General features: G+C 51.8%; 50 protein-coding genes and 1 pseudogene. 31 read left to right on the top strand and 20 right to left on the bottom strand.

Annotation, left to right across the window (positions count from 1 at the left end):
• Positions 1-269: 269 nt before the first annotated feature.
• The 4 genes from RT657_RS17380 (at position 270) to RT657_RS17395 (ending at position 3,781) form a co-directional block, all read left to right on the top strand.
• Entirely contained in the window at positions 270-1,334 is a 1,065-nt protein-coding gene (locus RT657_RS17380) for an autotransporter outer membrane beta-barrel domain-containing protein (protein WP_313655957.1), read from the top strand.
• Positions 1,335-1,923: 589 nt separating this feature from the next.
• Complete coding sequence (locus tag RT657_RS17385) at positions 1,924-2,460, top strand: tetratricopeptide repeat protein (protein WP_313655958.1); 537 nt, start codon at positions 1,924-1,926, stop codon at positions 2,458-2,460.
• Between the two features lie 86 nt (positions 2,461-2,546).
• Positions 2,547-2,996 (top strand): sigma-70 family RNA polymerase sigma factor, encoded by a 450-nt coding sequence (locus tag RT657_RS17390; protein ID WP_313655959.1) that lies wholly within the window; start codon positions 2,547-2,549, stop codon positions 2,994-2,996.
• Positions 2,993-3,781: a hypothetical protein gene (locus tag RT657_RS17395; protein ID WP_313655961.1), complete on the top strand. Its 789-nt coding sequence runs from the start codon at positions 2,993-2,995 to the stop codon at positions 3,779-3,781. Before RT657_RS17390 ends, RT657_RS17395 begins: the two co-directional genes overlap by 4 nt.
• Before the next feature lie 4 nt (positions 3,782-3,785).
• Here the strand turns inward: RT657_RS17395 and RT657_RS17400 are convergent, their stop codons facing one another.
• Positions 3,786-4,367, bottom strand: a complete 582-nt coding sequence (locus tag RT657_RS17400) for a YceI family protein (RefSeq protein WP_313656053.1) — start codon at positions 4,365-4,367, stop codon at positions 3,786-3,788.
• A gap of 683 nt (positions 4,368-5,050) precedes the next feature.
• On the opposite strand from RT657_RS17400, the gene arnB reads away from it, so the two are divergent.
• The 8 genes from arnB (at position 5,051) to RT657_RS17440 (ending at position 14,076) form a co-directional block, all read left to right on the top strand.
• Positions 5,051-6,187, top strand: a complete 1,137-nt coding sequence (gene arnB / locus RT657_RS17405; protein WP_313655962.1) for a UDP-4-amino-4-deoxy-L-arabinose aminotransferase — start codon at positions 5,051-5,053, stop codon at positions 6,185-6,187.
• 1 nt (position 6,188) lies between these two features.
• Entirely contained in the window at positions 6,189-7,172 is a 984-nt protein-coding gene (gene arnC / locus RT657_RS17410) for an undecaprenyl-phosphate 4-deoxy-4-formamido-L-arabinose transferase (protein WP_313655964.1), read from the top strand.
• Positions 7,169-9,148 (top strand): bifunctional UDP-4-amino-4-deoxy-L-arabinose formyltransferase/UDP-glucuronic acid oxidase ArnA, encoded by a 1,980-nt coding sequence (arnA, locus tag RT657_RS17415; RefSeq protein WP_313655966.1) that lies wholly within the window; start codon positions 7,169-7,171, stop codon positions 9,146-9,148. The genes arnC and arnA overlap by 4 nt, the downstream gene beginning before the upstream one ends.
• Positions 9,148-10,050, top strand: coding sequence for a 4-deoxy-4-formamido-L-arabinose-phosphoundecaprenol deformylase (gene arnD / locus RT657_RS17420; protein ID WP_313655967.1), 903 nt, complete (start codon positions 9,148-9,150; stop codon positions 10,048-10,050). Before arnA ends, arnD begins: the two co-directional genes overlap by 1 nt.
• Complete coding sequence (gene arnT / locus RT657_RS17425) at positions 10,050-11,717, top strand: lipid IV(A) 4-amino-4-deoxy-L-arabinosyltransferase (RefSeq protein ID WP_313655968.1); 1,668 nt, start codon at positions 10,050-10,052, stop codon at positions 11,715-11,717. The genes arnD and arnT overlap by 1 nt, the downstream gene beginning before the upstream one ends.
• Positions 11,717-12,037: a 4-amino-4-deoxy-L-arabinose-phosphoundecaprenol flippase subunit ArnE gene (gene arnE, locus RT657_RS17430; RefSeq protein WP_313656055.1), complete on the top strand. Its 321-nt coding sequence runs from the start codon at positions 11,717-11,719 to the stop codon at positions 12,035-12,037. The genes arnT and arnE overlap by 1 nt, the downstream gene beginning before the upstream one ends.
• Entirely contained in the window at positions 12,034-12,399 is a 366-nt protein-coding gene (gene arnF, locus RT657_RS17435) for a 4-amino-4-deoxy-L-arabinose-phosphoundecaprenol flippase subunit ArnF (protein ID WP_313655969.1), read from the top strand. Before arnE ends, arnF begins: the two co-directional genes overlap by 4 nt.
• Before the next feature lie 150 nt (positions 12,400-12,549).
• Positions 12,550-14,076, top strand: coding sequence for a Fic family protein (locus tag RT657_RS17440; RefSeq protein ID WP_313655970.1), 1,527 nt, complete (start codon positions 12,550-12,552; stop codon positions 14,074-14,076).
• 34 nt (positions 14,077-14,110) lie between these two features.
• On the opposite strand, the gene RT657_RS17445 is transcribed toward RT657_RS17440, so the two are convergent.
• The 6 genes from RT657_RS17445 to RT657_RS17470 form a co-directional block, all read right to left on the bottom strand.
• Positions 14,111-14,806 (bottom strand): haloacid dehalogenase type II, encoded by a 696-nt coding sequence (locus RT657_RS17445; protein ID WP_313655971.1) that lies wholly within the window; start codon positions 14,804-14,806, stop codon positions 14,111-14,113.
• Positions 14,807-15,018: 212 nt separating this feature from the next.
• Positions 15,019-15,312 carry a DUF1493 family protein gene (locus tag RT657_RS17450; protein ID WP_313655972.1) on the bottom strand — a complete coding sequence of 98 codons (294 nt, stop codon included), beginning with the start codon at positions 15,310-15,312 and terminating at the stop codon, positions 15,019-15,021.
• Positions 15,306-15,764, bottom strand: a complete 459-nt coding sequence (locus RT657_RS17455; protein ID WP_313656056.1) for an STM2901 family protein — start codon at positions 15,762-15,764, stop codon at positions 15,306-15,308. Before RT657_RS17455 ends, RT657_RS17450 begins: the two co-directional genes overlap by 7 nt.
• Before the next feature lie 347 nt (positions 15,765-16,111).
• Positions 16,112-16,918 (bottom strand): TIGR02391 family protein, encoded by an 807-nt coding sequence (locus tag RT657_RS17460; RefSeq protein ID WP_313655973.1) that lies wholly within the window; start codon positions 16,916-16,918, stop codon positions 16,112-16,114.
• Positions 16,919-16,955: 37 nt separating this feature from the next.
• A complete protein-coding gene (locus RT657_RS17465) occupies positions 16,956-20,258 on the bottom strand; it encodes a DEAD/DEAH box helicase (protein ID WP_313655974.1) in 3,303 nt (1,100 codons plus the stop codon).
• Complete coding sequence (locus RT657_RS17470) at positions 20,251-21,063, bottom strand: hypothetical protein (RefSeq protein ID WP_313655975.1); 813 nt, start codon at positions 21,061-21,063, stop codon at positions 20,251-20,253. The genes RT657_RS17465 and RT657_RS17470 overlap by 8 nt, the downstream gene beginning before the upstream one ends.
• A 613-nt stretch (positions 21,064-21,676) precedes the next feature.
• Between RT657_RS17470 and RT657_RS17475 the strand changes: the two genes are divergently transcribed.
• The gene (locus RT657_RS17475; protein WP_313655976.1) at positions 21,677-22,714 is read left to right on the top strand and encodes a tyrosine-type recombinase/integrase; all 1,038 of its coding nucleotides are present in this window, start codon (positions 21,677-21,679) and stop codon (positions 22,712-22,714) included.
• A gap of 556 nt (positions 22,715-23,270) precedes the next feature.
• Positions 23,271-23,492 (top strand): YgdI/YgdR family lipoprotein, encoded by a 222-nt coding sequence (locus RT657_RS17480; RefSeq protein WP_313655977.1) that lies wholly within the window; start codon positions 23,271-23,273, stop codon positions 23,490-23,492.
• 65 nt (positions 23,493-23,557) lie between these two features.
• Here RT657_RS17480 and RT657_RS17485 read toward each other — a convergent pair whose 3' ends face one another.
• The 4 genes from RT657_RS17485 to RT657_RS17500 all read right to left on the bottom strand — a co-directional run bounded on the left by RT657_RS17485 (position 23,558) and on the right by RT657_RS17500 (position 28,372).
• The gene (locus RT657_RS17485) at positions 23,558-23,863 is read right to left on the bottom strand and encodes a hypothetical protein (RefSeq protein ID WP_313655978.1); all 306 of its coding nucleotides are present in this window, start codon (positions 23,861-23,863) and stop codon (positions 23,558-23,560) included.
• Between the two features lie 890 nt (positions 23,864-24,753).
• The gene (feoB, locus tag RT657_RS17490) at positions 24,754-27,078 is read right to left on the bottom strand and encodes a Fe(2+) transporter permease subunit FeoB (protein WP_313655979.1); all 2,325 of its coding nucleotides are present in this window, start codon (positions 27,076-27,078) and stop codon (positions 24,754-24,756) included.
• Positions 27,075-27,302: a FeoA domain-containing protein gene (locus tag RT657_RS17495; protein ID WP_313655980.1), complete on the bottom strand. Its 228-nt coding sequence runs from the start codon at positions 27,300-27,302 to the stop codon at positions 27,075-27,077. The genes feoB and RT657_RS17495 overlap by 4 nt, the downstream gene beginning before the upstream one ends.
• Before the next feature lie 854 nt (positions 27,303-28,156).
• Entirely contained in the window at positions 28,157-28,372 is a 216-nt protein-coding gene (locus tag RT657_RS17500) for a DUF2256 domain-containing protein (protein WP_313656058.1), read from the bottom strand.
• 1,060 nt (positions 28,373-29,432) lie between these two features.
• Here RT657_RS17500 and RT657_RS17505 point away from each other — a divergent pair.
• Positions 29,433-29,834, top strand: a complete 402-nt coding sequence (locus RT657_RS17505) for an H-NS family nucleoid-associated regulatory protein (RefSeq protein ID WP_313655981.1) — start codon at positions 29,433-29,435, stop codon at positions 29,832-29,834.
• Positions 29,835-29,955: 121 nt separating this feature from the next.
• Here the strand turns inward: RT657_RS17505 and RT657_RS17510 are convergent, their stop codons facing one another.
• A complete protein-coding gene (locus RT657_RS17510; RefSeq protein WP_313655982.1) occupies positions 29,956-31,518 on the bottom strand; it encodes a sensor domain-containing diguanylate cyclase in 1,563 nt (520 codons plus the stop codon).
• A gap of 273 nt (positions 31,519-31,791) precedes the next feature.
• On the opposite strand from RT657_RS17510, the gene RT657_RS17515 reads away from it, so the two are divergent.
• A complete protein-coding gene (locus tag RT657_RS17515; RefSeq protein ID WP_313655983.1) occupies positions 31,792-32,202 on the top strand; it encodes an H-NS family nucleoid-associated regulatory protein in 411 nt (136 codons plus the stop codon).
• A gap of 123 nt (positions 32,203-32,325) precedes the next feature.
• Here RT657_RS17515 and RT657_RS17520 read toward each other — a convergent pair whose 3' ends face one another.
• From RT657_RS17520 to RT657_RS17530, 3 genes are all read right to left on the bottom strand, one after another.
• On the bottom strand, positions 32,326-33,342 hold the full coding sequence (locus RT657_RS17520; protein ID WP_313655984.1) for an NAD(P)-dependent alcohol dehydrogenase: 1,017 nt from the start codon (positions 33,340-33,342) through the stop codon (positions 32,326-32,328).
• Between the two features lie 105 nt (positions 33,343-33,447).
• On the bottom strand, positions 33,448-35,421 hold the full coding sequence (locus RT657_RS17525; protein ID WP_313655985.1) for a methyl-accepting chemotaxis protein: 1,974 nt from the start codon (positions 35,419-35,421) through the stop codon (positions 33,448-33,450).
• A gap of 548 nt (positions 35,422-35,969) precedes the next feature.
• On the bottom strand, positions 35,970-36,266 hold the full coding sequence (locus tag RT657_RS17530; protein ID WP_313655986.1) for a hypothetical protein: 297 nt from the start codon (positions 36,264-36,266) through the stop codon (positions 35,970-35,972).
• Between the two features lie 201 nt (positions 36,267-36,467).
• Here RT657_RS17530 and RT657_RS17535 point away from each other — a divergent pair, with 201 nt between their 5' ends.
• From RT657_RS17535 to RT657_RS17565, 7 genes are all read left to right on the top strand, one after another.
• Positions 36,468-36,644, top strand: a complete 177-nt coding sequence (locus tag RT657_RS17535; RefSeq protein ID WP_313655987.1) for a general stress protein — start codon at positions 36,468-36,470, stop codon at positions 36,642-36,644.
• 33 nt (positions 36,645-36,677) lie between these two features.
• On the top strand, positions 36,678-37,019 hold the full coding sequence (locus RT657_RS17540) for a hypothetical protein (RefSeq protein WP_313656061.1): 342 nt from the start codon (positions 36,678-36,680) through the stop codon (positions 37,017-37,019).
• A 258-nt stretch (positions 37,020-37,277) separates the two neighbouring features.
• Complete coding sequence (gene yajD, locus RT657_RS17545) at positions 37,278-37,625, top strand: HNH nuclease YajD (protein ID WP_313655988.1); 348 nt, start codon at positions 37,278-37,280, stop codon at positions 37,623-37,625.
• Positions 37,626-37,829: 204 nt separating this feature from the next.
• Positions 37,830-38,168, top strand: coding sequence for a cupin domain-containing protein (locus RT657_RS17550; protein WP_313655989.1), 339 nt, complete (start codon positions 37,830-37,832; stop codon positions 38,166-38,168).
• Between the two features lie 700 nt (positions 38,169-38,868).
• Entirely contained in the window at positions 38,869-41,196 is a 2,328-nt protein-coding gene (locus RT657_RS17555; protein WP_313655990.1) for an FdhF/YdeP family oxidoreductase, read from the top strand.
• A 238-nt stretch (positions 41,197-41,434) separates the two neighbouring features.
• Positions 41,435-42,550: a metallophosphoesterase gene (locus RT657_RS17560; protein ID WP_313655991.1), complete on the top strand. Its 1,116-nt coding sequence runs from the start codon at positions 41,435-41,437 to the stop codon at positions 42,548-42,550.
• 73 nt (positions 42,551-42,623) lie between these two features.
• A complete protein-coding gene (locus RT657_RS17565) occupies positions 42,624-43,424 on the top strand; it encodes an MBL fold metallo-hydrolase (RefSeq protein ID WP_313655992.1) in 801 nt (266 codons plus the stop codon).
• Between the two features lie 53 nt (positions 43,425-43,477).
• Here RT657_RS17565 and RT657_RS17570 read toward each other — a convergent pair whose 3' ends face one another.
• Together RT657_RS17570 and RT657_RS17575 are read right to left on the bottom strand one after the other, a co-directional pair.
• A complete protein-coding gene (locus RT657_RS17570) occupies positions 43,478-45,403 on the bottom strand; it encodes a methyl-accepting chemotaxis protein (protein WP_313655993.1) in 1,926 nt (641 codons plus the stop codon).
• 599 nt (positions 45,404-46,002) lie between these two features.
• Complete coding sequence (locus RT657_RS17575) at positions 46,003-47,661, bottom strand: methyl-accepting chemotaxis protein (RefSeq protein WP_313655994.1); 1,659 nt, start codon at positions 47,659-47,661, stop codon at positions 46,003-46,005.
• A gap of 664 nt (positions 47,662-48,325) precedes the next feature.
• Between RT657_RS17575 and RT657_RS17580 the strand changes: the two genes are divergently transcribed.
• Positions 48,326-48,610, top strand: coding sequence for a hypothetical protein (locus tag RT657_RS17580; RefSeq protein ID WP_313655996.1), 285 nt, complete (start codon positions 48,326-48,328; stop codon positions 48,608-48,610).
• 78 nt (positions 48,611-48,688) lie between these two features.
• Here RT657_RS17580 and RT657_RS17585 read toward each other — a convergent pair whose 3' ends face one another.
• Positions 48,689-48,922, bottom strand: a complete 234-nt coding sequence (locus RT657_RS17585; RefSeq protein ID WP_313655997.1) for a DNA polymerase V subunit — start codon at positions 48,920-48,922, stop codon at positions 48,689-48,691.
• Between the two features lie 911 nt (positions 48,923-49,833).
• On the opposite strand from RT657_RS17585, the gene RT657_RS17590 reads away from it, so the two are divergent.
• From RT657_RS17590 to RT657_RS17605, 4 genes and pseudogenes are all read left to right on the top strand, one after another.
• The gene (locus RT657_RS17590; RefSeq protein WP_313655998.1) at positions 49,834-51,051 is read left to right on the top strand and encodes a diguanylate phosphodiesterase; all 1,218 of its coding nucleotides are present in this window, start codon (positions 49,834-49,836) and stop codon (positions 51,049-51,051) included.
• Between the two features lie 172 nt (positions 51,052-51,223).
• On the top strand, positions 51,224-51,433 hold the full coding sequence (locus RT657_RS17595) for a CsbD family protein (protein ID WP_313655999.1): 210 nt from the start codon (positions 51,224-51,226) through the stop codon (positions 51,431-51,433).
• 197 nt (positions 51,434-51,630) lie between these two features.
• A pseudogene (locus RT657_RS17600) lies at positions 51,631-51,813 on the top strand (MerR family transcriptional regulator); the annotation flags it as partial.
• A gap of 63 nt (positions 51,814-51,876) precedes the next feature.
• Complete coding sequence (locus tag RT657_RS17605; RefSeq protein WP_313656062.1) at positions 51,877-52,395, top strand: MerR family transcriptional regulator; 519 nt, start codon at positions 51,877-51,879, stop codon at positions 52,393-52,395.
• Between the two features lie 69 nt (positions 52,396-52,464).
• Here the strand turns inward: RT657_RS17605 and RT657_RS17610 are convergent, their stop codons facing one another.
• Both RT657_RS17610 and RT657_RS17615 read right to left on the bottom strand, forming a co-directional pair.
• Complete coding sequence (locus tag RT657_RS17610) at positions 52,465-52,953, bottom strand: Hsp20 family protein (protein WP_313656000.1); 489 nt, start codon at positions 52,951-52,953, stop codon at positions 52,465-52,467.
• A gap of 173 nt (positions 52,954-53,126) precedes the next feature.
• Positions 53,127-53,366, bottom strand: coding sequence for a transcriptional regulator (locus tag RT657_RS17615; protein WP_313656001.1), 240 nt, complete (start codon positions 53,364-53,366; stop codon positions 53,127-53,129).
• Positions 53,367-53,730: 364 nt separating this feature from the next.
• Here RT657_RS17615 and RT657_RS17620 point away from each other — a divergent pair, with 364 nt between their 5' ends.
• The 3 genes from RT657_RS17620 (at position 53,731) to RT657_RS17630 (ending at position 57,644) form a co-directional block, all read left to right on the top strand.
• Positions 53,731-53,955 carry a DUF3606 domain-containing protein gene (locus tag RT657_RS17620; RefSeq protein ID WP_313656002.1) on the top strand — a complete coding sequence of 75 codons (225 nt, stop codon included), beginning with the start codon at positions 53,731-53,733 and terminating at the stop codon, positions 53,953-53,955.
• 519 nt (positions 53,956-54,474) lie between these two features.
• Positions 54,475-56,262 (top strand): EAL domain-containing protein, encoded by a 1,788-nt coding sequence (locus tag RT657_RS17625; protein WP_313656003.1) that lies wholly within the window; start codon positions 54,475-54,477, stop codon positions 56,260-56,262.
• 194 nt (positions 56,263-56,456) lie between these two features.
• A complete protein-coding gene (locus RT657_RS17630) occupies positions 56,457-57,644 on the top strand; it encodes a diguanylate phosphodiesterase (RefSeq protein ID WP_313656004.1) in 1,188 nt (395 codons plus the stop codon).
• The last annotated feature ends 27 nt before the right edge of the window (positions 57,645-57,671 follow it).

Below are 57,671 nucleotides of genomic sequence, written 5' to 3' on the forward strand. Positions count from 1 at the left end.
CTGAACCGGCCTCTGTTCCGGAGGAGACTTCAGCGTCTGAACCGGCCTCTGTTCCCGAGGAAACCTCAGTGTCTGAACCGGCCTTTGTTCCGGAGGAAACCTCAGTGTCTGAACCGGCCTCTGTTCCGGAGGAAACCTCAGTCTCTGAACCCGCGTCAGTGTCAGATGTAACCACCGCGTCTGAGCCGGCGTCTGCTTCAGAACCTGTTTCTGCGCCTGCAACAGATTCTGTATCTGCCTCATCAGATGGGCAGGCGGCAGGTAAGCAGGTGGCATCAGAAGCAACGAAAACTAAAACTGCACCAGAAGCCAAACGTCAGGACAGCGCAAAACCTGAAGAAAAACTGAAAACCGATAACAAAGCGGCAGAAGAAGCCGAAAAAGCAGAAGAAGATGCCCGGGCAGTAGCGGTATTTAATCCGGATGACTGGTTCACGGTTCATGATAACCAGCCACTCATCCAGCATACCCGCGCCCTGCTTGCTTCGCGGCAGTACATTTTCAGTGAAGCAGTCAGCCAGCTGCACAATCGCACCGAGAGTCTGCGTATGTCACCAGATCGCAGTGGATCATGGGCTACCATTGAGCAGAGGAACGGGCATTTTATGGGGCTGAATGCCCGCCAGCAGACGCTGAATGTAGGCTGGGATATGCACAGCGATACAGAGACAGCGGGTATCAGTGCGAGTTACACACAGGGAAAAGTCAAAGGCGAGGGGCAGGAGAAACACTGGCTGGCCGCGGCCGGGGCCTATTACAGCTGGCAGTCTGCATCCGGATGGTTCATTGATACTGCCAGCCGATACATGTACCTGAACCAGGCGTTATCGCTGGATCCTGGCCTGAACATTAACCGTAGTCACCAGGAGAGTCAGATGCTCGCTGGCAGTCTCCGCAACGGCTACCAGTTCAGAATGGTCAACGATACGCTGTCAATTTCACCCTACGTCGGTGTCAGCGGCGGCGTGATGTCTGGCTATTCGCTGAAAGGAGAAGATGCAGAAGTATCGTTGAGCTCATCAACGCCTTACTTTGCAACGACCGGTATTCTGGCTCAGAAACGCGGGCTGGGAAGCGCCCTGCCGGGTGTAACTCTCAGCGCGAGCCTTGAATACCAGTACTCGCCTGGTAAAAACGGCTCCACTACCTCGCTTTCAGATCGGCAGTCAACCCGTCAGTACAGTGCCTGGTCTGATAATCGATACCGCAGCAGTGTCAGTCTGCAGGGCGTTATTTCACCTGACCTGTCGCTCATTGCGAAAGTCGACACCAGTTTTGGAGGAGAGTTTAAAACGGACTACAGCGGTCAGGTTGGCTTCGCCTGGCAATTCTGACAGACAAAGCGCGATTTTAACAGAGCCACACTCTTTTCCGGGGTGAGGCTCTTTGTCTTTAATCATCTATCGTTAAATGCTGCATAAAATGACGTTGCGGGACGTTTACGACGGCCTTCCTGCGCTGCAGCTCACTCTTCTCTCTGCCTGAATGGCACTTCACTGCAGGTCTTACGTCTTTCATAGCCGGCATGGCCATTGCCTTTTACATCCTGTAGATAGAGGCGCGATCGGTGTGAAGATCCCGCGGCAATCATCAAGCGGCTGACGCAGCCTGCCTGAACAGAGTCACAACTGACGCATCGGGCGTCAGTGAACGGTATTACTGATGACGTAATTATCAGTGCGTGGTGAAAGCGGACAACCTGTCCCTGCAGCCACTCATTGCAGGCCAGTATGGACGTCGTTATGAGCGTCAGGCGACCCGTGCAAACAGTGCTTTTCTGAACAGGCAGGGCAAACGAGGAAATAATTTTATTTTTCATCGAATAGAAACCACTGCTGAGTTGTTTACTACAGAGTGCTGCACCAGCGCACTGCAGATGGCGGGCGTCAGTGCCTGCCCCAATAGCCCCGATGAGGATAAGTTATGATGACGCGCTCTGGTCTTTCTCTGTTTGCTATCCCGGTTCTGTTACTGATGCTGCATGCTCCGCTGAGCATGGCGATGGGCAATGATGACAGTGAGAAAAAAATGCCTGACTGCCCGAAAGGCCAGGTCTATGACAGTCAGAGCAAAAGCTGCGTGCCCGAAAAAACCAGCAGGCTGAGTGACGGCGATAAAACGCGCTATGCGTATCATCTGGCAAAAAAGGGCGACTATCAGGCGGCCCTGAACCTGCTGGATACGCTGAAAAACCCTGACACGCGCGAGGCCTGGAACTACCGTGGCTATGCCACCCGCAAACTGGGGCGCACGGATGAAGGAATTGGCTATTATCAGCGCGCGATTGCACTCGATCCTCATTACGCTAAAGTGCGCGAATATCTGGGTGAAGCCTGGTTGATCAAAGGCCGTCCGGATCTGGCGCGTGAACAGTTGAAAACCATCGCCGGAATCTGTGGCACAGCGTGCGAAGAGTTTCGCGATCTGCAGGCCGCCATTCAGGGCCATCCAGAGGTCTGATTCGGCAGGAGGAGCGTAAAATTACTTACAGCGACATCCGTCAGCATCTCGCAGAGCATCTGCCCCGGCTCTGGCGTTACGGCTATGTGCTGTCACACGATCGTGACCTGGCAGAAGAGCTGGTGCAGTCAACCTGTGTACGCGCGCTGGAACGCGGCGCGCAGTTCACACCCGGCACACGCCTGGATCGATGGCTCTTCTCGATCCTTCACTCCATCTGGATCAGCGATCTGCGGGCGCGAAAGGTCCGTCAGGGGCAGGGATTTGTGGACCCCGACGGACTGCTGGCCAGTGATACCCACGACTCAGGCGACAATAACCGCCAGTTCCAGCGCATCATGCAGCAGGTTAACGCCTTACCGGAGGCACAGCGTAACGCGCTGTTTCTGGTTTACGTTGAAGGACTGACCTATCAGGAAGCAGCAGAAACCCTCTCTGTCCCGATTGGCACCATCATGAGCCGTCTGGCCGCTGCCCGGGCCATACTGGGCAGGCAGCCGGCGTCCGCACCCGTACCGCTGGAGAAACAGCGATGAGCAGAGAAACGTTTACGCCGCCCTGGCGCGATGAAGCCATCGTTGCCTGGCTGGATGGTGAGATGACCCCGCAGGAAGCCGGGCAGTTTGAGCAGGCCATGGCACAGGATGCCGGACTGACCCGACGGGTTGAGCAGTTCCGGCGCAGCAGTTTTGACTTCGGGCAGGCATTTGCGCCGCTGCTGGCGCAGGCGCCACAGGCCAGAATGTCAGAGCGTCTCGCGGCGATTCCATCTTCCGGGCCTGCCAGAACGTACAGTCGCCGCGCCCTGATTGCCGCTTCAGTAAGTTTCCTGCTGGCGGGCAGCGCGATCGGGCTGCTCGCCAGACCGGAAGAAGAGAAGGAGGATGAAAACCAGACTATCCGCGATCTTGAGGCGCGTTATATGTCGCTGTACAGTGCTGAAACACTCGCCGATCTGCCAGATGATGCCGCGATCCTGCAGAAGGGACTGGACCGGGTCCGACTTGATTCAGGTCTGCAACTGCACCCGCAGCAGCTACGCCTGCCGGGAGCTGAACTGAAAATGGTCAGGATCCTGCGCTATGAACGAACATCGATAACACAGATCGCCTGGCTGCATGCAGATTATGGTCCGATGGCGCTCTGCATCTCGCCGGCCCCGCACGGCCCGGATGCCATCGCCTATGAACGGCGACACGGAATGGAGCTGGCCTGGTGGAACCGGGGTGGTTTTCAGTATGTGCTGATTGGCCGCAACCCGGGTTCCCAGCTGTCAGCCATCGCCACAACCCTGCAGACCGCCCTGAAGCAGACTGTCTGACCCTTCAGCGGAATGGGGCTTTAACCTGCGCTGCAATCGTCAGCGCAATGTTTACCCGGTCATCCACCACCCCGACCAGCCGGTCCACATGGAAAGCCGTTCGGGAGATCGCGGTCGAGGCATGCAGGGCCAGCGCGTGTGAAGCCGGTTCAATTGCCTTACCGCTGTCGAGCGCGGCAAGCATCATGACTGGCCGGCTGACATCCTTAACCGTCAGTACGCCAAAGATCCGATACTGTCCGCCATTCAGAGCCACGATGCGGCTGCTCACGAAGTGAATCTGCGGGTAGTGCTCTGCATCAAAAAACAGATCGCTTTTCAGCTGCCATGTGAGCAGGCTGTTTGATGCTATCAGCGTGCCGACCGGGATGTTTACTTCGACATGGTCATCACGATCGTCATCCGGATTCAGTATCACGTTTCCGGTGACGCCCTGCAGTCTGGCTTGCGAAAAATCGTGCCCAAAAGCACGCCACGAAAGATGAATGGTTGTTTTATCCGGGCTGATGGCATAAGTCATTGGGGCGGCATAAAGCTGTGGAGTAAACAGGGTAAGCAGAGCACTGAAACAGGCGGTACGTATCATCACTATTTTCTCTTTTCTGGCAGACCTGACGTAAACGCCTGACATCGTTATTGTATTCATTTTTTAGCACTGCTTTTACGTTTCAGGTACATTTTATTAGAAAGATAATAACCGGGTAATGCCTGACTTCACCAGAAAATAACGAGAAATCTGGGTTAAGAACAGGCGTGAACGGCAATATTAAGATTGCATTAAGATTCTTTTTTTATTTTCCAGGTGCGCACGCTGCTGCCGTCTTCGGCGGGTAATACTAATTATTTCTGATTTGAATAATAAAAAATCGCAGCCTTAACATCACGTTACTGTGCGTTCTGTTCCACGAGTGCAACATTTGTGGCGGCGATGGTCAGGTAATGCTGTCGATGTTTAAACGTATTATCAATAAAATGAAAAGAGTGGCGATAAAGCCTGATTTCTGCGATCTGAAATTGAACTTTCCCTGAAATTAATAAGTTGCCTTTTTTTTAATTTTACTGTTATTCACGTCATCCATTTAATGTTCAGTTAATGTTTGTGCAGTAGTTTGTATTAGCTGTCCGGTAACCTGAATTCCATAACGGGAAAACAGAGGGGTGATAACACTGTTGCCGGGTGTGAATAAATCGCTATTTGAATTCTTTTTCTGGCGTTGTGCCTGATTAAAACGCGCGACAGTTTACAGGTCTGATCTGCAGGAGTTTCGCATGGATTTTTTGCCTTTTTCCCGCCCTTCATTCGGTGATGAAGAGCTGGCGGCTGTTAAGGCCGTATTTGACTCGGGATGGATTACCACCGGAGCAAAATGCGCCGAACTGGAGCAGGCTTTTGTTCAGCTGACCGGCAATCAGCACGCCATTGCGGTCAGCTCTGCTACGGCGGGGATGCATGTTACGCTGATGGCCATGGGGATCGGGCCTGGCGATGAGGTGATTACACCTTCCATGACGTGGGTCTCTACCCTGAACCTGATTACGCTGCTGGGCGCGACGCCGGTCATGATTGATGTCGATCCTGACAACCTGATGGTGACACCGGAACAGATTGCACAGGCGATTACCCCCCGGACGCGCGCCATTATACCGGTGCATTACGCCGGTGCACCTGCCGATCTCGCGCCAGTTTATGCACTGGCTGAACAGCATGGCATCGCCATCATTGAGGATGCCGCTCATGCAGTGGGTACCACCTGTTATGGTCAGCCGGTGGGGCATCGCGGTACGGCGATATTCTCCTTCCATGCCATCAAAAACATCACCTGCGCAGAAGGCGGCCTGGTGGTGACGGATGACGCCGCGCTCGCCGATCGTATTCGTAGTCTGAAGTTTCATGGTCTGGCAGTAGATGCTTTTGATCGCCAGACTCAGGGGCGGCTACCGCAGGCGGAAGTGATGATGCCTGGCTTCAAATACAATCTGCCGGATATCAGCGCGGCTATCGCCCTGGTGCAGCTGCAGAAACTGCCGGGCTTTATTGCCCGCCGTCGCGCGATCGCGGAACGCTATCTGGCGGCGCTGCGCACGCTGCCGTTTACGCCGCTGTCACTGCCTGACTGGCCCCATGAGCATGCGTGGCATCTGTTTATTATCCGGGTGGATGAACAGCGCTGCGGCCTGTCACGCGATGCGCTGATGCAGGCACTAAAAGAGCGGAATATCGGCAGCGGCCTGCATTTCCGGGCAGCCCATACCCACAAATATTACCGCAACCACTATCCGGATCTGTCGCTGCCCGCCAGCGAACGTAACAGTCAGCAGATGTGTTCGATCCCGCTTTTCCCGTCGATGACGGACCAGGATGTTGAGCGCGTCATTCAGGCTTTACATGACATTGCCGGGGCCTGAGATGCGCGATATTCAACCTATAAATATGCTTTCCGTAGTGATCCCGGTTTACAACGAAGAAGAGAGCCTGCCGGCGTTGTTACAGCGTACCTGCGCCGCCTGCGGCGCTACCGGGCTGGAGTATGAAATTCTGCTGGTGGATGACGGCAGCAGTGACCATTCAGCCTTACTGATTGAGCAGGCTGCCACCGTGCCAGAGAGTCGCATAAAGGGCGTATTGCTCAACCGTAACTACGGTCAGCACTCCGCCATCATGGCCGGATTCAGCCAGGTGCGTGGCGATCTGATTATTACGCTCGATGCTGACCTGCAGAATCCGCCGGAAGAGATCCCCCGCCTGGCAGACGCCGCCCGTCAGGGGTATGACGTGGTGGGCACCGTCCGGCAGCAGCGCCAGGATACCTGGTTCCGTCGTAAGGCTTCACGCACGCTCAACCGGTTGATTCAGCGCGTGACCGGCAAAGCGATGGGTGATTACGGCTGCATGCTGCGCGCCTATCGCCGTCATATTGTCGATGCGATGCTGAACTGCCATGAGCGCAGCACTTTCATTCCGATTCTGGCTAACACCTTTGCCCGTCACACGATTGAGCTGCCGGTGCTCCATGCGGAGCGTGCCTTTGGTGATTCGAAATATAGCTTCATGCGGCTTATTAACCTGATGTACGACCTGGTGACCTGCCTGACGACGACGCCGCTGCGATTGCTCAGCGTGGTTGGCAGCCTGATTGCGATTGTCGGTTTCGCCTTCTCACTGGTGCTGATCATCCTGCGACTCTTTTTTGGTGCGGCATGGGCGGGGGATGGTGTTTTCGTCCTGTTCGCCGTGCTGTTCATGTTTATCGGCGCCCAGTTTGTGGGTATGGGACTGCTCGGGGAGTACATCGGGCGCATTTATAACGACGTCCGCGCGCGTCCGCGCTATTTCGTTCAACGCATTGTTCAGGCTCCTGAAGAGCCTTCAGTACAGGATACTCAATCATGAAGACCCTCGTTTTCGCCTATCACGACATGGGCTGTGTCGGCATTAATGCGCTGCTGAACGCAGGCTACGAGATCAGCGCCATCTTTACGCACAACGATGTGGCGACCGAAAATCCATTTTTCGGCTCGGTAGCCCGTCTGGCGGCAGAGCACGGCATTCCGGTCTATGCGCCAGACGAGGCGAATCATCCGATCTGGCTCGACCGCATCCGTACGATGGCGCCAGAGATGATTTTCTCCTTCTACTATCGCCATCTGCTGAGCGACGAGATCCTGCAATGTGCTGAAAAGGGCGCTTTTAACCTGCACGGCTCGCTGCTGCCGAAATACCGTGGTCGCGCCCCGCTCAACTGGGCGCTGGTGAACGGCGAGCGCGAAACAGGCGTGACGCTGCATCGCATGGTGAAGCGCGCTGATGCCGGGAATATTCTGGCGCAGCAGAAGGTCGCCATTGAGGCGCAGGACAACGCGCTGACGCTGCACCGTAAACTGACCCAGGCTGCGGAGCAGTTGCTTGCCGACGTGCTGCCACGCCTGCGTGAGGGCGATGTAGCGGAGTGGGCGCAGGATGAGAGCCAGGCAACCCGCGTGGGCCGGCGCACGGCCGAAGATGGCCGTATCGACTGGAATCAGCCAGCTGAAGCCATCCACAATCTGGTCAGGGCAGTCACCGATCCCTGGCCTGGCGCGTTCGCCTTCGCCGGTTCGGTTAAATTCATGGTCTGGAAGAGCCGGGTTCATCCTCAGCAGCATCAGGCGAAGCCTGGCACCGTGATCGCTAAGCAGCCGTTTCTTATCGCCTGCGGTGAGGGTGCGCTTGAAATCCTGACCGGGCAGTCTGAGCACGGCGTTTACATGAACGGCAGCCAGCTAGCGCAGAGTTTAGGCATGGTGCCGGGCGCGCTGCTCTATTCCAAACCGCAATCGGTTCTGCAGCGTCGTACCCGTGTGCTGATCCTGGGCGTGAACGGCTTTATTGGTAACCATCTTACAGAACGACTGCTGCAGGATGCGCATTTTGAGGTCTACGGGCTGGATATCAGCTCCGATGCCATCAGCCGCTTCCTCGATCATCCGCGCTTCCACTTTGTGGAAGGCGATATCGCAATCCACTCAGAATGGATTGAGTATCACATCAAAAAATGTGACGTCATTCTGCCGCTGGTTGCGATCGCCACGCCGATCGAATACACCCGCAATCCGCTGCGCGTATTTGAACTCGATTTCGAAGAGAACCTGAAAATCATCCGCGACTGTGTGAAATACCAGAAGCGTATTATTTTCCCGTCCACCTCTGAGGTGTACGGCATGTGTACGGATGACAGCTTCGATGAAGACACCTCTAACCTGGTGGTGGGGCCGATCAACAAGCAGCGCTGGATCTACTCGGTCTCCAAACAGCTGCTGGACCGCGTCATCTGGGCTTACGGCGAAAAAGAGGGGCTGCGTTTCACCCTGTTCCGTCCTTTCAACTGGATGGGGCCACGTCTGGATAACCTCAATGCGGCGCGCATTGGCAGCTCCCGCGCGATTACCCAGCTTATCCTGAACCTGGTGGAAGGCTCGCCCATCAAGCTGATTGATGGCGGCAAACAGAAGCGCTGTTTCACCGATATCCGTGATGGCGTTGAAGCACTGTTCCGCATTATTGAAAACAAACAGCAGAACTGCGACGGCCAGATTATCAACATCGGTAATCCGGACAACGAAGCCAGTATCAAAGAGCTGGCCGAGCAGCTGCTGTCGAGCTTCGAGCGTCATCCGCTGCGCAGCCAGTTTCCGCCATTTGCCGGTTTCCGTGAAGTGGAGAGCAGCAGCTACTACGGCAAAGGCTATCAGGATGTGGAGCACCGCAAACCGGCTATCCGCAATGCGCGCCGCTTACTCGGCTGGACGCCAGCGGTCACGATGGATGTCACGATCGACAATACGCTGGACTTCTTCCTGCGCACCGTTGAGCAACAGGCTGATAAGTGATGAAAAAGATTGGTCTGCGGATTGACGTAGATACCTGGCGCGGCACACAGCAGGGTGTGCCGACACTGCTGGCGCTGTTTCAGCGCCACTCGGTGCGGGCCAGTTTTTTCTTCAGCGTCGGGCCGGACAACATGGGCCGCCATCTCTGGCGGCTGATTAAACCGGCTTTCCTCATCAAGATGCTGCGCTCCCGCGCAGCATCGCTTTATGGCTGGGACATCCTGCTCGCCGGAACGGCCTGGCCAGGCAAGCAGATGGGGCGCGGCCTGCGGCATATCATTCAGGATACCGCCCGGTATCACGAAATGGGGCTGCACGCCTGGGACCATTTTGCCTGGCAGACCTGGGCGGGGGTCTGGCCGCAGGATAAGCTGGTAGAGCAGATTGCACGTGGCACCGAAACGCTGAGTGAGATCCTGGGTCATCCGGTCAGCTGCTCGGCGGTGGCCGGCTGGCGCGCCGATGGCCGGGTGCTCGCCGCCAAGGAGGATTTCTGCTTTCACTATAACAGCGACTGTCGCGGCACCGGCCCTTTCCGGCCCCTGCTGCCGGACGGGCAGGTCGGCACCGTTCAGATCCCGGTGACGCTGCCGACATGGGATGAAGTGGTTGGCCGTGAGGTCAGCGCGGAAGGCTACAACGACTACATTCTGGCGAAGATGCTGGCTTCGGATGATGGGGCGGTTTACACCATCCATGCTGAAGTCGAAGGCATCATTGGTTCCCCGGACTTTGACCGGCTGCTGACGGCGGCTGCCCGCCACGGCATTCAGTTCTGCCCGTTAAGCGAGCTGCTGCCTGACGATCTGAACACCCTGCCGCTGGGCCGGGTTGTCAGAGGAGAGCTCGCCGGCCGGGAAGGGTGGCTGGGTTGCCAGCAACTGACTGAAGAGGCGAACTAGTGCGGATACGTAACAAAACAGCGTGGCTACTTTTTTTCAGCTTTTTCATCCTTTATTACCTGATTCCGCCGATGTTCCGCGATCTCTGGCAGCCCGATGAAACCCGCTATGCGGAGATCAGCCGGGAGATGCTGGCAAGCGGAAACTGGATCACCCCTCACTTCTTCGGCCTGCGCTACTTTGAAAAACCGGTGGCCGGTTACTGGATCAACTCGCTGGGGCAATGGCTGTTTGGCCATAACAATTTCGGCGTACGGTCGGGGTCGATCGTCTCCACGACGTTCACGGCTGTACTGATCTACTGGCTCGGCAGGCGGCTGTTTGGTTCAGCGCGCACCGCCGCTGTCGGCAGTGTGATTTTCCTCAGTTCGCTGCTGGTCTATGGCGTCGGCACCTATGCGGTGCTTGACCCCATGCTGATGCTCTGGCTGGCGGCAGCGATGTGCAGCTTCTGGCTGGCGACAGAAGCCAGCGGGCGCGCCGGACGCGCGGGCGGTTATCTGCTGCTGGGGCTAACCTGCGGTATGGGCTTCATGACCAAAGGTTTTCTGGCGCTGGCGGTGCCGGTGCTGGCGATTCTGCCATGGGCGATCTGGCGGCAGCGGCTGCGGGAACTTATCTGTTACGGTCCGCTGGCGCTGCTCTCTGCGGCGGCGATTAGCGCACCCTGGGCGTTGGCGATTTATCATCAGGCGCCTGATTTCTGGCACTACTTCTTCTGGGTGGAGCATATTCAGCGCTTCGCAGAGGAGAATGCGCAGCACAAAGCGCCTTTCTGGTACTACCTGCCGATACTGCTGTCCGGCACGCTGCCGTGGCTGGCGCTGCTGCCCGGTGCATTGCTCAGCGGCTGGCGTGAACGTCGGCAGCATCCCGGCGCGCTCTATCTGCTGAGCTGGACGGTGATGCCGCTGCTGTTCTTCAGCCTGGCGAAAGGCAAGCTGCCGACCTACATACTGCCCTGTTTTGTACCGCTGTCGCTGCTGATGGCGCACTATGGCCTGAATGCGGCACAGCGGGCAGGGCGGGTATTAACCGTCAACGGCTGGATTAACGTGGTTTTCGGCAGCCTGACCGTGGCCACGGTATTACTGGTGCTGGCCCCGTGGAGTGTGACGCATCATCCGCTGTTCGCCCCGGAGGAGACGCTGAAACTGACGCTGGCGGCACTGGCGTTTCTCGTCTGGGGCGTGGCGGGCGCTTACAGTTGCCGTTCTTCCCGGCACCGCTGGCTGGTATCCGCGCTGTGTCCGCTGGGTGTGGCGCTGCTCATCGGCTCTGCGATACCGGAGAAAATCCGTGATGCTAAGCAGCCGCAGAACTTTGTCTCGGTCACGGGTGATCGGCTGGCGGCCAGCCGCTTTATCCTGGCGGATAATTCTGGCGTAGCCTCCGCCGTTGCGTGGCATCTGCACCGCAGCGACATCGATTTCTATGACGCTAAGAGCGAACTGGAATATGGGCTGAGCTACCCCGATGCGCAGTCCCGCTTCGTCTCTGCGGCGGACTTTAGCCGCTGGCTGGCGGAGCATCGTCGTCTGGGTAACGTGTCGCTGCTGCTGCTGGTTGACTCGGTTCACAGCGATATCAGTGAGGAGGTTCCGGTGCCGGATGCGGTGTATCGTCAGGGCAGGCTGGTCAGCCTCTTTTATAGCCAGATGAAATGATGGTGCTGCTGATTGTCCTGGTCAGTCTGCTCAGCTGCAGCGCGCAGCTCTGCCAGAAGCAGGCAACCCATGCGCTCTCACGTCAGGGGCGGTTAAGCTGGATCGCCCTGAGCGTACTGCTGTTAGGTTTTGCCATGCTTCTCTGGCTGCGGGTACTGCAGCAGGTGCCGGTGAGTCAGGCCTATCCGATGCTGAGCCTTAATTTCATTTTCGTCGCGCTGGCCGGACGCGTCCTCTGGCGCGAGCGGCTTACGCTGCGCCAGCTGGCGGGCACGTTGCTGGTGGTGACCGGCGTAGCACTGATGGCGAGTCAGCTATGAAAGGCTACGGATGGGTCGCCTGTAGCGTGCTGCTGGTTTCCGCCGCGCAGTTGATGATGCGCTGGGCGATGCCGCGACTGCCTGAGTTCAGCAGCCTCCTGTCGCTGCCTGCCATGGCTATTCTGCCCGTTCTGATGCTACTGGCCGGGCTGGGGGCCTATGGTGTCTCGATGCTCTGCTGGATCCGGGCGCTGCACTTTTTCCCTCTGAACCGGGTCTACCCGCTGCTGAGTCTCAGCTACGTGCTGGTGTGGCTGGTGGCAGTGAGTCTGCCGGTATTTCAGGAGGCCTTCAGCTGGCACAGTCTGATCGGTGTGGTGATGATTGTGGCCGGTCTGCTCTGCATTGTGGTCAAATCCTGACGGTGCATCGTTGTTATTATTTTCGCATCAACCGGCCATTTAATTATCATTTTCGGGCGGCTGTTAACGCTTTCCTGATGGCGTAATTAACGTTTTCGTGATAGAACTCCTTTCTGTTATCGTTTTCATTCAACAGATAAAGGATTCATCATGCTGGTCGGCTTCAGCGCGCTGCGCGAACGTTATGCCATTGAACTGGCGCAGCCGCTGCGCGTAAAGTCGGCCATCGGCACGGTACGCTCTCATCATGAGAGCCAGGGACAGGTAGAAAACCACTATCCGCCTGGCTATCAGCCGGAAGACTCCTTTGCCGGACACTTTGCCTTCGGACTGAAATATGAAGAGATCAATCTTGAGTTCTTCGCCCGGCTGTTTACGGCGGTCGGGCCTGAACCACTGGAACAGTGGTGCCGCCAGGAGCCGTTTGGCCAGTATGCGCGGCGGGCCGGATTTTTCTATGAATGGCTGACCGGCAGCCCGCTACAGGTGCCCGATGTGACTAACGGCGGTTATGTCGGGGCGATTTCATCCGATGCTTATCTCACCCGCACTACGCTGAAGCGTAACCGACGCTGGCGCATCAACGACAACCTGCCGGGATCGGTAGATTTCTGTCCGCTGGTGCGCAGAACGCCTGCCGTCGAGCAGGCGCTGGCCTTCGATCTGAATGATGCCCTCAGGGAACTGGATAACGCGTTTGGCGCAGATATCCTGATGCGCACCGCCAGCTGGCTGACGTTTAAAGAATCGCGTGCCAGTTTTTTGATTGAAAAAGAGTCTGACCAGGGCGATCGCATCCAGCGCTTTGCTCACGTTATTGCACAATATTGCGGCCAGCTTGACGATCCGCTTAGCGAAGAGAGCCTGCACATCCTGCAGCAGGGGATTCTGGGTCAGGATGCGCTGGGCCTGGGGCTGCGACGTTCGCCGGTGTTTGTCGGACAGTCGACAATGCGCGAAGATATCGTCCACTATATCGCTCCGCATTACGATGATGTCCCGCACTTTATGCAGGGTCTGAAAGCCTTTGAACAGGCGACACAGGGCGCCGCGCCGCTGGCCCGGGCGGGCGTCATCGCGTTTGGGTTCGTCTATATTCATCCGATGCGCGACGGGAATGGCCGCATCCATCGATTTCTGATCAATGACACGCTGAACCGGGATGGCGCAATACCGGATGGCGTAATCCTGCCGGTCTCGGCCACCATCACCAGCTCAATGGATTTCCGGGTCGGCTACGACCGTACGCTGGATCTCTTTTCTAAAAAACTGATGCGGCGCTATGCAGGCTGCTATCGCTTTGGCGAGCTGAAAACTTATGAAGATGGCACGCGGAGCAACTTCGTTTTCAGCGATTATGACGATGCCCGCTTTGCCTGGCGCTATCCCGATCTGACCGAGCATGTCCTCTACACGAGCAGAGTGATCGAACATACCGTGCGGACCGAAATGGCGGATGAAGCGCGGGTACTCGTCCTGTTTCAGCGTGCCCAGCAGCAACTGAAGGAGGTGGTTGAGATGCCCGATCAGGATGCCAGCCGCATCATCCGGTCGCTGAAGGAGAACGGCTGGCAGATTTCCGGCAAGCTGAAAAAAAACTTCCCGCTGTTTGAGGATGACGCCACAGCCCGGCGCATCGTCGGGGCGGTCAGATCGGCGTTTGAGACGGAACAGTGAGTGCAGTGCATCGCTGCATCCGGCCTGATGCGGTTCAGCAGAGCGGTGCGATCTCTGCGGCCAGCGCAGCGATATCATCGACAACATAATCCGGTGACGGCGCCAGCGGGTAAAGCGCCTGACCTTTACGGGCGACAAAGGCTGTTTTCATCCCTGCACGTTTAGCCCCGTCAACATCCCAGCCATGCGCCGCCACCATCATGCAGGCGGAGGCGGGCTGCCCCATCTCATTCATCGCCCACTGATAGACTCTCAGATCGGGTTTATAAACCTGAACCTGTTCCACGCTGAGAATTCGGGTGAACAATGGTGCCAGCCCGGCGGAACTCAGCTGCTTTTCCGCCAGCGCGGCTGAGGAGTTAGTGAGCGCGACCAGCGTATAGCCCTGCTGCTGCAGCGCGGTCAGCCCGTTGGCCACATCCGGATAAGCAGGCATCGCGGCGATGATTTCAGCCAGCGGTGTTGCCGCCTCAGACAGGGTGATGCCATAGCGTGCGGCCGTCATCTCCAGAATAGCTTCGGCGATATCGCCAAAACTGTGGAAGCTGCCTGTGACGGTCCCGACCAGCGAATGATGTAACACTGAAGTGAACCAGGCTTCGGCGCGTTCAGGTTTATTACCAAGCCGCTGCGCCACCGCCTGATTTAGTCCGGACGTGTCCAGCAGGGTCTGGTTAACATCGAAAAATAGCGTGCCGTTGCCAGGGAGAAGAGGGTGACTGTTTGGCATCTGAGCTCCGGTTGTGTTGATGCTTCTAAGAAGTGTAGCGTCAGTGAGAGTGATAGAAGGTAGGTTACTGTCCGGGATTTCTCAAGAGAGCGTAACTGCGGTGCTTACAGGCATAGTCAGAAGCGTTTCTTAGCCTGAAGTCTGATGTTCAAAAAGCGGAGGCAGAGGCTTTCACATCTCAAAGCGGATAATTGTCTGTGGCGACCACTGTTTCAGTCATAGCACCATCGCCTGGCACGGGCTGACTCGATCAGCATCCCAACGGTAAGAGGGATGGCTTCGTGCGGATCTTCTGGATAGTAGAGGCTGAAAGTCACCTGGTCAGAATCCATTTCAAAGGCATCAAAGACGTTCTGAAGGCATTCCGCAGCGTCTTCCGGATCAAGCTTCATGTCCAGATTTAGCGACGTTTCTGGCGTGAGTGTTCTTTTCCGGAACGTAAGAAAGGAGCGGCCGTTCCACGGCTCAATGAGTGCCATTACGCGTGTCTGGGTGGCATCTACCATAACTTATCCTTCCCTCGGGCGATGGTGTTATAGAGTCTGACTGAATTGTAATTGATATCAATAACATCTTTGGCCAGTATCACCCAGCCCACAACAGGAATGGCTCGTCCTACAAAGGTGCTGAGCTTATGTGTAAACAGAATACGCGCTGTCCGAGGCGGGTATCCCCCTACGATCGTGGGGAGCTGAATGCCGAAAGGAAATTTTGCGTCAGGGAATACTCTGCGCGCTGCCTTAGAGGCATAGGACGTTCCCTTGAGAGCATCGCGCGGTTTGGTTCGGGTAGTCAGGACATTACGTCCAGACAGGATGGCCACGATCGCTCCGAAGTCATCAATGCCAAGTTGCTTAGCGACTTCTTCACAGAAAATCATGAAATAAAGCTCACCAGCGTTGAGATTCGGTCTGCCTGCGTAGAAATAGGTATTATTAAGATCTTCAGTCGTGTCCATTGCCAGCTCCTGCAGGTTCATCTTCATCTGTCATCCTGACGATTTGTGAACAATACCTCCCTCATTCAAGCCTGACAACCTGTCAGATGCTGGATAAAAAGATAGGATGATTCAACCGCATTTTCCTACAGTTTAAAGTCATCAATGCCACTAGCCAGGAAATGCCGACATGCCTGAGGAAACACGTCTTACTTACCGTCGTTACGTAGAAGCTTGGTAATAGCCCGTTCAGTGTTGCGAATTGCAATAAGAGTCGTATAATGCTATTTATGTTAAATGACATTCGCTTATCTAGCTTTCTTTATTTTTTAATGAAAAGATTATGGGCAATATACAATTGAATATTTTTAATCATTATTTTTAACCACAAGGTCCAATTTTCGATGAATATAAGATATTAATGATAAAATATCTAAGGCATCCTGTTCAGTCATGGGCCAAGTTTTTTTTGGCGCATGGGCTAAGGGATTTCTTACTGCTCCGAAAAGACCAACCATCAAATTAGCAAGTCCTTTCTGCTCACTTTTTTCTGATTCAGTAATTAAAGGTCCTATAGCAAGCAAGGGATTTTGGCCTGCAAATGATTTGTTTACTAATTCAGCTCCATCATAATGTAGACCGGATAGTATTCTAATTCTCTCGGCTATACCTTTAGTTGCTTCAAACACAGCATGGAAATAGTTATCCTCTACGAGTTCTGCACGGCAATAATGCATGACTTCATCGTGCACAAAACGGTTTTCCAGAGCCATTTTAAGTTTTCCCGCACGAGAGCGAGCTTCATCTAATGTTGTAGCCTTATCAATGTGACCAACTTTTCCATCTTCACGTACATAAAATCCTGAGAAAGACAAAACTAAATTTAACTCATCACGACGCCACTTGAATGCATTAACTTCCCTTGCATAACTAACAGGATTCATGGCTTTATTTATGAAAATAATCGTATGGTTTCCCGCTTTGTATTTATTTTGTGAAATTGCTAAGGCATTATAAATTCGTTTCCATTTAGTAATACCAGGTCCGGAGTCCTCAATTCCTATATCACGTAACAACCCTTCAATTTGTGAGCCTGTCAATCCCATATTCGTATCAGCTAAAACCCGACAAATAGCTTCAAGATGTTCGGAATCAAAAGGGGCTATGCGTGCCATAAAATTTCCTTATCTTTAATAAAGTTAAATAAATATTTTATAAGCTACTTATTATCTTTGCAACTCTAACTCGCTCAAGAACAACTTGAAACGTATCATTTTTTTCAAATGGTGGAATGAATTCGGAGAGCTTGATAAAATCCTTATGTACTAATCTTCTGATAGTATTCTTATCATCGACAATTTCAAGGGCTAGCTTTTCCACCTGGTCATATCCTTTTTTAACGCATGAGCCTAATTTGTCAAGTGCTAGAGGTATATGAATTTCGCTAGATTTAGATAAGCATAACGCTAGGTAAACTTGGCTAGGCAATCCGTAAACATAAGCAAGTTCTGGCACAATGCGTAGAACAAATTCACGCGCCTTTTCACAAGTTTTTATTAAATGAGGTTTTGTCCCACATTTAATCTCTATTTCTTTTAATGATTCGCCACTAATCCATGCATTGAGAAGAGGAAGTAATTTTTCGGTTGCTTGGATCCACTTGTCAGAGCCATTTAGCATCTTTTTGAATGATGTTCCCATAAAGCTTTCTATGGTCTCATTTCTAATTAAAATTTGGAGGTGAGTGGGGTTATTAACTAACCATTCAGTAATCCAATTAAACCATTCTATTGTAGTGGCTTCAAACCTAATCGTACCGTTCAACATTCCAGATAATTCTGCAATTATTTTTACATCAACTCCTGTAGAAGCGGCTAATTTTCTTTGCCAATCAGTACCTTCAGATCTACTTTCAGATACCTTTTGTAGAGAATTTAGGCGATCAGATAACCATTTATGGTCGCTTCTGACTCTAGCTTGATAAGCAGCTAAAGAATTATTAATTATATTATAGGCGTCTTTATCTTTCGAATCGGATGTGTTTATATTAAAATACAATCTACCAATCAGATAAGAACTAAGTTCGTTGAGTTCTTCAGAAGTATTATGAATGCTATCAAGTATTGGTGCCATCGGATCTTCAATTATTAAACACTGGTCACTTTGAGAGAATATGCTTTGAAGCTCTGACCAATATTTGTGTATCCTACTATTTTCATTATTAAAATCAATGATTTTACTGGGTACAATTAAAACAAATCCATGTGAACGATCTCCTGCTCTTCCCGCTCGGCCGGCTGTATTAAGCAATTCATGAGCTTCCAACTGATCTAATTTCTGAGACTCCGGGTCAAACCTACTGTCACCCCCTATAATAACTATATCGCTAGGTAAGTTCATTCCTTGGGATAAAGTTGATGTTGCAACGAGTACATTAATCCCATCATTCCTAGAAAATAAGGATTCGTGTAATTTTCTCTCAATTGATAATAAATGACCGTGGTGACATGTGCTTTTGTTGTTAATAGATTTAGTGTTTGGATCGAATACCAGATAACTAGCATCCAAATCCCCAAGCTCTACTTCAAGCAAATGCTGAATTGATATCTCATGATCATTTAAGTGGATTGGTTCATCCTTAATTAAACTTGAAATATATTTGTCAGTCGAAATGCTATTAGGTATCGTTTGGACGAATAAAATTGTTTTTAGATTTTTTATGGCACTATTGGCGGCTATTTCTCCAGATACTTTCAAACTGTTTGGTGTTAGATACCATTTATAATTTTCATTTTTATCATCAACATTTTCAGGAAGGATATGCCCCGCACTTAACTTAACAGGTTCATCAAGTAATGGTATCAGAGAGTAATCGTTACGCGAAGTGGACTGCCAAGTTTGATGTAAACAAAATAGACCAAGTGGTTTTGCTTTTAATTCATTTTTTAATTTTAATGGGACGGATTTATTATTTGAAACAACTCTTTCATTATATAATATTTCTTTCAATTTATTTACTTCTTCTTCTTCATAAACAACACACCCGCGCACCTGTCTTGTTGGCTTCCAATCTAAATTCAGAGATAAGCATTGTTTATTAGTGATGTCTGCTAACCAATTAGCAATCTCATCAGTGTTTTTCATCATTGCAGATAAAAGCAAAAGTTTTATATCCTTTACTATATTTACAATATTAATTATACATAACATTGAATCTAATGCTCTACGGCTTTTTTCAGATGATCTGGGGTGCAATAAATGACATTCATCAAAAATCAATAGACCAGTATTTTCGAATAATCCTGGCCTGAAGTTTAGTAGCATTAGGCATTTTTCTGGTGTGAACACTGATATAGGAAGTAGCCTTTCTAAATCATTGGTTAAAAGTGTTTCTTCATTTGAATCTTTGAGTATTTCATAATTAGGGAATGAAATTTTCAATGACTTTGTAGTTTGATCAACCAGCGACAATGTGGGAGCTAAAAACACAATATTTTTGTTTTTTGCTAATACGGATGCTATTTTTAACTCTGAAAGAGTGGATTTTCCTGCCCCAGTGGGAAAGCTTATAGCGGCTGATACATCATTCAAAAGTCCTTCATTAATAGCATGTTGATGATTCTTCCATATATATGGTCTATTCATAGAAATGTGGCTTAATAAGCTGTTCCACTTTTTTGCTGAAATGCCATTAGGTGTGGGGATATTCAATAATGAAGAACTTATCAGGTCTGGATAAGCCATCATTAGAAGTTTAGCTAAATGATAGGGGCCGGAATAAACTGACTTCTGTTCTGCGTTTTCGCCATTTTTAATGTGTAGATTTTCAACTGATAGATCAAGAACTTGTTCTAATAAATTTCCGGCGGTTGCTTCTTCTGAGTTATCTGTAAATGATATTTTTTTTGCGATTAACTGCACGGCTTGGAAAATAATGAAGTATAACAATTTAGCGGCGCTATTCTCACTAAAGTTTAACTCACTAATTATTGATTCATCAATTCTTATCTGAATCAGTTCTTGCAATCTTCCTCTACATAGCAAAGAAATGCCTTTAATAAGAGATGACTCAATGCTTCCATCATCCATAAAAATAAAGTTTTTAGTTATTTCATTGGCATCAGTTATTGAGTTGGCAATCAAATATAATATTGCTGCTGAAATTTCAGATGATATAAAATGTTTGTTTAATACTGTTATGTCATCTTCAATCATAATCGTTTTGTTATAGAGCATACAGGCATGGTGTGCGGATGCAGCAACAAATGCAGCAGATTCTCTATGATTATTATCTTTCATTGTTGCTACTAATGCTTCATGCGTTGAAGATAATCTTCTCAGAATTTCAATGTTATCATTTACATTTTTGTCATTAATACTTCTATCTCTTAGTCTTATTCTTGCTGAAATTATTTGAGCGTAAGACTCCGTCAGTAATCTTGGTATATCACTGTTTTCCAATCCGTCTAATTTAGGCGCATCTAATAATAACTTTTTTGTCTTGGGATCAAACATTTCCTTTAGTCTCCTTTATTTTTGTTTTTACTAATTCGGCCAAGTCGTCCATCCACTCTCTCAAATTATTCACATGGAAAGTTTCGGCTTTTCTTCTTTTGAGGTCCCCATCAATTATTTTTTCATATCCTTTAAATAGATTTAATCTGCCATTCTCATCAGAGTAGGTGTCTGAAACCGTAATGCTGACTCTATATCCTCGCACTTGTTTCCATATTATTTTTTCAATTGCCTCTTCAACATCTAATGATGGGTGGTTGTTTAATAGAGTAGATATCTTATCTGTCAGTAAGGGTTGGCGGTACCCTGATTCTATTTCGATGAATTCGTCCCAAACAGAAATCCCTTTTCCTTTGGAATCTTTCTTTGTAGCTATTGTTTGTCTAGCGTTTGTTGTTGCTTTATCTTCAAAAATCACAACCGAATTTATTCTACCTGTATCAGTATCTATCTCTAACTTTAAACCGTCTAACCCCTTCGCTGTATGTTGCATATGTGGGGAATCAAAAATTCCTGTGGGGTCATCTTGTATTGCTGCAATATATGAAATTGTTTGGAACAACCATCCATCTCTGTGCCAAGGATCTGTCCCTTCCATAGTCAATAAAGATAGTGCACCTTCTACATTATTAATTGCGGAGGCCGGTATTTTGACATTAACACCTGAGAAAATTTTTTTAATATGTGAAGAATAACCCATTGCAACTCGTGAAATTTGTTCAGCAAGGACGTCTTTATTTTCGACCATCCAAGTATTTCCGAAGAATAAATTATCATGCGTAAAGGGTGTCAATAATATACTCATTGTTTTCCTCAATAATTAATGAGCAGCCTTCTTATCATTATTTTCGTTTGAAAGGTATGCTAAGAAAAGAAGAGTTTTAACGTTACATACCGCATTACTATGCTTTCAGTAGATGAAATTTTGCAAGAAATATTCTATAAAATTCACCATTCCTACTCTGCCTAAGTCTGGCTCAAGTTCAATCACAATCTGACCTTATATAATATGTATTTGTCAGCCCAGCTTTTACACACTGTGCCTTACCGCTGCTAGCGCATTGGTCAAATCATTAAGCTCACATAATCAGGAGCTTATCAGCCTAAACCCTGCCCATTTTGCCCTGCCAATACTAGTGTACTGTACATGATCCTGACTTCATATGATTAGTGTATTAGCCAAAATCCCTCGCATTAGTGCCCTGCTACTGGCAGTGCACTGTCTAAAATTATAACTTCATATAATTATACTTATACGAAGCCATGACAGCCGGGAGGCACTGCGCTATCATGGATCTCAACGAGAAGGTGCCAGAAAATGGCGACGCTACGTAAATTCTGGCCTGCTACTCCCCTGCAATTTTCTCAGAATTCACGTAGCGCGATCGCGGGCATTTTAGGCTAATAAGTGAGCAATAATGCGTAAATCAGAACCACTAATGAGCCTGGCGGTGAGCCGGCATGGTGATATCGCGGAGCGGCTCAGGCAGTTCGTTCAGGATAAAGAGGCCTTTTCACCCAATACCTGGCGACAGCTGATCAGCGTTATGCGTATCTGTCATCAGTGGTCCGAAGTTCATCAGCGCACTTTCCTGCCGATGAGCGCAGAAGATCTTCGCGACTATCTGGCCTTTCTGGCGGAGAGCGGCCGTGCTTCCTCCACTGTCACATCACATGCTGCGCTGATCTCAATGTTACACCGTAACGCAGGTCTGAATGCGCCTAATGCCTCGCCGCTGGTATTTCGTACGATGAAAAAAATAAACCGGGTAGCGGTGATGAACGGTGAACGGGCGGGTCAGGCGGTTCCGTTCAGGCTTAGCGATTTGCAGAGGCTCGATAAACAGTGGTCAGGCTCGGTAAACCCTCAGGAGCTTCGTGACCTGGCATTTTTGCATGTTGCGTATTCAACGTTACTGCGGATCAGTGAACTGGCGCGGCTACGGGTACGTGATGTGATGCGCGCTGACGATGGGCGAATCATCCTGGATGTCGCATGGACTAAAACAGTAGTACAGACAGGCGGATTAATTAAGGCACTCAGCAGTCGTTCAACCCGGCGTCTTGAAGAGTGGATTGTGGCATCCGGACTGGCGGATCATCCTGATGCTTTTCTGTTTTCTGCCGTACATCGTTCCGGGCGAGTGCAGACAGCAGAAAAACCCATGAGTACGCGCGCACTGGAGGATATTTTTAATCGCGCATGGCGCATCGCTGGAAAAACAAGTGCGATTAAAGCTAACAAGAACCGTTACACCGGATGGAGTGGCCACAGCGCCAGGGTGGGAGCCGCGCAGGATATGGCAGACAAAGGCTATCCGATCGCACGGATTATGCAGGAAGGTACCTGGAAAAAGCCAGAAACGCTGATGCGTTATATCCGGCATGTTGATGCACATAAAGGCGCTATGGTGGAATTCATGGAGCAGTCTGGCGACGACGAATTTCCTGGCTGATGCAATGAGATCGCTGTTTCAGAGCGGAGTTATCCACAGAAAAAGTGGACAGGCTGTGGGTAAGCCGGTACAGAATTGCAGGTCGCTGATTTAACAATATGACTATATGCTGTCGGGCTAAAAAGCGTCGTCAGAAGGCGCCTGACTTTGCGTGATATCTGCTTTTTCTGTGCCGGAAAGCCAGAACAGTGCCAGGCTATATTGAGGGAAAACAGTGCGTTTTATACGGCCAGCCGGTCAATTCCCCCTTTTGCTACTCTCCTTATCCTCAAGGGCGTGATTATCTGATAATTTTCAACGCTATCAGAAGCCAGCAAAGCCGTTCATTTATCACCCTTTGCACTGAGGCAGTTTTATGAATTGAGCTGAACTGTATTCCGGAATGCCGGCTATCAGGTTTTGCGCAGAAATTGAATTTCAATCAAATTTAATGAACCTTCAACAGCTAAGGCTGTTTCATCGTCCCGGGAGTGACGATACTGGATTTATAAAAAGGGTTTTAATAAAATCATCATGCAATATATTGATATATCTACTCATTAAGAAGGCAGGAACAATGGGCAAGTCTTTTTTTATGGCCGCTTGTGTTGCGGCTGCAGTCACCGCGCTTGCGGGATGTTCCAGTGACTATGTTATGCAGACCAAATCAGGTGAGATGGTTGTGACTAAAGGAAAGCCGGTAATCGATGAATCGACCGGCCTGATAAGCTATAAAGACGCAGGTGGCTACGAGCACGAAATCAATCGCGATCAGATCAGTAATATGATTGAGAAATAAAATTCAGAATACCCCACAGCGTATTAAGATGTGGGGTATTTCTGCAATGAAGATTGCGAGGCGATTTATTGCTGAACTTCTATCTGTGTCCAGCCTTTCCTGTACATACAATCTTTCACCAGAATATCCCGGTTACCTGCGTTCTCATCCGTTGATGAATAGCTGGTGTCCGTCGTTTTATGTTTTTCATCTCTGGACGTGTACTTACCCGTAACCTCATTGTCGGGCGGTAACTCCCTGAGTGCCTGTGCTTTACACTGTGTTTCTGCCATCTCTTCCTGCTGTTTGTCCATGCCAGGTTTTACCCATTGATAGTCAACACAGCCCGTCAGCGCTGTCACGATTAACGTTATAACAAGAGTCTTTTTCATCACACCCAACTAAAGTCAGATTAACATAATCTCTATGATAGAGCTTCCACAGGCGTGAAATTAACACATCTCAGGTATCAGAGTAGCGGCTGCACTCGGCAGAAAAAACATTTATTTCGGGTTATTTCAGACGGAGAGCCGGTATACGACCTGGCAATGTCAGCCGCATATTCAGTGCCATGCCGCTATAAGAGCGGCTTTTCAGCTTTGAAGACTGTGTTTATTTGCTCAGTCATGGTCACCTGTCCGACAGACCGCCTGTGTGGGTGCCTGCCTTTCCACCGGTTACGCTGAAATCTCTTTATTTGGTCAGACAAGAGACAGCACCGCAGGCTGCATAGCAGTCATCCCTGCTTCTCCAACATTTCTGGCAAACACGAACTACAACGTAAGCAAGATGCGGAACTCTTTTGTATGAATGTATGCCAATAAATTTTCAGCCAGAAGATTCTTTCTGAATACACGATGAGTGGCAGGATGATATCTGTAAGTTCACTTTAAATGAATTTCATTATCATCTCTTATTACTGCAACATGTAATTAACCTCTTTTCTGAGCAGGCATGCCGGATATTGCAGCCAACTGCAATGGCCAGTGCGTTAAGAAGTATTCTTGAGGAAGCATCAGGCTGTCCGAAGCAATCCTTTCTCCAGTAATGAATGGCCAATTATCTGCAGAGTCTCCTGGCGATATGGCGCTTACTCCTCTGCAAACCGACCTGCAGCTCCGGGACAGCAAACAGTGTAACGCTGCCAGCCCGTTGCGGATGAAGGAACGGCTGCCTCGGTTTTTCCGGACGAACACAGATTTTAGCCGGGATTGATGTCGCGCTTCTGTTTACCTGCTCTTCAACCGAGCACCATAAGTCTTTGAATGCCGTCCTGCATTCATTACTGCACCAGACTTTCCTCCCTGTCACAGCCGTTGTGGCAGCCGGAACATTTCCCTGGCTTATTTCTGTGTATGACAGGGATCGTTAACCGGCTACCTGCATGGCGCATTGCCAGCAGAATGATTGTGTTTAGTGTCAGCACGCTTAGCAGGCAGGTCATGCTATAAACGGGATGTTCCGCAAACGTCATCGTCTGATAAAAAAGCGTTGCTGTGGTGAAAGCGATATTCAGCCCCCAGAAAAAAGAGAAGATCATCCACTTTTTACCCGCTTCGCGTGCGATGGCGCCCATTACCGAGACGCAGGGTACATAGAGCAGCACGAATATCAGATAGCTGTAGGCTGCAAAACCGCCGCCAAATTTAGCCGACATCACGCTCATCGGGCCGGATGCCATCTCGCCGTCACCCTTGCTGGCATCGAGGGGGGGCGCCAGCGCGTCAATTTTTAACGCGGCCGATAATCCCATCCAGGTTTCTGTCAGCGCGTCTTTCAGTTCACCGGGTAGATCAAATGCCTGCGGATCAAACGCGCTGTTGCGCAGCGCTTCTGTGGTGTAAAGACTATTGAGCGTACCGACCACCACTTCTTTCGCCATAATGCCGCTGATGAGCCCGACGGTAGCCTGCCAGTTATCCTGAGTTACCCCAATCGGTAATAGTGCGGGAGTGATGACTTTGCTGGTCGTTGCCAGCGCCGAGTGATTAATGTCATCAACCAGACGGCCATTAATAGAAAAGCTGGTCAGCAGGCCAATCAGCATACTGACCAGGATGATGACCTGGCCGGCTCGCACCACGAACATTTTCAGTCGCTGCCATGTCTGCAACAACATGCTTTTAAGATGAGGCCGATGATAAACCGGCAATTCCATCAGAAACGGCGTGGACTCTCCACCCAGCAGGGTGTGCTTAAGTATCAGTCCGGTCACGATTGCCACTGTGATGCCCAGCAGATAGAGCGAGAAAACAATGCTGGAGCTGTAAACGTTAAAAAAGGTTGCGGCAAACACTGCAAAGATGGCCAACCGTGCGCCGCATGACATGAAAGGCGCAATCAGGATGGTGAGCAGGCGCTCGCGGGGCGTGTCCAGTGTGCGGGTTCCCATCACTGCGGGCACATTACAGCCAAAGCCAACAATTAGCGGCACAAAGGATTTACCCGGCAGCCCCAGCGACTGCATCAGACGGTCCATGACAAAGGCAGCCCGCGCCATATAGCCTGAATCTTCCAGTAGGGCAAGGAACAGGAACATCAGGCCAATCTGTGGAATGATCGGCAGCACCGTATTAATGCCAGCACCGATGCCCTGAGCCAGGAACACCGTCAGCCAGTCCGGAAAGTGGCCGACATAACCCAGCCACTGTGCGCCGTGAATGAATAATGCTACCGAGCTGTTGTCAAACAGCGGCTGGAGTGCAGCGCCAATATTTATGGAAAGCACGAACATCATATACATGACGGTCAGAAATACCGGAATGCCGAGCCAGCGGTTCAGCACGATCCTGTCTATTCGCTGGGTCAGCGTGGCGGGCAAGGCCTGATCAATGTTACTGACGGCGGCGCAGATAGCGCTGATTGTGCGGAAGCGGCAGTCGGCAATCGCTATTCCCGGATCTCCTACCGCCTGCGACATCATCTCAGGCAGATGCGGCAACAGCGCAGGACACTGTTTCTGGCTATTGATATCCCCTTCCAGCAACTGCAATGCCAGCCAGTAACCTTTCTGAGGCGCGATATCAGCAGGCATCCGCTGACGGAGCTGCATAATCGCCATTTCAATTTCTGCCGGATAGCGGATCTGTGCTGGCGGCAGATAGTCATGGGGCTCATCGATCATCGCCTTAAGCCGGGCGATACCCTCCCCTCTGGTCGAAGTCAGTGCAACGACCGGACATCCCAGCCGGGCTGATAGCGCCGTGACATCAATAGTTATGTTCTGGCTGGCGGCAATATCCTGCATATTCAGAGCGACAATACAGGGCACACCGAGCGCTAACAGTTGCAAGGTAAGAAACAGATTACTTTCCAGACTGGAGGCGTCCACAACGTTAATGACCAGGTCAGCATTATTCTGAAAGAGATACTGACAGGCGATGCTCTCATCAATTGAGCTTTCAGCAGATAACGTCGTCAGCGAACGGGTACCTGGCAAATCGATGAGCCGGACATCGGAGCAGGCGGTAAAAAATTGTCCCTCTTTGCGCTCGACCGTGACGCCAGCCCAGTTACCGACCCGCTGGCGGGAGCCGGTGAGTTGGTTGAACAGCGTGGTTTTGCCGGTGTTAGGGTTGCCAATCAGCCCGATGGTTATCTTTTTCATCGGACGATCTCCTGCAGGATGATGTCGGCCAAATCACGTCGCCGAACCGCCAGACTGACGCGACGGGTGCGGATCTGTACCGGGTCACCCAGTGGCGCCACACGAACAACCGCAATTGTGGCGCCAGGCAGGATGCCCATCGTCAGTAATTTCTGCCGCCAGGCGGAATTGACCGAAGACCGGTAGCCAAGAATCCGGTAAGTACTGCCCATGTTAACTGTCATTACATGCCCTGCCACTCTGAACGAAGAGCTCATTTTACAAATGATAAGCATTACGATTATTGATCTGGCATCAGGGCAACAGAGAAAACTTTTACCAGAATCAACGGTGATGCCTCATGTAAAAGGAAAAGCGGCCAGGGGGGAGTCAGCGCGCATTGATAAACGGATTCGCGTCTGACCAGCTTTGGATGAGTATAGGTTGCATCAGCTATTTTAGTTACATCATTCGATCACATTTTAAATACCTGACGGCCCTTCGGGCCGCGGCGGGCGGCAATTCAATAGGCACTCGGATTTTCAGATCAGCGCCATCGGGGTGTTAATCAGCCGCACAGAGTCACGAAAGGGCAGAATTCAAAATGCAATTAAAAGGGTGTTGTAACTAACAAACTGACTGGCTGAATTGCTTAAATACAGACAACCCTGGTTGATAGGATACTGCCCGGTGTAAGAGGCCTGTATTTGCCGCAGCCTGAAGTTCTGCTGTCAGGTAGCAAGCCTGATTTACACAACGAGAACGCAAGCATCATAGGCTTCGGTTAACTGTTTCCCTTTCTCCTCTTATTTCAGCAGCAGATTATGAAAACGCTCTGATCAGGCCCGAAGTGCCGGCTAACGTGCCTGTGGCAGAAACCGACAGTGAGGTACAGCGCAATAACCGGCGGACAGCCTTACAGGTGATAAATGCATCTGAGAACAGAAATAAAAAAGCACAGTCACCGGCTGCCCGACCAGTGACGTAAGTGAGAACCAGTGTAAAACTGGATGAATAATTCATGTTTACAAAAGTGTGGCAGCAGACAGAGGCCCAGCCTAATCGGTTCAGGCCTGACTCTGGCCCGGACAATTCCTTATCAGGTATCCGGCTCAGCAGAAAAATTGTTCTCTCTCTGCTGCAGATTGCGTTGCCGCCGGCAACGTTCCGAGCAGTACATCACTTCGTCCCAGCACCGTTCCCATTTCTTTCGCCATGTCATCGGCTTTTTGCACGTTTTACAGTAGCGAACCGGTAACGACTTTTTATTACCTTTAAACACGTCAGCTTCCCCTGAATAGCCCCTTAAGTGCATTTTCTGTAAGTGTAGCTTACCGCCTGTTGCGGTAAGCGAAGAGGAACATAAAACCAAGCCAGCTTCAGAAGCTTTCTAACGGCCTTTGCAGATGGCGCTTTTAACACGCCCTGCACGCTGAAATCTGAAGCATAATGGTTAATCTTCAGGCCAGAATGAATAAGCTGCGACAGCGCCCATGACGCAGACTCTTAAACATTGCCATCCTCTCTGTGCTGATTATTTTCTGGTCTTCACGGCTGAGGATTTAAACGTAGCAGGATGACACTCGTCAGCAACAGGGTGTCAGGAAGATTTGTCCTGCAACCGGCACATAATCACTGCAGCAGCCTCAGGGCCTGCGCTCCAATGTCGTGATCAGGTCTGCAGATTAACAAGTAGCCTCATTTGTACAACGATGGTTAAAAAAATTGCGCACGTAAATAATTAATCTAAGCGTGGAGAAACTGGCTACCAGAGTGACGAGAGTCTGTGCATTTATCTTTATCCTCTCAGCCTGACGGCAATTTCCCGAAGAGACAGTATAGTATCCCGGCACCGGATTTTAATAAGGATAAAAATAAAGCATTATCAGCATGTTACAAATAGCCATAATTAACGAGTGATCGATGGATCATTTTTCCTGTTTGGCCTGTTGCTTCCCTTTTCTCTATATAAACCCAGCACAGTGCTTTGCAGATCGGACACAGTGCCCAAGGCAGGCCATTTAACCTGCAGAGTAAAGCAGGCCAGGCTTAGCGAAGCGTAGACGCCAGAAAATCTTGCGTAAAGAGCGATAATCCATCACGTAACTAAATTATTCAGCCTATCAGGGCAGCTATTTTTTTGACATTTTGAGCGACGACCGTAAAAAAAGAGTAACTTTACTTTTGTTTAAGGTGCAGACGTTAATCAGAGTTTAAACTCTCAGAAAAAGAGATTAATATGTCAGCGTTGAACTCCCGGTTCTGTATTATGATTGTTCGAAGGCAAGCATTTAAAAAAGCAGGTCTGACGAAAAGCATCAGCGTGAACCCGCTCTTCTGTATTTTATTATCTGAACATGACTATGGTGACTTTGATGAGTGACACTCTCAACAGCTTGAATAATATCCGCACCCTTCGCGCCAATGCTCGCGAGCTTGACCTTGCTGCTCTGGAAGAAATGCTTGAAAAACTGTCGGTCGTCGTCAGTGAGCGTCGTGAAGAAGCACAGGCTTCCGAAGCGGCTAATCGTGAAAAAGCAGAAAAACTGGCGAAATATCGTGAGCTGCTGCTGCAGGAAGGTATCGACCCAAATGAACTGTTAAGTGGCATGCAGGCTGCACCCACAGAGAAGAAAAAACGCGCCCCTCGCCCTGCTAAATATCAGTACACTGATGAAAATGGCGAAGTTAAGCAGTGGACTGGCCAAGGCCGCACGCCTTCTGCCATTAAAGCCGCGATTGATGCCGGTAAATCGCTGGACGATTTCCTGATCTGATAAAGGCTGCCATGATGACAACCGCCTGAGCCTGCTCCGGCGGTTTTTCTTTTTATTTCCTGATGCCAGGCGTTTCTGTTTGCTTTAATTCAATGGCATTCGGTTAAAACTGCGCGAGGGCTTACTCCTTAGCGTCTTCGCTTTTAACCTGATTACGTCCTGCCCGTTTAGCCCGATATAACGCCTCGTCTGCGCGTTCTATCAGCGTTTTTTCCCCTTTTCCCGTTTCAGAGTTGAGATGTACGGCGCAGCCTGCACTCAGTGTGACATGCTTTTGTGGTAAATCTGTAGTGAAATGCGGGATTGCAAGCTGACTGACAGCGGCAATGACAGACTCTGCAAGACTCACTGCCGCAGAGAGGGGTTGTCCCGGCAGAATAATGGCGAACTCTTCACCACCATAACGGGCTGCAAGGTCTTTTTTACGCCGTACCGTATTTTTCAGTACCATGGCCACGTTTTTCAGACACTCGTCACCCGCAACATGGCCATAGGTGTCGTTATAACGTTTAAAATAATCAATATCGAACAGAATCAATGACACCAGCTGTCCACTGCGCTTCGCGTGCTCCAGACTTTCAGCCAGTTTTTCATCGAAATGACGCCGGTTGGCTACTCTCGTCAGCCCATCGTTTTGCGCCATGTTTTCCAGTGCACGATTCGCCGCGGTCAGTTCGTCGTGTAATCGGGTCAGCTCCCGCTGATAACGCAGCGTATGACGGGCCTGGCGCAGTACAAACGAGCCCAGCATGAGAATCATCACCAGCAGTGCTGTATTCAGAATCAGATCATGTACCCAGCTTTTCAGCCAGTGAGTGAAAAGCGTATGCCTGTCATAGCCTGCGGCCACTACCAGAGGATAACGCTGTGAGCGGACAAAACCGAAGATGCGTGTCTTGCCATCCAGCGCGGCGGTCCACTGGCCGCTGCCTTTATCCGAGTTCGCCAGCATTCTGAGAAACAGCGGACTGACGGAGAGATTTTTGCCGATGTAACTATCCGGCATCGGACGGGCATAAAGTACCGTGCTGTCGGCCAGCATCAGTACCAGCACATCGCCGTCGCTGAGTTCGTAATAGCTGTAAAAGCGCCGAAAATAGTCCACCCTGATAGTGGCCAGTAAAACACCCCGGAAGCTGTTAAAAGCATCGTTTACCCGAAGCGTAACCGGGATAACCAGCTCGTGAGTCGTGCGGCTGCGCAGCACAGGACCGACGTGAAGATTATCGCGCGGAGTGGCGCGATGATAATCGAAATATTCGCGGTCAGAATTATCAATGCCTGGCGGTACGCTGCGCATAGAAGTTGCGACCCAGGTTCCCTGATTATCATAGTAAAACAGACCGTGAAGCTGCGGCAGGCGGCTCTGCAACTGACGCATCGTCTGGCTGAGCGTCTCACCCTCCACATCAGTCGTGGCCATCTGCTTTTCCAGCTCGCGCTGAACTTCGCGTAACGCGATTTCAGTCTGCAGGAATGTATCGTCCGCCTGACGCGCCTGAGATAACGACAGATTAACGGCCATATCTTCAGCTTTATCCACGGTTTCATGCCAGTCTTCATGCAGCATCCATAAATTCAGGCTGATTACCGTTGCCGTGAGCAATGAGCCTGAAAGTATGATGCTTCTCAGCAAGGGTGAGAAAACAGACGGCGGACTATCATTTTTACGGCGAAACTTCATGCCGATCCTTAATAAACCCTTTGTGCGATTTAAACACAATCAGCCGGAAGCAAAAATGCTCCCGCTCAGATCGCGTGTCTGTCGCGCTGATTTTCATTCAGCCAGAATATTTCGCTCAAATGATGCTCCTGACTGGCTCATTCAGCTTCCCGCATGAAATTTTAGTAGCGAATAAAATTGTGCTGAAGCTTCAAATCCTGGGCAGGGTAATGTTACCCTTGCCGGCTGAATAATTTGCACTTCATTGATTAACTTGAGTATTTGAGGAATTTTATGAGTAAGAGCCTGAACAACCTGAACAATATCCGCACTCTTCGTGCTGAGGCGCGCAATATTGAGCTGGCTGTACTGGAAGAATTACACCAGAAACTTAAGACTGTGGTAACCGAACGCCGTGAAGAAGAAAGTGCGCGGGAAGCTGAAGCGCGTGAAAAAGCAGAAAAACTGGCGTTTTACCAGGAGCTGTTAATGGAAGAGGGAATTAACCCTGCGGAACTGGTAAATAGCCTCTCTCCTGCCGGAACCGCCAAAAAGAAACGTGCGAAACGTCCGGCAAAATATCGCTACAGTGATGAGAACGGTCAGGTGCATGAGTGGACCGGTCAGGGACGTACCCCGTCTGTGATTAAAGCCGCCATCGATAACGGCGGATCGCTGGATGATTTCCTGATTCCGGCACAATAAGTTTCTGCCGGGCCGGTAATACGCGACATCAGTGTGACGACGGACATGCATAAAGCGGATCTGCTGGCTGAAAAAGGAAAAAAAATGCCGCAGCACGCTGCGGCATTTTATGTTACAGGGTCATCAGAAATCGGCTTTCAATACCACACGGTAATTCGCTTTACCGGCCCGGACATGATCGAGCGCGTTATTGATGTCTGACATCGGGAAGAACTCAACCTGCGGCGCAATATCTGCGCGGGCAGCGAGTTTCAACAGCGACCGCAGCTGACCCGGTGAACCGGTTGATGAACCGGTCACGGCTTTATCGCCCATGATCAGCTCAAACGCACTGACTTCAATCGGCTTGAGTACTGCACCCACCGTGTGGAATTTACCGTGCGGAGCCAGCGCCGCAAAATAAGGTTTCCAGTCCAGGTTGACCGCAACGGTGCTCAGAATCAGATCAAAACGGCCCGCCTGCTGCTTCAGCGCTTCAGGATCACGGCTGTTAACCACTTCATCCGCACCCATATCCAGAATGGACTGCTTCTTCTCTGGTGTAGAGCTGAATGCCACTACTTCGGCGCCCATTGCGTGCAGAATTTTGATCGCGATATGACCCAGACCACCGATCCCAATCACGCCGACGCGGCTGGATATTGAGATGTTGCTCATCAGCAGCGGTTTGAAGACGGTGATCCCCCCGCAGAGCAGCGGACCAGCCGTTTCAGCATCCAGTTTTTCGGGCAACGGGATCACCCACTGCCAGTCTGCGCGTAACTTCTCGGCGAATCCGCCTTTGTTCATGATAGTAGGGATACTGCCCTGCTGGCAGTTAACGTGCTCACCATTAATACAGGCATCGCAGTGCTGACAACTTTTCGCCGTCCAGCCAATCCCTACACGCTGACCCACAGAGAGGCCTTTGTTTTTAGCCGCTGCGCCCAGCGCAGAAACGCGACCAATCACTTCATGTCCTGCAATCACCGGGAACTGCGAGATGCCCCACTCGTTGTCGATCATCGACAGATCCGAGTGGCAGACACCACAGTACTCGACCTGGACTTCGACTTCTTCGGCTGCCAGTTCAGCGGCATCGTATTCGTAGAGTTCAAGGGCCTGGCCAGCCTGCATGGCTGCATAACTTTTGATTTTCATTCTTACCTCTGCGTGGTTAATCACCGACAAGTGTAACAACCTGACGACCGCTTTGCCTGGCCGTTACGCTTAGACCGCATTTTTTTGTCATTTTATTCAGTTAAATCAGGCCTTAGCCTGCGCACCGGAAAGCGTTTGTAACACTTTAAGCTGTGCGACAGCTTCCTGCATCGCATCCATCCCCTGGGTCAGTTCACGCAGACTGCCAAGATGTTTCGCGATATCGGCGCGCTCATGGCGGGTCTGCTGATTCATGGCAGCCAGCGTATCGGCGGCGCTGATGCTGCGCTCTGCCATCTGTGCAGCAGTCTGAGCTGAATCGCTGGCCACCAGCCGGATACGTGAGATGGTTGAAACCGCCTCACCGATATTGCTGGCTGTGGCTTCGGCCTGTTCTTTGGAGGAGTGCGCCAGACGACGGACTTCACCGGCCACCACCGCGAATCCCCGCCCCGCTTCCCCGGCACGTGCCGCTTCAACAGCGGCGTTCAGTGCCAGAATATTTGTCTGGAAAGCAATGTTGCTGATGCCATGAGTAATCTCGTTAATGCCGTGAGAGATTTTTTCCAGATCGTCCAGTCCGTCATCCAGTCGCCCCTGCGCCTGCTGACTTTCAGTGGCAATGTGGCTGATGTTACGGATGCTGCTTTCGGCCAGGCTCAGCGTTTCACCCTGGCTCTGGGTTGCCGTTTCCAGCACCGGCAGTGCCTCCATCAGCGGCGTCAGTGCCTGCTGATAGTTAATCACCCGGTCCAGCACGCGTGTCTGAATACTGTTCAGGGCTTCCCAGCGACGTAGCGCGCGCTGCGCATAGTGTGCGGCATAGCCGGCATACTCAACCGGGAACTGACGCATCGCTTTAACATCATGATTGAAGAACACCAGCGCAGAGAGCGTCTGGTTAATAGGCACACCCAGAATTTCGCCAAAACTGGAAAAACCGGCGGCCACGATCCCTTTAAAAAAATGGGCGTTGTGCAGTTGTGTGGCATTTCCGACGCGACGCAGGATACAGTCGTTCATCAGGATGGCCGCCGGTTTGCCATGCTGAGCAGTAAAAGCCTGCCACTCCTGCTGCGTTGTCTGACGGAAATCCTTCTCCTGCATCAGGTAGAGTCGATCGCCAAACTCCAGATCGCAGAAGAAGGTTACGCCGCCCGGCTCAATTTTGGCGATAGAGCGAATAAAGAACTCGCCGCCGACTTTCACACCAAAGGTTAATCCCTTCAGCCGGTCAGTCAGTTGCGCTTCGGTACAGCTGAGATAGTCACATAACGTTGCAACAAAGGGTTGCTGCTGCCCCTGGCTATTAAATACGGAGGTGACGCTGCGCGCAACAGGATCGGCCTCGGCTATCAGCCAGCTCTGATCCCGTGGCGTAAAGTTCTGGCTCTTGAAGGGTGCAAATGATTTTCCGGCGGCCATCTGGCAGAAGATAATCACAGCCTTACCCTGCAACACCCGGCCACCGGTACCAATCCAGGTCCCATCAAACGTCACTTTTCCGCCCGCTGAGCCCCCAATCGCCAGGCAGGGAAAGCGTCCGCTGTTATACCAGGCCTGCATCAGAAAGCCTTCTGAAGCTGACAGTCCATCGCAGTAAATCATCGCGAAGGTGTGCTCGGCCGACAGCGGCATCCGCACCTGCAGTCGCATCAGCTCCTGCTGTATGGCGGTAATGCACTGACTGGCGGTCTGCGAGTCATTAACGTGGAGATCGACGATATGCGTCTCATGACGGGCTATCAGACTATCCGGCAGCCAGAGATAGCTCCCTTCCGGGCCATTACCGTCGCAGTAGGTACTCTCAGCCCGGCTGCTGCTCAGCGCACCGTTTGAGGAGAGCGTCAGCACCGTCAGGCTGGAGGAGTTGAAACGCTGCCATGCCTGGCTGACGCGCTGAAAATCCGCTTCGGGCGGAACGAATGTCATCAGGATTCCGCCCGCGCGTGAGCTTAATCCAATGGCACTAAGTGAAGCAGGTAAAGCACGACAATCCCAGGTGCCGCTGGCGGGCCGGCTCCCCCGCCGGAAAGAGGAAGCAGACAGAGAACTTTTGATCGTCTTCAGGATCGACATATTATTATTTTCGCTTTTATTTGAGTAATCTGCGCTGGGTCAGCGCTTTCTGGTGTGTGTAAAAGGAGGGCTAAAGGCAGGTCCGTTCGCATTCAGAACTCGGCGCTGAAGGTCAGATTCGTCAATGATCGGCCTGTTCAGCGCCAAGGGGTTATCGCCAGTAGTGTGAAAATCTTTAGCTATTGCTGTGATTAGTTTACTCCATTGTTTTGTTGCAATTATGTAGCATGAAATAGGCTTTAGCGGCGGTTATGCAGAGCATACCTGCTAACCCTGGTTACAGTTTATTACATTTTGCGAGCAGGTCAGGACATGCAGAAGCAGATTTGAGAAAGGTTGGCCGAGCGGAGGCGGAGGAAGGACTGATTCGCAAAGCAGGCTGCCCCCTGTTGCCCTGAGTCAGGGTAATCAGCGTAACGGGCATCGGGTGATGACCATCTCTGCCACACACCGGCTTTTAGGGTGATAACGACGGCGGCAGACAGGCAACAAAATACGTACGGCGTGCGGTTTACCGTATCCGTACGTTCGGGCGATAACCGGGGGATTTAACGTTTATGCTGTTCATGCCAGTGCTGTTCACAGCGCGCACGTGCTTCGGCAGGCAGATCACGTAAATCAGGCAGCGTATCCCCGGAACCATAACCCATCGATTCGGTCGCTTCCTGCTGCTCATCCTGCGCGGCGAAAGTGAGCCTCTCCTCCAGCGGCTGCCAGTCACTGCCCTGCTGCCGGTAGATCACCGCATAAACGGGCGTCTGTTCATCCTCACCATAAATTTCATATTTCTGCTTCTGAGTGTCAGAACCCAGCTCTAATGTGTCGATCAAGATCGCGTCAGCCATAGCCTTCTCCTTTTTCATCAGGCCCTTAAGCGTAGTTTATTCGTCGCTCTCCTGCCGCAAAGAAATCAGGACGAGAAATAAATCACTGGCTTATCAACGACGTTGCGCTCTGTATTTGCATAACCGAAGCGGAGGACTATGCTTCCTGCTGTGACTAGCTAGTCCTTTTTATCTCACGGAACATTGATATGAGGTCTTCCTATGACACAACAGAAATACAGAGGTGGGGCCGGCAATTTTGCCAACAATCCAGAACGGGCGAGTGAAGCTGGCAGTGCAGGAGGCAAGGTCAGTGGGGGCAATTTCAAAAATGATCATGAAAAAGCCAGGGAAGCCGGTCGGAAAGGAGGCAAAGTCAGTCGACGTCCTGCTAAGTAATTCTGAATAAAGCGCTTCAGGATGTTTTACGCCATGGACGGACTTTTTTCCTCTTCCCTCTGCCGTTTTTTAACAGTGTGCTTTTCTGCGCAGAATCAATGCCTGTGCAGTGATGATCTCCCGATACAGATAGAATCGGATAATAGTGTGATCAAAATGGCGAGACCTGACTATCCTGATATTCAGGACATGAATCAGGAGAGAATAATGAAATTTTTTTACTTCGTTTCGCTTATCGGTTCTGCACTCTATTTATTAATCTTTCTGCCCAAACTGCGTACCCGTCGTGAACCTATAGCCTATTGGGGATCCTGGGCATATCTGGGTGCAAATGCTATTTTCTGGGCTGTGTATGGTGTCCTGCATTATATTTAGCTCAGAGCCCGGGAAGGCCATTCCTGTGTGCTGGCGTGCTGCTTAACATACTGTAACAGAATTACAGTGTGTTAAGGGTTATCGCTTCGTTATTTCTTCTTCGCCATTATGAGCCTCTGACATCCGGAGGCATGACGAAAAGTAAAAAAAGGCAGCAAACGTCATGCGGCGGCAAGCAATCATTTCTCCTCCTGTTCCGTTGTGGGATATAGTGGCCGCCTTATCGTAAACATCTCTGCATAACAGGTAACGTCAGCAATGGCTCTGATCCCCAAAAACTATTCGCGGCTGGAAAGTGGCTACCGTGAGAAAGCGCTTAAACTCTATCCATGGGTCTGTGGACGTTGCTCTCGCGAGTTTGTCTACTCCAACCTGCGCGAACTGACCGTGCATCATATCGATCACGACCATACGAACAATCCGGAAGATGGCAGTAACTGGGAGTTACTCTGTCTCTATTGCCATGACCACGAGCACTCGAAGTACACGGAGGCCGACCAGTATGGCACCCGCGTGATTGCAGGTGAAGATGCTCAGAAAGATGTCGGTGAAGCCACCTATAATCCTTTTGCTGACCTGAAATCGATGCTGAATAAAAAGACGTAACCCTGGCACCTGCAGCCTGTCTGAAACGTCTTTACATCCTGCCTGGGTCCGTCTCCACCTGAACACGGGATATCGCAGCCTGTGGCTGACAGGCTGATACGGAACCACTTTTTTCATACCGTCGGTGTGACTTAAGCATTTGTTGAGATGAGCAGACCGTGACGACAACAGACTCAATATCAGTGATAAACACGGAACAGGCTCATGATTTCTAAGATGAATGCAGAACATTATCACTGGGGAGAGGGGTGCGATGGCTGGTACCTGATGAACCGACCGGATATGTTAATCATTCACGAGAAAATGCCGCCTGGCACCTGTGAAAAAAGACATTTCCATGCTTCATCCAGGCAGTTCTTCTTTGTCCTTAAGGGGGTGCTGACGATGGAGCTGGACGGTACACTCCACGATATCGCTGCGCACCAGGGGATTGAAATTCCGCCACAGGTCAGTCATCAGGCGCAGAATAAGCGCGATGAACCCGTCGAGTTTATGGTGATTTCACATCCCACTACGCGGGGAGATCGCACTGACATTTCCTGATCGTTATCAGCCTGGATCATACTTCCCGCAGATAACGCCCGGCTCTCTGACCTGAGTGGCTATCCGGACAGGGGCAAAGGGGTTAAATGCTATGCCGGATGCATCGGCCTGCTTACTCCCCGCTCTGGCAGGTTAACAGACGCCGGTTTCATCCGCTGTCAGCCCGATTGCACCGCACTTCATCCATTCCGCTCAAAGAATGGATGATATTGCGTAAAGCCAATAATGATAAGGTGAGGCCGGGACTGACATGCTCTGCTGAACAGAATGTGCGGTCATAACCTGCCGTTATTTACGATTAAATTGCTGTGTAATCGGCTTTCGATACGTTAATAATGCTTTACGGAGAGCCTGCTCACACTGGCGCACAGATAACAGCAGGCTTACATAAAGGCCACATTATTTCCCCGACAAGGTTATTACTCTGACTGAGCTTTGAAAAAAGCGGGTTACGTTTCATCCGGCTGTCGCATTTTATAACAGCGCATCGGCTTCTGAACAATTGACTGGCTGACCGTTCCGGTCATCTTTGCCTTATTTCCCACGCGGTGTTTATTATCTGGTTCGTTAATCATGACAGCCACAGTGTTTGAAACATTTTGAGAAAGATTTTCAGTAAATACCTGCCAGAACCACCGTCGCTCTGCGTTTTTCTGTACCAGGATTATCCCACAACAAAATAGAGACAATGTGGGGCATTATGAAAGAGCAAAATCGCACAAACGGCATCGCGCCTTATCGTGGTGCGGCTGGCGGCTGGGGTGCCTTAAAGGCCGTTGCCGACGCAATCCGCGGCCAGATGGCGGTAAAACAGGATGTAATCGCCCTGTTTAAAGTCAATCAGCCTCAGGGCTTTGACTGTCCGGGCTGTGCCTGGCCTGATCCGCAACACGCATCCTCTTTTGAGTTTTGTGAAAACGGCGCAAAAGCCGTTTCATGGGAAGCCACCAGCAAGCGCACCACACCGGAATTTTTTGCCGCACACACGGTGAGCGAACTGTGGGAACGCAGCGCATTGCATCTGGAGGGTGAAGGCCGGCTGACCCATCCGATGAAATATGATGCTGCGACCGACGCCTATCAGCCTATCGAATGGGAAACTGCGTTCCGGGAAATTGGTGAGCATCTGCGCAGCTATGATGACCCGGATAGCGTGGAGTTCTACACCTCGGGCCGCGCCTCGAATGAAGCGGCGTTCTTATGGCAGCTCTTTGCCCGCGAATATGGCACCAACAATTTCCCCGACTGTTCGAACATGTGCCACGAGCCGACCAGCGTCGGACTGCCGGAGTCGATCGGCGTAGGGAAAGGCACGGTCGAACTGGAAGATTTCGATCACTGCGACCTGGTGCTCTGTATCGGCCACAACCCTGGCACCAACCATCCACGCATGCTGGGCACACTACGGGAAGTCTCTAAGCGCGGGGCTACTATCGTCGCGATTAATCCGCTGCGGGAACGCGGCCTTGAACGCTTCACCTCACCGCAAAGCCCCATTGAGATGCTCTCAATGAGCTCAACCGAGCTGGCTTCGACCTACTACAAAGTGCGGGTCGGCGGTGATGCAGCGATGCTGAAAGGGGTGATGAAGATCCTGCTCAGCATGCATGAAGAGGCGCTGAGTGCGGGCAAACCCGGTGTGATCGACGAGGCGTTTATCCGCGAACACACGGAAGGCTTTGATGCGCTGAAAGCGGATCTGGAGAGCACCGACTGGCCGCACATTCTGAAAGTCTCCGGCATGGCGCGTGAAGAGATCCAGCATATCGCCCGTCTTTACGCCAGCGCTGAACGCACCATCATCTGCTACGGCATGGGGATTACCCAGCATCAGTACGGCACTCAGAACGTACAACAAATCGCTAACCTGCTCCTGATGCGCGGTAACATCGGTAAGCCCGGTGCAGGCATCTGCCCGTTGCGCGGTCACTCGAATGTGCAGGGCGATCGCACAGTCGGTATCACCGAGATCCCACCACAGTCGCTGCTGGATAACCTGGAGAAAGTGTTTGGTTTCCGACCGCCACAGAAGCATGGTCATGGCGCGATTGAGGCGATCAAGGCGATGCGCGATGGCAAAGCGAAAGCATTGCTCTGCCTTGGCGGCAACCTGGCAGAAGCGATCTCCGATCCTCAGGTGACCTTCCCGGCGATGCGCAGCCTCGATCTGGTCGTGCACATGGCCACCAAACTGAACCGGTCACATCTGCTGCTCGGTAAGCACAACTATCTGCTGCCGGTGCTGGGCCGGACCGAGACCGACATGCAGGCAGGCGGCGCACAGAGCGTAACTGTGGAAGATTCAATGTCGATGGTGCACGCCTCGCGCGGCTCACTGGATCCCGCGTCGCCGCATCTGAAGTCTGAACCGGCGCTGGTCGCCTCACTGGCAAAAGCCACCCTGCCGGACAGCGTGGTGGACTGGTCAGCCATGGTTGCCGACTACAGCCGCATTCGCGACGCGATCGAGGCGGTTTTCCCGGCGTTTACAGATTTTAATCAGCGAATTCAGCATCCTGGTGGCTTCCGGCTCTATAACGCGGCATCAGAACGCGTCTGGCTGACGCCTTCCGGTCGTGCGCAGTTCAAAGTGATGCAGGGCATCAATGAAGACCCCCGATCGCTGAAGTGTCATGATCTGGTGCTGACCACGCTGCGCAGTCACGATCAGTACAACACCACGCTTTACGGGCTCAATGATCGCTATCGTGGCGTCACCGGCCGTCGCGATGTCCTGTTTATCAACGGTGAAGAGGCGGAAAAACGGCAGGTGCGGAGCGGTGACCGTGTCGATCTGGTGGCGCTGGATCCGGAGGGTAATCCCACCTCGCGCCAGATGAAAAACCTGACCATCGTGATTATCGATATGGCGCCAGGTTCGGTTGGCGCTTACTACCCTGAAGCGAACGTAATGGTTCCGCTCGACAGTCACGATACCAAAAGCGGTATTCCGGCGTATAAAAGCATCCCAATCGCCATGACGCGCGTTACTGATGAAACCGAAACCACGTCGGGCGTATTGCGGTAACCTGCGGCGTTAATTCCTCTGTTTTCAGCATGACCGGATAACCGGTCATGCTGTTTCAGGCATCTGCCTTTCGCTTTCGTTCTTCCGCTTTCTGTTTCAGCATGCCTCTTAGGAAGCACTGCGCGTAAAGCATCACCTGCGCCGGCAGCGTATACACTACAAGGCGAAAAACCACTTTCATAAACGATCATCGCTTAACTGCCTGCGCTGACGCTCAGCGCCCTACCGGAAGATTGCCATGTTCCACCTGATTTTCAGCTTACCCAGCTGGTATGTAATTGCGCGCGTTATTATTCCTTTGTCTCTGCCTCTTGCCCTGAAGCTCCTGCTTTCCGCCCTGGTACTGCTGGCTTCGCAGTATCTGCTGGTGAGTCGCTTCACGTCGGGCGGCCTTTTTTCCGCTGAAATGCCTCGCATCATCATCATTCTGTTTAACTGGGCCTACAGCACAGTCCTGCTGCTGGCGCTGTTACAGATGCTGATGGATGCCGTAATGCTGCTCGCCCTGCTGCTGCGTCATCCGCTGGAGTTAACACCCGGCGTGCGTTATCTGGCCGCCGGACTGGCGATGGTGCTGGCGGTGCTCGGAGTACAGCAAGCCATCCGGGTTCCGCCGGTTAAAGAGGTGACGCTGGTGTTACCCAACCTGCCCGCAGAGTTCGAGGGCTATCAGCTTCTGCAGCTCACGGATCTGCACATCACCCGACTGTTTAATGCCGCCTGGACCCGTGCGATGGTGGCGCGGGCGATGTCCCTGAATGCCGATCTGATTGTGGTGACGGGCGATGTGATCGATGGCAGCCTGGCGCACCGGCGGCAGGATGTGGCGCCGCTGAGCGGGCTTTCCGCCCCTGACGGCGTCTGGGCGATTACCGGTAACCACGAATATTTCTTTCATCAGGCGATCTGGACGGCCCATCTGGCGTCGCTGGGGCTGCAGCCGCTGCTTAACAGCCATACCGTTATCCGGCGCGGTAACGCGAAGCTGGTGATCGCCGGTCTGCCGGATGCTTCCGCGCCCGGCAGAAACGCAATGGCTCCCGACCTGGCGCGCGCGCTGGACCAGGCGCCGGACGACGCACCGGTGATCCTGCTGGACCACCAGCCACGCAATGCCCGACAGAACGCGGCGCAGGGCGTGGATGTTCAGCTCTCCGGTCATACGCATGGCGGCCTGATTATCGGACTGGATCGGCTGTTTGCGAAGCCCAATGGCGGATTCGTCTCCGGGCTTTATCAGGTCGACGGGATGCAGCTCTATGTGAACAACGGAACGGCGCTCTGGCCAGGCATGGCGGTCCGTCTGGGCCGTCCCTCAGAGCTGACGCGGCTCACCCTGCGTCGTCAGCCTTAACGGCGTCACGTAAGCGATCGGTGGGCGGTTTTCGCCGGGCGGCATAAGCTTAAGTGAGATAGAGGAGATCACTATGACGATGTTATGTAGCGCCTGCGGCACCGCTTACCCGCTTCAGGCCACCTATCCGAACTGTAAAATCTGTGAGGATGAGCGCCAGTATGTCCCGGCCGACGGTCAGCACTGGATCGCGCTGGATGCGCTGCGCGCCAGCCATGCCAATCAGTGGAAAGCTCACAGCGACGCGCTGCTGAGTATTAAAACCGTGCCTGTCTTTGCCATTAACCAGCGCGCCTTTCTGCTGCGCACCCCGCACGGCAACGTGCTCTGGGACTGCATTGCCAATCTGGATGACGCCACCTGCACCCTGATCACTGCACTGGGCGGCATTGATGCGATTGCGATTTCGCATCCGCACTACTACACCACCATGCAGGAGTGGGCCGAAGCCTTTAACGCGCCCATCCATCTGCACGCCCGCGATCGGCAGTGGATTGTGCGGGAGAGTCCGCATATCCGCTTCTGGGAGGGGGAATCACTGACACTGATGCCGTCCGTCACGCTGATGCGGCTGGGGGGACATTTTCCCGGTGGCAGCGTGCTGCACTGGGATGAGCATGGCGGAGTCGTGCTGGCAGGTGACATTATTCAGGTTACGCCAGGCGCACACGGTGCGTCGTTTATGTGGAGCTATCCCAATATGCTGCCGCTCTCGGCCGCGACGGCAGGCGATATTCTGCATCGGCTTTCCGGTGTGACGTTTGATCAGCTCTACGGCGCCTTTGAAGGGCAGGATATGCGTCAGCAGGCTAAAGAGAAGGTGATGCAATCGGGGAGGCGCTATCTGGCCTGCCTGCAGGATCATCAGGCGTAGCAGGATGTGTTGACAGAAAAGAACAGCCACCCGCAGGTGGCTGTCTGGCACAGTTATACCGTCTGGAACACGGCAACCATCGTACGTAGCTGCCCTGCCCGCGCGGCCAGTTGATCCGCTGACGAGGCCGACTCTTCAACCAGCACGGCGTTCTGCTGCGTTACCTGATCCATCTGGTTTACCGCAATATTGACCTGCAGGATGCCGCTGCTCTGCTCTTCCGATGAAGAGGAGATATCGCGCATCAGCTGAGAGGTCTGCTCAATGGCGCTGACGCTCTGCTTCACCTTGTCACCGGCATTCTGCGCCATCGCAATCCCTTCCTGCGCATGACCGACCGACTGCTCAATCAGGCCCTTGATCTCTTTCGCTGCGCTGGCTGAACGCTGTGCCAGCGCACGCACTTCGGAAGCGACGACCGCGAATCCCTTGCCCTGCTCACCCGCTCGCGCCGCTTCTACTGCCGCATTCAGCGCCAGGATATTGGTCTGGAAGGCGATGCTGTCGATAACCGAGGTAATCTCTTCGATCTTGCCGGAACTGCCACGGATTTTATGCATGGTCTCCATCACGGAGTCCATCGCCGCGCCACTTGAAAGTGCCGCCTGCGTAGCGGACTCTGCGCGATCTGAAGCGAAGCGGGTGTTATCCGCATTCTGCTTAATGATGGCGGCCAGCTGCTCCATACTGGCCGCAGTTTCTGCCAGTGACGCTGCCTGCTCTTCGGTGCGTGACGAGAGATCCCCATTGCCGCGCGCGATCTCTTCCGAGGAGTTAGCAATCGTGGCGGCATTATCTTTGATATCGGACACCAGCTGGGAAAGGCGTTCCTGCATGCGCAGCAATGCATTCAGCAGTTCCGCCATTTCGTTGCTGCCGGAGATAGTCATCTGCACGGTCAGATCGCCAGCTGCTACGCGACTGGCCAAGTCGACCGCTTCTTTAACCGGGCGGGTAACCGAACGGGTGATCATAACAGCCACAATGATGGCCAGCAGCGCCACCGCCAGCAGTCCTGCCAGCAGCAGATATTGTGAGTAACGCTTCTGAACGATCTGCGCGTCCATCATCTGCTCCAGCCTGATGCTGTTCTGGTTGCCCAGTTCGGCGTAGCGGTTAATCGCCTGCGTGAAGACCCGGACATATTCAACAGGTGCCACGCTGGCGTGTCCGCTGACAAAAATGCTATCTGCCAACTGCAGCGCATCCTGTGCCTGTTGATTGGCGTCCTGGGCCAGTCCGGAAAACGCACTTTTCAGCTCAGGCTCAATGGAAAAAACTTTTTCCATGTTTTTGCTGAACTGCATCAGGGCCGTTTTGCCATTATCGATCTGGAATGCCAGACGACTGCGATCCGTCTCCGATATGTTGCCGGATGCAATCAGCGAGGTGCCATTCGCCCGGATCTGACCAAGGGTTTCGGTCAGCAGCGGCAGACGACTGTAAATACTGACGATCAGCTGATAAGTATTCAAATCTGCGTCCAGCGACAGCTGATAGAAATCGAGCACATCCTGATTCATATCCAGCAGGCCCTGAATCAGATGAGCATGGCGCGTCAGACTGGTTGCCAGCGTCAGCTGGCCCGCATTGATATCATTCTGCAACTGATCCCACTCCTGAGTGATCCGTTGCAGCGACTGCAGTGGAGGTGCCTGTTCATCATCCATGCGCAGATCATCTCCGATTGTCCGGGATAAGGCGTTGATTTGCGTCACCAGCGCCATACGGGGTGCGTTATCCGCTTTATTAAGGGAGATGGCGATAGCGCTCTCAGCACGATGGCGCTGTAACAGATTAAGCAGTTGCAGGACTTTTTTTTCTACCGGTATACCGGATAGTTCGACTTTTTTAGTATCAACAAGTTGATTACCCGTCTGAATGAACAGGAAGGTAGGAAGAATAAACAGTATTAACGCAAAAGAACCCAGTAACAGGAACTTCGCAGGTAAATTAATCCGGTCGAGTAATTTCTTCATTCTTTTCAGCTCTGATGTGTGTGAGGTGTGCCATGCACAAAATATGTAATGTAATTTTATTTTCACTCTTTCTGTAGCACAGCTACACGCGCCTCATTCGGCGAAATATCGCTATGAAGAAAGGGTTTTCTTTAAACGTTCAGAAATGTATATCACAACGGAAAGGAGTATAGATTGCGCCCTGTTATTTTACAGTGAATAAAATGACGATATTTACTGCAAGTTTCGCTTAAGCCAAACCCGATAATAGCTAATAAAATCAGTATTATAATAGAAAAAATCCGTACTCAACCCATAAAGATGTTAGCGTGGCTTTAGCATGACCACTTTGAAAAAAATAAATTCAAGATAAACCACTCATCGCCGATAACAGGGCTCTGCGCTGTATCTTATTAATTATCACTCCACTTTTCATCGCCGCACTTTTCTCTGAATGAAATATCGCACCTGCAGGCTGTACCCCTAAAGAGTTAATCTATTCTTTTCTTTCCTGTAATGAAATCCTTTTCATCTTTTTTAAATCACATCAGTTAATTTAAAATCCGGTTGAAATAAAAAAGCCTCCAGAGTGTGGAGGCTGTTGTATTACTGGCCGGCTATCAGAAACTTTCCCAGTTGGTCTGCGCCACGTCCATGCTCTGGCGCTCAGGCTGATGGGACAGCAATGCCGGATGACGTACAGCCCTCACCTGTGGCTGAGGTACAGCTCGCCTGTTGCTTTCCAGCGTAAAGGTGGCGACCAGACCTGACAGCGTTTCCGCCTGCTCCTGAAGCGATTTCGAAGCAGAAGAGGCTTCTTCCACCAGCGAGGCGTTCTGCTGCGTAACGTCATCCATCTGACCAATTGCCTGATGAACCTGCTCAATGCCTTTGCTCTGCTCGGACGTTGCCGCCGCAATCTCATTGACCAAATCAGCAACCTGCTGAATCGCCAGGCGGACATTTTCACTGTTTAATCCAACACCGTTGGCCTGTTCTGACCCATGTTCGACCTGTGAAACAGAGGTTGAAATCAAATCCTTGATCTCGCGCGCTGCTGAAGAGGAGCGTTGCGCAAGGTTACGGACTTCAGAGGCCACCACGGCAAAGCCGCGGCCATGCTCACCGGCACGCGCCGCCTCAACCGCCGCGTTCAGCGCCAGAATATTGGTCTGAAACGCGATGCCCTCGATCAGCCCGGTAATGTCAGAGATTCTGGCCGAGCTGGCGCGGATATCATTCATCGTCGTCAGCATCTGTTTTACTGCCGTACCATTCTGGATCGACATCTGATTGGCATTATTCGCCAGCGTGCTGGCCTGAGTTGCGCCTTCTGCATTCTGTCGCACCGTATCGCTCAGCGTCGCCATACTGGCGGACGTCTGCTCCAGCGAGGCCGCCTGCTCTTCGGTTCGTGCCGAAAGATCTTCGTTGCCCGCCGCAATCTGAGTCGAACCGGTACTGACCGATTGTGCTGCGTGACTGACGGAGATAAGCGCACCGGACACCCGCTCAAGCAGCTGGTTCAAGGCTGACGCCGTTTGACTGATTTCATCCCTCCCGCGGACTTCAGCCGTGTGGGTCAGATCAAGGGTATGGCTCACCTGCGTCATGGTATTCACCATGCCTGTCAGGCTTTTTCTGATGCCCAGAATGACTCTGGCCGAGAACGCGGCCAGTATCAGGATAAGCAGCAGCGAACCGCCCGACATCGCCCATAGCGTCCGGCTGTAAACACGTTTGTTCTCAGCGCGGAGCTGTTCGCCAATATCGATATTAAACTGAATCTGACGGGTATAGTCAGCTTCCATCTTACGGGCAGCGGCCCCTATGCCACTCTCTCCCTGTAATAATGTCAGCGTGACGTTGTCATTGTGGGCACGCGAGGCAGTCAGAAAAGTCGGGAGAGCACGGCGTACTGCGTCCAGATTATTGTCAGCCTGCCTGGTCAATGCTTTGTCTTGATCATTGGAAATATCGTTCGCCATGTAATAGTCATTTAACGACTTAATCTGCTTCAGCAGATTCTCAATGTGCGCTTCAGCAGCCGGGTATTTTTCAGCATCGCGGGTACTGTAATGGCGATAAAGCGCGATGCCCAACTGATTGGTCACGCTGATTGATTTGTTCAGGTCGCGAATGCTGGGTATCGCATTTGTCTGAACATATTCAAAACGGGACTGAAAGCCCGAAATGGCGGATACCGAGATAATCACTAATGCAATCAGCGACATTGCAAGTAGTGAGATGATCAGCACAAGACGCTGTGTAATAGTCACGAATAAGCCCCTGGAAGAAGATAAAACTGTAAATAGCTAACATGCCGTTCGTTCTTATCGGCGGCTGAAAGCGGGGCTTTAACAAATGGCGGGACCGATATTTTTTATTTTTTGCGTGCGTTTCTCACAAAGTGAACTATACACGTCCCTCGTGCTGGCAATAGATTTTGTCCGACGTCTGCGCCTGAAACGCTTCTTTTCAGCAGTTTCACCTGACATCTCATCTCTCTGTTACAGCGCGGCCCTGCATGTGCAACCTTCTTCCATTTCTGTTGATTATCTCTCATGCAGACCGGGCGGCCGCGCTTATACAGAGTCCGGATTCGGGCTTTACTGATGAAATGGTCCGCCGGATCCCGCCGGGACTGGATGAGGCTGCTGAACAGGCGCAGAGAAAGACGTTTCAGTGTGCCGTCAGTCTGCGCATTCTAGTCAAGCGGCGGTCTCAGCGGACGGTTTCCAGCCCCCTGCAGGCTAAGATTTTAGCCATTTGTGGCAGGACCAGATTAAATCAGTGAATCGACTGGCGGAATGCTGATTCTGGTCTATGCTCACTGGCCCGACCAGGTTTATGCCTGTCAGGTAGCAATAACGCTTACAATAAAAAAAGGTTGTCGCCATGAATTTAGCTCAATTTGAAACCAGAACCGGTCTTTGGCCACACATGCAATTTACAGACGTTGAATATGAAGTGTGCAGCAGAGGCGTGGAGATCTATGCCATTGATGTCAGCCGTCAGACCAAGAGCAAGCTGTTCATCTGCCGTGTTTCGAGTGAGCAGCAGGCCGCGTCGCTGACAGCACAGTTCAGGGAAGGGCTGCCAAAAATAAAGCTGAAAAAGCGCAAAAACGCAATGAAGCGGGCCCGCATTGCCTGCGAGAAAAGCCCTGGCAACGATGCAGGCTATCAGGATCGCACGGCGCTGAGGTCGTCTGCCGCCAGACTCTGATTGACGAATCAGCCTGCGTTTCCTGCGGCAATCCGTCTGACACGCTGTCTGTGCTCTTCAGTTTAATCCGCGGAGCCTTTAATCATGCACTGCAGGGACCTGAAACAGACGGCACTCACCCGTCTCAACTGAAATGTCACGGAAAGTGGAGATGTGTATCTCTATCCACTGGTTTGCTGCCCGCTGCGAATGCGGTACGTTGTGGTGCTGAAGGGCAACCACAACGTCGCGTGTACTGACAAAGTAGTCGCCTGTGTCATCGCGCCGTATCGCTTCTCTGAACGCCGTCCGGATTTCATCATTCTGTGACATGTTATTAACTCCGGGGCACCGCCTGAGTGGCATATAACTGTACAAATAACAGCATCGTGATTCGCTGACAGGGTCAAGCCTGTGTACTCAGTCGATAAATGTCGCATAGAAAATAGCCGCTTATGGCCATTCATAGTCGCAGCAGCAGGCTGAAGCGGATTTTAATCCAAATCTTAGAAATCGTTTTCATCTCGGTTTAACCCACTGATTTTACGAAAATCGATCTCTGGTTAGTTGTTTGATGATTTGAATACTCATTGAATAAAAGACTAACCGTAGCGGCATCACAGGCGGTTTTGCCCTATCTTTAAGTGGCGCTGTAAAGAAATCCACATCTTTTACAGCGTGTTCTGACTCCTACCCTTGCCCCCGTTGAACAGGGGGCATTTTTTCAGACAATGCTGTGAAAGGCTGTACTGTTTCCAGGATCACCCCTCATACCGTAAGCGTTCCGTTAAAGCGTTAAATGAAAAAATGGTTGATTTGTAACCTGATGATTCACAAGTTTAACCAGCACAATTTCGACCGGTATGTAATTAATTGAATTGAAATGAATTTTCTCAACACGCCAGTAAAAGGTCCGCAGCCTGCTTGTCAGGCCAGACAGAACGCCATGGCAGGGAGAATAAAAAGTGAGTAATAATCTGGCCCTGACCGATTAACCGGCGCCTCACCAGGGATGCCGCGACGTAACAATAATGAGTTTGATCCACTATTAGCCTCCCGCTTTTTACGGGAGGCTTTTCTTTTTATACGCGCTTTTTATCGGCTGGTTTGCGCCGGCCTGCCAGCATACCTGCATGGCCGGGCCAGTTAACGCCGCAGTCAGAATCGTGTAACAGCCATAGTTGTGCGCCCAGACCACGATAGGTTATGTTGAGTCGGCCATCCTCTGCCATATGAGTCTGCTTATGCTCTCCACCCTGATCTACCGTAGCCAGCTTGCGGGTTCCGTTTCGCCAGAGCAGTTAAAGGCGCTGGTGGAGTGCGCCCGTGTTAAAAATGCGAAAGCGGATGTCACCGGGATTCTGCTCTGCGACGGTCAGCATTTCTTTCAGGTACTGGAAGGCAGCGTCGATAATGTTCAACGGGTTTACCAGCGCATCAGCACGGATAACCGTCACTTCAACCTGATTGAACTGTTGCGGGACTACGCCCCTGCACGCCGTTTTGGCAATGCCGGCATGGCTCTGTTCAACTTAGGTGATTATCCGCAACATGTTGTGATGGATGCCCTGCTAAAACAGGTTACCCTGAATGAAGAGCGGATCAGAGATGACAGAGTCGTGAAGTTCCTGCGATCCTTCATTGAGGGGCGGGACAAAGAGACGTTTGTTAAAATCGATCCTGCCAGCGAATGGACGCTGACCACACCCTCACTCATCCCGGCCCACCCAGCCTTTCAACCGGCGGCAGGCCAGCACTGCGAATTTGCGTTACAGCCCATCGTAGATGTCGCAAATCGCCAGATTATTTCCTGGGAAGCGTTAATCCGCGGTCAGCGCGGTGCGTCACCCGCAGACTATTTTGCACAGCTGCCCGAAGACGAGCGTTATCAGGCTGATCTCGATGCCAAGACCTACGCTTTTCAGCTGGCGCAGCATCTGGGACTGCGGGAGCAGACACTCTCCATTAATCTGCTGCCAATGACACTGGTGATGAGTGAGGATGCCGTCGGGCATCTGATTGCTCAGATCAGGCAACATGGCCTGCGGCCAGAGCAGATCGTGGTTGAGGTGACGGAAGATGAGATCATTTCTCGCTTTGACGCGTTTCATCTGGCAGTCAGACAACTTAAAGCCGCCGGGATTAGCCTGGCACTTGACGATTTTGGCGCGGGTTTTGCCGGTTTATCTCTGCTGGCCGACTTTCAGCCTGACAAAGTAAAGATCGATCGTAAGCTCATCACCGACATTCATCGCAGCGGCCCGCGTCAGGCCATTGTACTGGCGATTCTGAAATGCTGTCAGGCTCTGGAAATTACCGTGATTGCGGAAGGCGTTGAAAAAATCGAAGAATGGCTCTGGCTGGAAAGAGCTGGCGTTCGCTATTACCAGGGCTTTCTGTTTGCCCGTCCAGCCCTGAATAGTCTGCCTCAGGTATGCTGGCCAGCACGTCGATCTGCATAATACAGGCAGAGAAACCCTGTCTCCGTCGCTCTTTTACTCAGAGTTTGATGCCGCTCACACCGCTTCGCTGCAAAAAGCAAAGGCTGTGCCATGCTTGATCTATCTGACAGCCGTCAGGCAATACAGATATTCATCAGGTCTCTGGACTAAAACCGTAATCAGGAGAATCACCATGAACGAAGATCGCATTGGCGGTAACTGGAAGCAGTTCAAAGGTAAGGTGAAGGAAAAATGGGGCGATCTCACGGATGACGACATGACCTCTGTTGAAGGGAAGCGTGACCAGCTGGTCGGCAAAATTCAGGAACGCTACGGTTACGAGAAAGATCGTGCTGAAAAAGAAGTGAAAGACTGGGAAGATTCTAACAAATACCAGTGGTAATGCGTTTCCTGCGCCGGGCATTTGTGTGCCCGGCATCTGTCCTGCCCGCCTCTGCTTCTGTCTGCCTGACGTCCCGCCCTGACCCCTGTTCTGTGACAAAATAATTTGGAAATGATGGTTTCTTTATTTAATCCCGACGCGCATAATCCGCTCATCTTCCCTGAACAGGGGATTGTTAAGTTTTACGGATATTCACTATGCCCCATCACTCTACCGACACAGTTTGTGGTCTCGTCGGTGTTCTGCCGGAAACTCTGCGCCGCTGGCACAGAGCCGGGCTGATAACGCCGCCGGGATCAACTGGATACTCCGATCAGCAGCTTACGCGCGCGCTCTGCGTACGCGAAATGACGTCAGGCGGCCATACACTTTTTGATATTCATGCGGCGCTTAACTGGCCTGGTGTGGCGCTGCCTGGAGGCTGGGCCTGCCGCGAAGAAGAAATGTTGCAGCTGCTGGACTCTCATCCGGACGCCGATATCGAACGTGAACTGCAGATGATGAGCATAGACTACTGTGGCGATGATTATGTTAACCGCTATCTGCGGCCGCTCAATCTCTGGCTGCGCAGTGATCTCAGCGAAGGCGCAAATCAGCGTCAGATGCGCTTTCATCAGGCGGTACTCAGGCAGTGGGAACGGCTGGCACAGGCTGCCCGACAACGCAGCACGGTTCGGCTGTTTCTTGAGGCGGTCAGCGTTACAGATGAAACTGAAATCTGGATGGAGGCGATCCGGCTGAACGGACAGGGATTCCGGGTGGAAGTGGCTGCGGAAGCGTCCGGCGTTCCCGCCGTGGCTCAGCAACGTTTTGAGCACCATCTGATGTGGTGTGGCGATGGTATCTGCGCCTCCATGAAAGCGGCCTTTCACGCCAGTCTTGAGGCGGGTGAACCGATCATGCTTACCGGCACCGACACCACTTTGCGAACGCTGGTTAAGGCTGAGTCTGCCAGCGCCTGACCGCGGTTTCCCTCTTCCTTTTCCAGGTAAACGGGCGAAAAGGCCCCAGCCGTTTCCGCCCGGACAGGATTACTGATGTTCAAGCGTACGCGAACCGTCGGTCACAATCGGTATGCGACGCGGTTTTTCACTCTCCGGAATCTCCTGATACAGGTCGATGTTCAGTAAGCCTTCCGCCAGCGTGGCACCGGTTACTTTCATGTGCTCGGGAATCGAAAAGCTTAGCTGGAAATCGTGTCGGGCGATGCCGCGATGGAGCCAGCTCTGCTCCTCCTGATGGGAATCGCCGGATGTCTCCTGACTTTCTTTTTCTCTGTGTCCCGATACGGAAAGCCGTCCGCCGCGGAGCTCAATCTCCAGCTCCTGCTCTTTCCAGCCCGGTACGCTGATGGTCAGAGCATAACGATGGGGCTCAAACCGCTGCAAATCGTAAGCGGGAGCAGCGGTGACCGGACTGTCGCCAGTGAGCTGACTGAATAATTTATCGATACGGCTGAAGCGGTCTGAAAATACAGCGTCCGCCAGCGAAGGGAGTGCTGAGAAGGGTTGAAGTGACATAATGATAATCTCCTGAACAGGTTCATCCAAAAGTTCATCCGACCGGTTAATATATCCCGGTCATCATCTTAAATAGGGACGCGCTGTCAGCTTTCAAGTCGATAAAACGCACTTTTTTGACCCTCAGCCAGCAGTCATGATCCTGAGTGCGAATTTCAGGCTTTTACGCAGCCCTACTTTTTATTCTGCGGCGTCAGAATGTAATGCGGATGACGCCCGGCCAGCAATAGCAACAACTCATATTCACCCTGACTTAATAAAGCCGGATTACCTGCAGCCTCTTTGGTTTGCCAGACGCGCAGACTGAGGTCGAAGCGCTCAGCCGCACTCTGCTGAGACAATCCGGCAGCCAGGCGAAGTTCACGTACATTACTCTGAACAACCACAGGGGGTTGGGGGGGACGATTAACCAAACAACGCTCCTTCAATAGGGTGGAACCGCCAGCGATCACAGCAGCATCATCACGTAAAGCAAAGCGATCGGAAAGCGGGCAGAGAAAAGACCTGTGAATAATTAACTATTTTAAATAATTGTCAAATTTCAGGTCCGCTATTTATACATTATCCTGACACAAGCGAAGCGGTATATTTTGGCATAAAGAGGACTTCCCTAATTTTTTGAGTACGTTACCACCCGACCAGGAATTATCCTGTTATTCGCCCTGGAAGCTATTCAGGGATTAATCCGCTACCTCACTGCCTCTTTCTTCATCAGGATAAGCGTTTCGCCTGAAGCCATTTTTCAGGCGAATCATTGCAACCGGAGGAGAAAAATAAATGAAACACGCTATCCAGCGTCGCTCGCCCGACGATTTATCGCAGGTCGACATTCGTGAACAGTGGCAAATCACCTACTGGACACAGGAGCTGGGAACGACACAGGAGAGGCTGACGCGTGCAATCCGTGAAAGCGGGCCGCAGATTGAACAGGTACGTGCGTGGCTGGAGCAGAATCCGCCGCCTCGTCGTCCGGCCCAGCCTGTGAATGGTATGAAACGCTAAACTGTCCGCTGACTGAAACGCTATATTAATGGCAGCCTTACAGTGGACTAACCGCTTTCAGCCGGGTTTACGCTGACAGAAATTTTTTACGCGCCTCTGTCCTTTCCCGGCTTTTTCCTGACATTTTAACAGGTTACCTTTACCGGACAATGCTGTCAGCGTTCTGCGTTCTGACTTCATCAGATTATGACGGTTAAAATCGGGTTAATAACACTATTAATCTGTCCGGATGTTACATGTTCCCAGGGCAGAAAATAAATATTCAGGATGCTGAACGCTCAATCTGAAAATATAAAATCAGCGACGGCGCGTCATGGCTCCCTTCTTTAATTAAATTTTCGAATCGTAAATACTCTTTTTATGCGTTAAAGAAAATAATAAGAGACACCTGCCGCATAGTCACATATCATTCGGATGAAAATAAAATATAAGCTTTATTTCCTGCCGCCCGAATGAAATTTTGCTCCGGACAGCTTTCTTTTTCGCTCCGTCACCAGCCGGCGCGGGAGTTTTACACACATGCTCAACCATTTAGACGGCGACAATGCGCGCCGAAGCCGTGCCCTGCAGGCGCTGCGCGACCCGGATGAGAGTCGCGATGACGTGCTGCGCAAATTTGTCCGGCTGGCCAGCCAGGCTCTGGGGATCCCGGGCAGTTTTATCTCGGTACTGGATGATGAGTTTCAGACCATCCGCGCGTCTCACCATTTTGAACTGCAGCGCTCAACGCGCGCGGATTCACTCTGCCGTCATGTGGTTGACAGCGATAGCGCGGTAATTGTCCCGGATACCTATCACGATGCGCGTTTTGTTACCCATCCCCTGATTACCGGTGCGCCCTTTATCCGCTTTTATGCAGGTGTACCCCTGAAGACTCGCGACGGCATCATTCTTGGCACACTCTGTGCTACCGATACTGAACCGCATGCCTTCGCTGATGATAAGGTCACCACACTGAAGCTGCTTTCAACCCTGGTGATGTCTTTTCTGGAGGCCTGGCATTCGGCAGGCTTTACCGATCCGGTAACTGCATTGCCTAACCGGCAGCGCCTGATCCGCGATTTGCAGTATCTGGCCGTTGCCGGAGATACTGCGCCACGCCGCCTTGTTCTAATCGATTGCATCGATTTATCAAGAGCTTATGAGATGGCCCGCACCATGGGCATGAGTCGGGTCGAGAGCCTGCTGAAAGATATGGCAACCCTGCTGCCGCTGCGCCTGCGGCCTGCGGTAGGAGAGATGATCTATACCGTGGCCACGGGCCGGTTTGCCATCCTTACCCGGGCGGATAGCCGGCTAAGCGCAGCCTGGGTTGCTGGTCGCCTGGAAGGGATCAGCGCAGACATCGATGAAGGGCTCTCTGTCGCCCTGACGCCGCATACCGGGGAAGCGGGCTTTGTCGCTGGCAGCCTGCCAGCGTCGGAAATACTACGCCGCGCGGGCATGGCGCTAAACGAGGCAGCAGGCCGGGGACTGCCTTCACAGCGCTTTAATGAAGAGGCAGAAACGCAGCAATCAGCAGATTTCATGCTGATGACCGATCTTAAAACCGCGCTGCGTGAGAATAGCGGACTTTATTTGGTCTATCAGCCGAAAATATGTCTGCTGAAGGGGAAACCGGTCGGACTGGAGGCGCTGATCCGCTGGAAGCATCCCTCCAGGGGTGAACTCTCTCCCGGGGCATTTATCCCGCTGGCTGAGCAGACAGATCTGCTTTCTGTATTGACCGTATGGATTATCGATCAGGCCATCGAACGCCTCAGTCGTTTGCGAAACCATTGCATTCAGCTGCCACTGACGATTAACGTCAGCGTCAAGGATTTTGCACGCGAGGGATTTGCCGCCGAGCTGGAAAATAAGATGCTGAAAGCTAAGCTGCCGACCTCTCTGCTGGGCATAGAGTGCCTGGAGACAGAACGTATTCTGGAAAGTCCGACGGCCCTGCGCGGGCTGGAGATGCTCAGAGAGCGAGGCTTTACGATTTCACTTGATGATTTTGGTTCTGGCTACAGCAATATCAGCTATCTGCGCCGCATGCCGCTGGATGTGATTAAGCTGGATCGCTCCCTGATCAGCGAGCTTTCCTCCGATACGGCTTCACGTATCATTGCCCGTAGCATCATCGCCATGCTCAAAGAGCTGGACTATACCGTGGTGGCTGAGGGTGTTGAGTGTACGGATACGGTGGCCTCACTGACGGAATATGGCTGCGATCAGGCGCAGGGTTTCTTCTATTCAAAACCCTTAGATGAATACACTCTGGACCAGTGGCTTCACTGGAAGTTACGTGGTGACTGTTATTCATAAGACCCGCCGCCTTTAATTTCCGGGGCGTGGTTAATCGCTCTGCGGACGTCCTGAGACACCTTCCTTTCCTGTCTGCTGTTTCACTAACTGACGCCCTGCGCGGTGCAGGCAGTGCGGGAGTGAGTAAAGAGAGGTGCAACATTTTTTGAACAATGTTAGCGTGTGCGCAACAACCATTTGAACAGGAGCTGCCCGTGTTAACTACCATAATTTACCGCAGCCATATTTCAGATGATTTTCCTGTCAGGACCCTGCCAGAAATGGTCGATAACGCCAGTAAAATCAATACGGCTCACGACGTGACTGGCATTCTGCTTTTCAACGGTACGCACTTTTTCCAGCTGCTTGAGGGCCCGGAAACAGGCATCCTTGCTGTCTATGAACGAATCTGTGCTGACCGCCGGCATCATAATGTTGTGGAACTGATGCGTGACTATGCGCCCTATCGCCGCTTCGGTAATGCAGGCATGTCACTGTTCGACCTGCGTGAGCACGATCGCTCGTCACTGCTGCAGGCGGTGCTGGATAAGGGAACGTCAAAATACCAGCTGACCTATGATGATCGGGCACTTCAATTCCTGCGGACATTCGTCGAATCCCGCGAGAAAGAGAACTATTATGAAGTTCTTCCGCCAGGTTACTGGGAATTTGTTTCCGAACACAATGAGGCGCCCGCGTCGTGTCCGGAGACAGAAGGCGTCAGCTTCCGCCCGGTTGTTGATCCACTGGCGCGTCGGGTTACCGCGATTGAAGCGACCCTGGTCCGGCCAGCGGCGTCTGATGAGGCTTCCGACGATGCGCTCTATATCGAAGACCTGGAAACGCTCAAGCAGACATTTACTCACGCCGGTAAGGTCTGCCCGGACGGCATGACACTTTATGTCAGCCTGCTGCCGATGACGCTGGTTATCGTGCCCGATGCTGTCGGACAGATCCTGACCGCGATTCAGCAGGCAGGACTGGTGCCTGAGCAGGTTGTGATCGGCGTAAGTGAAACAGCTGTGATTTCGCAACTGGAGGCCTTCTCTGAAGCCGTGCGCGCACTGAAAGCCGTAGGTATCAGTCTGTCAATCGACAACTTTGGTGATGGCTCAGCCGGATTATCTCTGCTCACCCATATTCAGCCTGACCGCATCCGTATTGATGCCGGTATCACACGCGACGTTCACCGCAGCGGCCCCAAACAGGCGGTGGTGCAGGCGATCATCAAATGCTGTTCAGCGCTTGAGATCACCGTCATCGCGGCGGGGATCGTGCAGCCTGAAGAGTGGATGTGGCTGGAAGCGGCAGGAGTTATTAACTTCCAGGGCACGCTGTTTGCGGCTGCCGGTCGCTATGAAGCGCAGTCTGTCGCCTGGCCGGAATACCGGGAAGCCATGTAAATCTCGCTTGCACATCACGATAATGCG

Source organism: Pantoea sp., assembly GCF_032114055.1.
Lineage (GTDB): Bacteria > Pseudomonadota > Gammaproteobacteria > Enterobacterales > Enterobacteriaceae > Pantoea.

What these genes read in the sequence shown, in the direction of transcription:
- RT657_RS17620 (WP_313656002.1), top strand. Translation starts at nt 53,731, where the DNA reads ATGAAACACGCTATCCAGCGTCGCTCGCCCGACGATTTATCGCAGGTC.
- RT657_RS17535 (WP_313655987.1), top strand. Translation starts at nt 36,468, where the DNA reads ATGACACAACAGAAATACAGAGGTGGGGCCGGCAATTTTGCCAACAAT.
- RT657_RS17585 (WP_313655997.1), bottom strand. Translation starts at nt 48,922, where the DNA reads ATGTCACAGAATGATGAAATCCGGACGGCGTTCAGAGAAGCGATACGG.
- RT657_RS17500 (WP_313656058.1), bottom strand. Translation starts at nt 28,372, where the DNA reads ATGCACTTAAGGGGCTATTCAGGGGAAGCTGACGTGTTTAAAGGTAAT.
- RT657_RS17385 (WP_313655958.1), top strand. Translation starts at nt 1,924, where the DNA reads ATGATGACGCGCTCTGGTCTTTCTCTGTTTGCTATCCCGGTTCTGTTA.
- arnD (WP_313655967.1), top strand. Translation starts at nt 9,148, where the DNA reads ATGAAAAAGATTGGTCTGCGGATTGACGTAGATACCTGGCGCGGCACA.
- arnB (WP_313655962.1), top strand. Translation starts at nt 5,051, where the DNA reads ATGGATTTTTTGCCTTTTTCCCGCCCTTCATTCGGTGATGAAGAGCTG.
- RT657_RS17625 (WP_313656003.1), top strand. Translation starts at nt 54,475, where the DNA reads ATGCTCAACCATTTAGACGGCGACAATGCGCGCCGAAGCCGTGCCCTG.
- RT657_RS17455 (WP_313656056.1), bottom strand. Translation starts at nt 15,764, where the DNA reads ATGGACACGACTGAAGATCTTAATAATACCTATTTCTACGCAGGCAGA.
- RT657_RS17610 (WP_313656000.1), bottom strand. Translation starts at nt 52,953, where the DNA reads ATGTCACTTCAACCCTTCTCAGCACTCCCTTCGCTGGCGGACGCTGTA.
- RT657_RS17515 (WP_313655983.1), top strand. Translation starts at nt 31,792, where the DNA reads ATGAGTAAGAGCCTGAACAACCTGAACAATATCCGCACTCTTCGTGCT.
- RT657_RS17470 (WP_313655975.1), bottom strand. Translation starts at nt 21,063, where the DNA reads ATGAGTATATTATTGACACCCTTTACGCATGATAATTTATTCTTCGGA.
- RT657_RS17550 (WP_313655989.1), top strand. Translation starts at nt 37,830, where the DNA reads ATGATTTCTAAGATGAATGCAGAACATTATCACTGGGGAGAGGGGTGC.
- feoB (WP_313655979.1), bottom strand. Translation starts at nt 27,078, where the DNA reads ATGAAAAAGATAACCATCGGGCTGATTGGCAACCCTAACACCGGCAAA.
- RT657_RS17510 (WP_313655982.1), bottom strand. Translation starts at nt 31,518, where the DNA reads ATGAAGTTTCGCCGTAAAAATGATAGTCCGCCGTCTGTTTTCTCACCC.
- RT657_RS17570 (WP_313655993.1), bottom strand. Translation starts at nt 45,403, where the DNA reads ATGAAGAAATTACTCGACCGGATTAATTTACCTGCGAAGTTCCTGTTA.
- arnC (WP_313655964.1), top strand. Translation starts at nt 6,189, where the DNA reads ATGCGCGATATTCAACCTATAAATATGCTTTCCGTAGTGATCCCGGTT.
- RT657_RS17505 (WP_313655981.1), top strand. Translation starts at nt 29,433, where the DNA reads ATGAGTGACACTCTCAACAGCTTGAATAATATCCGCACCCTTCGCGCC.
- RT657_RS17480 (WP_313655977.1), top strand. Translation starts at nt 23,271, where the DNA reads ATGGGCAAGTCTTTTTTTATGGCCGCTTGTGTTGCGGCTGCAGTCACC.
- RT657_RS17395 (WP_313655961.1), top strand. Translation starts at nt 2,993, where the DNA reads ATGAGCAGAGAAACGTTTACGCCGCCCTGGCGCGATGAAGCCATCGTT.
- RT657_RS17525 (WP_313655985.1), bottom strand. Translation starts at nt 35,421, where the DNA reads ATGTCGATCCTGAAGACGATCAAAAGTTCTCTGTCTGCTTCCTCTTTC.
- RT657_RS17520 (WP_313655984.1), bottom strand. Translation starts at nt 33,342, where the DNA reads ATGAAAATCAAAAGTTATGCAGCCATGCAGGCTGGCCAGGCCCTTGAA.
- RT657_RS17460 (WP_313655973.1), bottom strand. Translation starts at nt 16,918, where the DNA reads ATGGCACGCATAGCCCCTTTTGATTCCGAACATCTTGAAGCTATTTGT.
- RT657_RS17555 (WP_313655990.1), top strand. Translation starts at nt 38,869, where the DNA reads ATGAAAGAGCAAAATCGCACAAACGGCATCGCGCCTTATCGTGGTGCG.
- RT657_RS17605 (WP_313656062.1), top strand. Translation starts at nt 51,877, where the DNA reads ATGTTGCAGCTGCTGGACTCTCATCCGGACGCCGATATCGAACGTGAA.
- RT657_RS17530 (WP_313655986.1), bottom strand. Translation starts at nt 36,266, where the DNA reads ATGGCTGACGCGATCTTGATCGACACATTAGAGCTGGGTTCTGACACT.
- RT657_RS17465 (WP_313655974.1), bottom strand. Translation starts at nt 20,258, where the DNA reads ATGTTTGATCCCAAGACAAAAAAGTTATTATTAGATGCGCCTAAATTA.
- RT657_RS17440 (WP_313655970.1), top strand. Translation starts at nt 12,550, where the DNA reads ATGCTGGTCGGCTTCAGCGCGCTGCGCGAACGTTATGCCATTGAACTG.
- yajD (WP_313655988.1), top strand. Translation starts at nt 37,278, where the DNA reads ATGGCTCTGATCCCCAAAAACTATTCGCGGCTGGAAAGTGGCTACCGT.
- RT657_RS17580 (WP_313655996.1), top strand. Translation starts at nt 48,326, where the DNA reads ATGCAATTTACAGACGTTGAATATGAAGTGTGCAGCAGAGGCGTGGAG.
- RT657_RS17485 (WP_313655978.1), bottom strand. Translation starts at nt 23,863, where the DNA reads ATGAAAAAGACTCTTGTTATAACGTTAATCGTGACAGCGCTGACGGGC.
- RT657_RS17560 (WP_313655991.1), top strand. Translation starts at nt 41,435, where the DNA reads ATGTTCCACCTGATTTTCAGCTTACCCAGCTGGTATGTAATTGCGCGC.
- arnE (WP_313656055.1), top strand. Translation starts at nt 11,717, where the DNA reads ATGGTGCTGCTGATTGTCCTGGTCAGTCTGCTCAGCTGCAGCGCGCAG.
- RT657_RS17475 (WP_313655976.1), top strand. Translation starts at nt 21,677, where the DNA reads ATGCGTAAATCAGAACCACTAATGAGCCTGGCGGTGAGCCGGCATGGT.
- RT657_RS17590 (WP_313655998.1), top strand. Translation starts at nt 49,834, where the DNA reads ATGCTCTCCACCCTGATCTACCGTAGCCAGCTTGCGGGTTCCGTTTCG.
- arnF (WP_313655969.1), top strand. Translation starts at nt 12,034, where the DNA reads ATGAAAGGCTACGGATGGGTCGCCTGTAGCGTGCTGCTGGTTTCCGCC.
- RT657_RS17595 (WP_313655999.1), top strand. Translation starts at nt 51,224, where the DNA reads ATGAACGAAGATCGCATTGGCGGTAACTGGAAGCAGTTCAAAGGTAAG.
- arnA (WP_313655966.1), top strand. Translation starts at nt 7,169, where the DNA reads ATGAAGACCCTCGTTTTCGCCTATCACGACATGGGCTGTGTCGGCATT.
- RT657_RS17565 (WP_313655992.1), top strand. Translation starts at nt 42,624, where the DNA reads ATGACGATGTTATGTAGCGCCTGCGGCACCGCTTACCCGCTTCAGGCC.
- RT657_RS17450 (WP_313655972.1), bottom strand. Translation starts at nt 15,312, where the DNA reads ATGGTAGATGCCACCCAGACACGCGTAATGGCACTCATTGAGCCGTGG.
- RT657_RS17495 (WP_313655980.1), bottom strand. Translation starts at nt 27,302, where the DNA reads ATGACAGTTAACATGGGCAGTACTTACCGGATTCTTGGCTACCGGTCT.
- RT657_RS17400 (WP_313656053.1), bottom strand. Translation starts at nt 4,367, where the DNA reads ATGATACGTACCGCCTGTTTCAGTGCTCTGCTTACCCTGTTTACTCCA.
- RT657_RS17445 (WP_313655971.1), bottom strand. Translation starts at nt 14,806, where the DNA reads ATGCCAAACAGTCACCCTCTTCTCCCTGGCAACGGCACGCTATTTTTC.
- RT657_RS17540 (WP_313656061.1), top strand. Translation starts at nt 36,678, where the DNA reads ATGGACGGACTTTTTTCCTCTTCCCTCTGCCGTTTTTTAACAGTGTGC.